We start from the raw sequence: 56,749 nt of genomic DNA, 5'->3' as shown, positions 1-56,749 counted from the left end.
GATCCCGCCACGTGGCGTGACCTGCGCTTCACCCTGATCGCGCCGTTCACCGCCGGCCTGACCGCCGCCGTCCCCCCGGTCGCCGCCGCGGCAGCCGTACTCGGGCTCTCGCAACCATCGCCCGCCGCCCGCGTCATCGGCGTGCTCGCCGCGATCGCCGCCGTCGCCACCGCCCCGTACGGCTGGCGGTCCGCCGAGCCCGTCGCCGTACGCTTCCTGCGCCCTTCACCGGCGATGACGCTGGCCGAACGGGTCGACGAGCTGACCGCCCAGCGCGCGGACACGACACTCACCCAGGCCGCCGAGATCCGCCGCATCGAACGCGACCTGCACGACGGCGCCCAAGCCCGCCTGGTCGCCCTCGGCATGTCCCTGGCCACCGCCGAGAAACTCATGGAAACCGACCCAGCCCAGGCCAGGGCGCTCATGCGGGAAGCACGGGCCGGCGCCGCCACCTCCCTGACCGAACTGCGCGACCTGGTCAAGGGCATCAGCCCGCCCGTGCTGAACGAACGCGGCCTCGCCGACGCCGTCCGCGCCCTGGCCCTGGACAGCCCGCTGGAGACCACGGTCACCGCAGACGTACGGCGCCGCCTGGACCCGCCGCTCGAGTCCGCCGCCTACTTCGGCATCGCCGAACTCCTGACCAACGCCGCCAAGCACGCCCACGCGACCCGGGCGCGGATCACCATCACCGACGACGGCACCGGCCTCGTCGTGAACGTCGAGGACAACGGTCAGGGCGGCGCCGACGTGTGCCCCGGCGGCGGACTCGCCGGCCTGCGCCGCCGCCTCGCGGTCTTCGACGGCGCCCTGGAACTCACCAGCCCGCAAGGCGGCCCGACCCACGCCAGAATGGTGCTCCCGTGCGCATCGTCGTAGCCGAAGACCTCTACCTGCTGCGCGACGGCATGATCCGCCTCCTGCAGGCGTACGGCCACGAGGTGGTGGCCACCGCGACCACCGGCCCCGAAACCCTGGCCGCGCTCCTGAAGTGGCGCCCCGACGTCTCCGTCGTCGACGTCCGCATGCCGCCGGCCCAATCCGACGAGGGCCTGCGCGCCGCCTTGGCCGCCCGCCGCGAACTCCCCGGCCTGCCCATCCTCATCTTGTCCCAGCACGTCGAGCAGTTGTATGCCCGCGAACTCCTGTCCGACGGCGCCGGCGGCATCGGCTACTTCCTCAAGGACAGCGTGTTCGACGCCGACCAGTTCATCGACGCCCTAGAACGCGTAGCCACCGGCGGCACCGCCATGGACCCCGCCGTCATCGCCAAACTCCTCGCCAGCGGCTCCTCCCACCGCCGCCTCGACCACCTCACCGAACGCGAACACGCCGTCCTCGCCCTCATGGCCGAGGGCCTGTCCAACCAGGCCATCGGCAGGCGCCTGTTCCTGAGCGAGAGCGCGATCAGCAAGTACACGACCTCGATGTTCGGCAAACTCGACCTCGCCGACGACAACCACACCAACCGCCGCGTCCTGGCCGTCCTGACGTACTTGAACAACCCCTGAAGTACCTGAACCAGAGGTACGGCTCCCGCGGCAGGAGGCACCCTTGCCACCCTGGGAAGCGGACCACCACCCAGGCGCTCCGGTCATGCGCCGGTACGGCGAGGAGACATGCGGCGGTGTCCGGCGCAACGGGCACGGCGGGAAACCCGGGGACCCGTGGGACGGGGTGAACGAAGGGCCGTGACGGCGGGCCATCCGTCCGACGTGAGAAGCGATCCCCCCGACCTGCGCCCGCCCACGACGGCGGGTGGCGGGCGCGGCGGCCACGCCGTAAGAGAAGAAGAGGAAATCAGTGGCGGGCGCGTTCGAGGGCGTCCCAGAAGCCGCGGCGGAGTGCGTGGCGGACCTCGTCGTGCAGGAGGAAGTCGATCGGCAGTGACGACCCCTGCAGCAGCCGCGCCTCCAGGTCGGACGGCATGCGGGGCTTCCTGGCCAGGACCGCCTCCAGCCACAGCGCGGGCGCGTCGCGGGCGACCGATTCGCCGAAGTCGTGTCCTTCCCGATGGGCCGCCTTCACCGCGTCGGCCAGCGTGGTGGCGCCGCCCGTGGCCGCCGGCGCCGGGGTGACGGGGGCGGGCTGCGGGCCGGTGTAGGGGCCGAGTTGCGAGGGCTGGTAGGCCGAGGGCGAGGAGTACTGGCCGGCGGAGGGCTGCTGGGCCTGGATGGGGCCGGTCACCGGGGCCGGGGAAGGGGCCGCCTGCGGGGCGGCGGGCGGCGGCGACGGGGAGGACAGGGGGTCGGGCTGGTAGCCGGTGTACGACGGCAGGGCGGAGGGGCGGCTCGGCGCCGGCGGGGCCGGAGGAGGCGTGGGGGCCGGGCCGTTGGGGGTGGTGGAGGCCGGGGGGAGGGAGGCGGGCGGTGAGGGCTGGAGTGAGGCGTGCGCGGCCTGGCCGTTGCTGACGGGCTGGTGGCCGTTGGTGGCTTCGGTGGAGCCGGTGACCAGGTTGACGTAGGGGCGCAGGTGGCCGCCGCCGATCTCGATGAGGTCGTCGCTCTCCTGGCGCAGCGAGCGGGAGACGGCCCAGCTGCCGTCGGCGGTAATGTGCACGACCGTCACCCGGATGCCGAGGTCCTGGGCGTCGCACACCACCTGGGCGAGGTCCTCGTCGCCGCTGACCACGACGGCGTCGCAGATGGCGCTGTTGCGGGCCAGGGTCATGAGGTCGCGGTGCACCTGGGCGTCCACGCCTTCCCTGCGGCCGGGCCTGATGCGCGACAGGCGGAGCTTGAGGCCGGGGATGTCGGCCAGGGCGTCGTGCTCGGGGGTGCGGCGGCCTTCGACGGTCGCCTCGTACCAGTAGCAGCGCAGCAACGGCAGGCCCGTGCGCTCACGGGACAGGTTGGTCATGAGCTGGAGCAGACCGGGGTAGTCCCAGGAGACGGCTTCGCGATGGCGGGTCCCATGAACGGCCATCGCGCCGTCTGCCAGCAAGTAGCCAGCGTCCACGAACAGCGCGCAGCGATCCACGCGACACCGCCCCTTTCTAGGTGGCCCGACCTTCTGGCCCTGCACCGTCAGAGCCGGACTCGGCGGCCCTTTACCAGGGTAATGAAGCCAATGATCGTGCGAGGGTTAATCCCGACGATTCCGCCCTCGCCCGACGTTACGCCAGAGGATTTACGCAGACCGTACCAGTCTGTCCCGTTCACGGTCACGACCGTGCGCGGACACTCACCGCCGCGACACCAAAGAGCACCGCATCCTGTCTCGTGGTGATGGACAGGCGGGGACGCGCCCCCAACTCGGCGCCGAAGGTGTCCACGTCGACACCGAACGTGAGCGCCTTGGCCCCGTTGGCGGAGCCGTCGAAGACGTTGCCCGCCGCCCGGTCCCCCGACTCCGGCACCAGCGGCCCGCCGCCCAGCGAGACCTTGTCGCCGGAAAGGTCGGCATCGCCCTCCCAGGTCACCAGATCGACCCGCGCGGGCACCGCCGCCGGGATCAGGCCGCCCAGCGGCACGTCCAGCCGTCCCGCCGTGCCCTCCTCCCCGCCGATCTGCATGGCCGTGTCGAGGACGACCGCCTGGCTGTACGGCTGAGCGGGATCGGTGGCGATGACCACCAGGCTCCACCCGGCATGTGCGGAAATACCCGGTTTCATGGGTGCGTCGGCCGCCCACCACAGTCCCTTCTTCGCGCCACTGCTGACCAGTCCCGTCACGTCGGCGTACGCCTGGTAGGCCGGACCGGCGGGCAGCTCTCGCCGCATCACCTGGTTCGGCCGGACGACCTCGTAGCCCTTGCGCCCCGCGGGGCGGAACTTGATCGGCCCACCGGCCGAGGTGTTCGCCGACCAGTAGAGGCCCGCCCAGACGACCTGCCCGCCCGCGGGTAGTTCGAGGCGGGCGGCGCTGGACGACTTGGTGCCGGGCACGGTGTCGCGGTCGAGCGCCTGCATCGGCCACAGGTCGTTGTCGCGCCGGTTCCCCTGCCTGCGCAGCGCCTCGGCGCACCCCTCGCGGGCAGGCGGGCAGGTGAGCAGCGCGTTGCCGACGGACCTGACGACGACCTTGCCGTCGGTGGCGAAGCGGGCGGGCGCGCCGTCCTCGCGGACGCCGACCGGCGCGACCGCCCGCACCTGGACGCCGCCCGCCTTGATGCGGACCGCGGGCCCGGTGCCCTCGGGCGCCGTCGAGGCCACGCGCACCCGCAGGAAGACCGCGGTCGCGGCGCCGCCTCTGAGCGGACGGCGCACGCACTGGGCGCCGCGCTCGGCCACCTTGCACGACCAGCCGTCCACGGTGCCGACCGGTTCGACCACGGCCGCGGCGGCGCCCCTGCGGCTGCCGGCGATGAGCGTGACGCCTTCCGGCAGGGCGACGGTGGCGGCCAGTTCCTCACTGGCGCCGCGCCCGGCGTTGCGCAGCCGGATGCCGACGATGCCCGGTTGCGCGCGGACCAGCGAGCCCAGCGCGCCGATGGTCGCCGACAGCTTGGCCTTGCCCGGCGGGGAGGTGGCCGGGGTGGGGTCCGGTGTCCTGGACGGCTTCTCCTCGGGCGGAGGCGGCGGCGGCTCGACCACGGGCGGCGACTGCCGGGTGGGGCTGGGCGCCACGGCCACCGGCGGCTTTTTGACCGGCTCCTCCCCCGAGACCAGCAGGAAGGCGGCGACGGCGACCGTGGCCGCCACGCCGCCCGCCGCCGCGGCCTGCTGGCTCTTGGGCGCGCGGCGGATCCAGCCGAGCGCGTGCAGGATCCCGGCCCCGGCGCCGCTCGCCGCACCCGCCTTGGCCAGGGCGGCGACGTATCCGGCGAAGATCGGGCCGACGATGAGCGGGCCGACGATGACGCGCAGGCCGCGGTTGACGTCGACGAGTTCCATGAGCACGGCGTTGCACTCGGCGCAGCCGCCGACGTGGTCGTCGACGGTCTTGGCGTCTCTTCTGGCCAGTCCGCCTCTGACGTAGGCGCCCATCTTGCCGAGCACGGGCCGGCAGGACTGCTGGGGCGAGGCGGCCAGGTGCATCTGCAGGTACGCCTGGCGCAGGCCCTCGCGGGCGCGGTAGGCCAGCGCGGCCACGCCGTTCGCGCTCAGTCCCAGGAGCGGGGCGACGTCGGCGGGCTTGGCGCTCTCGACCTCGGTGTGCCAGAGGACCGCGCGCCACCGGTCGGGCAGCGACAGGAAGGCGCGGGCGATGAGCGACTTCTCCAGCCCGGTGAGGGCGGGGTCGACGAAGGGCACCCCGGGGTCGAACAGCTCGATCTCGCCGGTGCTCACCTGACGGCTCTCGACCCGGCTGCGGTCGTAGACCGTGCGGCGCACGACGGTCAGCAGGTAGGGACGGAATCCGGCGTCGGGGCCGCCGCCGCGGCCCACCAAGTCGAGGATCTTGGTGAAGGACTCGGCGACGACGTCCTCGACGTCGGTTTCGCCGCGCACCAGTTGCCGGGCGAGGGCTCGAGCGGCGACGACGTGGCGTTCGTAGAGCTCGCCGTAGGCGGCGGCATTGCCACCTCTTACCGCTTCGAGTAGATCTGCATCGCTTTGCGGCGATTCGACACTCATAGTGACCTCACGATTACGCGGGGTTGCCCCGCCGAATCATTCCGCATTCCGCGTCATGACTAACCCGAAAGCTCGTCTTTGCCTTTGAAACCCTTCGGAGGACAGATGGACGAGGACAATCCAGGAACGCTGCGCTGGCGCTGGCGCAGGCGGAGCCTGGCCGCCGGCTGGTCGGTTCCCGAGGACTGGTGGACACCGGCGGTGGAGCACACGATCAAGGCCGTGAACAGGGGCCACGACCTGATGCGTGCCTGCGCCGCGCTCGGGGGCGCACGAGCCAGAGCCGGGGTCGGCATCGGCGAGGGCATGACCGACCTCGCCGCGCTCTTCACCACCCTCGGGCTCGGTGAGCCGCCGTACTCCGTCGCGCGATCGTTCGCCGTCGGCTGGACCGAGGCGAGTTTCGCCCCGGTGAACGGGCTCTGCTGCGAGGACCCGTTCACCGGCCTGGCCACCGTGACCTACCTGCGCACCCGGCTGGCCGAGGTCTACCGGGGATCCATGGCCGACCGGCACCGGCTCGTGGTCGCCGAGCCGTACCGGCGGCCGGCCGATCTCGCGGGACGGCTGGCGGCGATGCTCGACCTGGCCACGGCGGCGCGCGAGGCGTTCTCCGGCGACGAGACGCTCGCGCAACTCGCGCCCGCCCGCGTCGGCGCGCTGGCCAGGGCGGGGCCGGCGCTGACCGGGCGGATGGCCCGGCTGGAGTTGTTCCGGGTCTCGGTCAACCGGCTCCCGGAAAGGTTCGAGCAGGCCCTCACTCTGCTGCGAACCCTAAGCTTGGAGACATGACAGATCGCGAGAAGCTGCTTGCCGAGATCAAGAACAAGGCCGTCGTCCACGGCAAGGTCATCCTGTCGTCAGGGCAGGAGGCCGACAGCTACCTCGACCTGCGCCGCATCACCCTCGACGGTACGGCGGCGCCGCTCGTCGGCCGGGTGCTGCTGGAACTCACCGGCGACCTCGACTACGACGCCGTGGGCGGGCTGACGCTGGGCGCCGACCCGGTCGCCGCCGCGATGCTGCACGCCGCCGCCGCCCAGGGGCGCACCCTCGACGCGTTCGTGGTGCGCAAGGCGCAGAAGGTGCACGGGCTGCAGCGCCGCATCGAGGGCCCGGAGGTGAAGGGCCGCCGCGTCCTGGCCCTGGAGGACACCTCGACCACCGGCGGATCGGTCATGACCGCCGTCGAGGCCCTGCGCGAGGAGGGCGCCGAGGTGGTGGCCGTCGTCACCATCGTCGAGCGGGGCGCGGCGCCGCGGCTCGCCGATGAGGGCCTGGAGTACCGCTACGCCTACACGCTGGGCGACTTCGACCTGTGATCAGCCGCTTTTCGCGGTGCTCGGCACAGGGCTTTTCACCAAGCTCTTCACGGTGAACGCCTCGCGCGCGCCCGGCTTGCCCTGGGCGCGCGGCTTCCCGTTCTCGGCCACCCGCACCGTGCCCGCGTCGGAGAGCACCACCGACAGCTCCGGCTCGAAGTAGCTCACCTCTTCGCCCCTGCTCATGTCGCGGTACTGCAGCACGTCGCCGCCCGGCACCCGGACCGTGACCAGCGGGCACGTCTCGGCCACGCACTCGATGCGCACCGTCGGCACCTGGGCGCTGACGGACGGCACGGCCGAGGTGCGCTCGGCGACGGGCTCCGGCGTGTCGAGCGAGCTGAGCAGGGCTCGCGCCCCGATCACGACCAGCACGACCAGGAGCGCGACCGCGAGCGCGGCGAGCCCGAGCCTGGCGAGGCCCATCGGGTCAGTCCTGTGACGTCCCACACACCGGAGCGTACCCGTTGGTAACCTCAGTTTCCCTTTACGGCTTCATGTCGACCCTGTGGTGCTTGCCGTTCGGCTCCGGCAGCGCCTTGGCCGCACGGCGGCTCTTGATCACCTCGACGAAGATCGGGATCAGGGAGATGAGGACGATGAGGAAGACGCCGGGCAGGATGTAGCGGTCGATCTGCTTGGGGTCGACGCGGCTGCCCAGGAAGTAGCCGAGCAGGATCAGGCCCTCGGTCCAGACCACGCCGCCGATGACGTTCCACAGGAAGAACCGCCGCGGGCTCATCTCCAGCACCCCGGCGACCGGGTTCATGAACGTGCGCACGATCGGCACGAACCTGGCCAGCACCACCGCCCTGGCCGGGCCGAACTTCTCGAAGAACTCCTCCGCCCGGAGCACGTGCTCCTTCTTGAAGAGCTTGGAATCTGGCTTGTCGAACATCCGGCGGCCGAACTTCGCGCCGAGGAAATGGCCGAGCTGAGCCCCGGCGATCGCGCACAGCGGCGTCCCGATCAGCAGGACCGGCAGGGAGATCGGCTCGATGCCCATGCCGACGGCTACCGAGGCCGAGCTGAAGATCCCCGCGGCCACCAGCAAGGAGTCGCCGGGCAGGAAGAAACCAAGCAGCAGGCCGGTCTCGGCAAAGATGATCGCCAGCACGCCGACCGTGGCGAAGGCCCCGAGGATGGTGAGCCACCATGTCGGGTCCAGGAGGTTGAGAAGCCAGTCCACCTAACGAGGGTACCGGCCCGTGTCACTACCACGCGGGTGAAGGAGCCGGGATACTGGGCACGCGACGCCGAACGTTACAGGAGATGCATCATGCCTATCGCCACCCCAGAGGTCTACGCACAGATGCTCGACCGGGCCAAAGCAGGCGGATTCGCCTACCCGGCGATCAACGTGACCTCGTCTCAGACCTTGAACGCCGCCCTGCGCGGCTTCGCCGAGGCCGAGAGCGACGGCATCGTCCAGGTGTCCACCGGCGGCGCGGAGTTCCTATCCGGCGCGTCCGTCAAGGACATGGTGATCGGTGCGACCGCTCTCGCGGAGTACGCCCGGGTCGTGGCCGCCAAGTACCCGGTGACCATCGCCCTGCACACGGACCACTGCCCGAAGGACAAGCTCGACGGATTCATGCGCCCGCTGGTCGACATCTCCCTGGAGCGCGTCTCCAAGGGCCAGGACCCGCTGTTCCAGTCGCACATGTGGGACGGCTCCGCCGTACCTCTGGAGGAGAACCTCGAGATCGCCAAGGAACTCCTCGACAAGTGCCGCCGCGCCAACATCGTCATGGAGATGGAGATCGGCGTCGTCGGCGGCGAGGAGGACGGCGTCGTCGGCGAGATCAACGAGAAGCTCTACACCACGGCCGAGGACGCGCTGGCCACGGCCGAGGCGGTCGGCATCGGTGAGCAGGGCCGCTACCTTCTGGCGGCGACGTTCGGCAACGTGCACGGCGTCTACAAGCCGGGGCACGTCAAGCTGCGCCCGCCGGTGCTCAAGGAGATCCAGGACGCGGTCGGCGCCAAGTACGGCAAGGACAAGCCGTTCGACCTGGTCTTCCACGGCGGCTCCGGGTCGGCGCTGGAGGAGATCCACGAGGCGATCTCCTACGGCGTGATCAAGATGAACATCGACACCGACACGCAGTACGCCTACACCCGCCCGATCGCCGCGCACATGTTCACCAACTACGACGGCGTGCTCAAGGTCGACGGCGACGTCGGCAACAAGAAGGTCTACGACCCGCGTTCCTACGGCAAGACCGCCGAAGCCTCCATGGCCGCCCGCATCACCCAGGCGTGCCAGGACCTGAAGTCGGCCGGCACGAAGATCGCCTAGTCATCCGGGTGGCCCGGCGGGTATGACTGTTTGTATGGAAAACCTTCTCGCCGGGCCGCCCCCGACCCTTCTGCCGGATCTGCCCGAGGCCCGCGAGGCACTCGAGTCCGGCGTCAAGCCGTCCGACGTCGCCGCGCGCTTTCCCGCCTACCCGGGAGCGTGGGCGGCGCTCGCGGAGGAGTACTTCGCGCAGGGCCACGCCGTGACCAGCTACGCCTTCGCCCGCACCGGCTACCACCGCGGCCTCGACCAGCTGCGCCGCAACGGCTGGAAGGGACATGGGCCGATCCCGTGGGAGCACGAGGCGAACCGCGGCTTCCTGCGCTGCCTGTACTCCCTGGCCAGGGCCGCGCAGTCGATCGGCGAGAAGGACGAGGCCGAGCGCTGCATCCAGTTCCTCAAGGACAGCGACCCGGCGGCTTACGACGCGCTGGCCAAGTGAGCCTTGGGGACGAATAACCCAATCGGGTAGTCTCGCTACGCAAGAGCCCCTGTCGCTGTTGCGCCAGGGGTTTTTTCCTTTGTTGTTTTGGAGTTAACCATGCCGGCTGTCGTTGTCTTGGGTGCCCAGTGGGGCGATGAAGGCAAGGGAAAGGCCACTGACCTGCTCGGCGACGCCGTTGAGTATGTCGTCCGCTACCAGGGCGGCAACAACGCGGGCCACACGATCGTCATCGGCGACCAGAAGTACGCGCTGCACCTGGTGCCCACGGGCATCCTGTCGCCCAACGTCGTGCCCGTCATCGGCAACGGCGTGGTGATCGACCCGGGCGTGCTCCTGGAGGAGATCGACGCCCTGGCCGAGCGGGGCGTGTCCGCGGACAAGCTGCTGATCTCGGCGAACGCGCACCTGATCATGCCCCACCACAAGGCCCTGGACAAAGTGAGCGAGCGCTACCTGGGCAAGGCCAAGATCGGCACCACCGGGCGGGGCATCGGCCCGGCCTACGGCGACAAGATCTACCGGGTCGGCATCCGGGTCCAGGACCTGCTCGACCCCGGCATCCTGGCGCAGAAGATCGAGGTCGCGCTCAACGAGAAGAACCAGATCCTCACCAAGATCTACAACCGGCGCGGGCTCGACCACGCCCAGGTCCTGGAGGAGTACCTCGGGTACGCGGAACGCCTCAAGCCACACATCGCCGACACCTCGCTCGTGCTCGCGCGCGCGCTGGACGACGGCAAGTTCGTGCTGCTGGAAGGCGGCCAGGGAACGCTGCTGGACATCGACCACGGCACCTACCCCTTCGTGACCTCCTCCTCCCCGACCAGCGGCGGCGCCTGCGCGGGCGCCGGCATCCCGCCGCACCGGCTGACGAAGGTCATCGGCATCCTCAAGGCGTACACGACCCGCGTCGGCTCGGGACCGTTCCCGACCGAGCTCGACAACGAGATGGGCGAGTGGCTGCGCACCACCGGCGGCGAGTACGGCGTCACCACCGGCCGCAACCGCCGCACCGGCTGGTTCGACGCCGTCATCGCCCGCTACGCCACCCGGATCAACGGCGTCACCGACTTCTTCCTCACCAAGCTCGACGTGCTGTCCGGGCTGGAGCGCATCCCGGTCTGCGTGGCCTACGACGTGGACGGCACCCGCCACGACGAGATCCCGATGACCCAGACCGACTTCCACCACGCCAAGCCGATCTACGAGGAGTTCCCCGGCTGGCAGGAGGACATCTCGGGGGCCAAGTCGTTCGACGACCTGCCGCCGAACGCCCAGGCGTACGTGCGGACGCTGGAGGAGATGAGCGGGGCCCCCATCTCCGCCATCGGCGTCGGCCCGGGCCGCGACCAGACCATCTCCCTGCGCTCCCTGGTCTGAACGTGTGGCGGGCCGGGGAAGATCCCCGGCCCGCCCCTTCAAGATCGGCCGAGCGCCTTCCCGGCGGCCGCCCGGATCCGCTCCACGTCCCCCCGTTCGGCCGGAGGCAGGGGCGCGCCCACCGACTCCCGCAGCTCGGCCGCCTCCTCCAGGAGCCGCAGCGCCTCCTCGGGAAGCCCGTCGAGCACCGCCACCCCCGCCAGCCCTTCCCGCGCGAGCGCCACCGACCGGGGATCCCCGAGCTCCCGCGCCGCCCTCAGCCCCTCCTCGTGCAGTTCCCTCGCACGTACGGCCCGGCCACGCAGCTCGGCCACGAACCCGAGCTCCGCCAGAATCAGCGTCACCCCGTAGAAGGGCACCCCGTAGTCGGCCGCCAGCCGCCGGTTCCACTCCAGTGAGGCCAGGAACAGCCGCTCGGCCTCATCCAGGTCCCCGGCCCGGCGAGCGGCCAATCCAAGCCCGACCCGGGCGAACTCCTCGGCGAACCGGTTCGACTGCTCGGCCGCCAGCCGCATGCCCCGCTCATGGAACTCCCGTGAGCGCCCCAGGTCCCCGGTGAGCAGCGCGATCCGCCCCAGGCTGGACAGCCGGTAGGAGGCGTCCGTCCACAGCCGCAGGTCCTCCGCGATCCGCAGCCCCTCGCGGTGCAGGGCCCCGGCCCGCGCGTAGTCGCCGGTGATCTCGGCCAGGTAGCCGAGCTGGTCGTTGGCCTGCATCCGGCCCCACTGGTCACCGAGGTCGGTGAAGATGTCCAGGCTCTCGGTCCCGCTGCGCTCGGCCAGGGCGAGGTCCCCCTGGAAGATGGCCAGCTTGGCCCGCCCCATGAGCGCCGCCGCCTCCCCCCACCGGTCCCCCGAGGCCCGGAACCCGGCCAGCACGCCGGTGAGCAGCGGCTCGGCCCTGCCCACGTCCCCCAGCCCCAGGTAAGCGTGCGCGGTGAACCACACCTGCCGGTCATTTCCCGAAATTTCCTGGTACGGCAGGCCCAGCAGCATGGCGAACCCGGGCTCCCAACCCGTCCCCGCCGTCAGCCGATGCGCCTCGGTGTGACGGCCCCGCAGGTACAGGTACCAGGCCAGCCGGTCACCGGTGTCCACGGCCCGCAGGTTCAGCATCTCGTCATCGAGCCTGGCCAGCCATTCACGCTGGGCATGGCCGTACAACTGGGGCCGGGCCCGCTCCGCCAGGTCGGCATAGTAGGCGTCGCGCCGGGCGAACAGGGGATCGTCCGGCGTCAGCCGTTCCAGGCAGTAGGCGGCGATGCTCTCCAGCAGCCGGTAGCGCGGCGGCTCGGCCACCACCATCGACCGGTTGACGAGCTGGTCCACAAGCTCGACGGGCACGCCCGCGGCCTCCGGCGTGCACCCGCCGGGATGAACGGCCAGGGCGCCGAGCGCCCGCTGCTGCGCCTGGGTCAGCTGCTCCCAGCTCCAGTCGATCACCGCGCGAAGCGTGCGCTGCCGGGCGGGCAGCCCGCGCATGGTTCCCCCGAGCAGCCGGAACCGATCGTCCAGATGCTCGGCCACCCCCCGCACCCCAAGAGCCCGGACCCGGGCCGCGGCCAGCTCCAACGCCAGCGGCAGCCCGTCCAGGCGCCGGCAGATCGCCTCGGCGTACGGGGTGGCGGCGGCGTCCAGCCCGACCCCGGCCCTGGCGGCGAACAGGCTCAGCGCGTACGGCGCGGCCAACGGCGCCACCGTGTACACCGACTCGCCCGGGATGGCCAGCGGCTCCTGGCTGGTGGCCAGGATCGTGAGCCCCGGAGCGGCACGCAGGAGCAGCCCGGCCAGCTCGGCGACCGGCTCGACGAGATGCTCACAGTTGTCCAGGATCAGCAGGAGCTCACGCCCGCGAAGGGCGTCGGCCAGCCGCTGCGGCAACCCGGCACCGGGCATCCCGGCCCGGGCAGCCACCTCGTCCCGAACCCCGACCGCCTCGGCCACCACCTCGGCCACCCCAACCAGCCCCGCGAAGCCCACCGGCCCGGCCCCAGGCACCTCACGACCCGCCGAACCCGCAGAACCCGCCGAACCCGCAGAACCCGCAGAACCCGTCGAACCCGTCGAACCCGCAGAACCCGTCGAACCCGTCGAACCCGCCGAGCCGCCCAGACCCACCCCGGCCAGCTCCACCAGCCAGGCGTCGTCCCGCCCCTCGGCCGCGGCGAGCGCCAGCCGCGTCTTCCCGACCCCGCCCGGCCCCGTCAGCGTGACCAGCCGCCCGCCCGCGAGCAGCGCCCCCACCTCGGCCAGGGCGTCATCCCGCCCGACCAGCCCGGTGAGCGGCGCGGGCAGATTGCCGCGCGGCCGAGCAGAGGAGGTGGCGGGTGCGGGTACCGGTGCCAGGGCGGGGTCCTGGCGCAGGATCGCCCGGTGCAGCGAGACCAGTTCGGGCCCGGGGTCGACCCCAAGCTCCTCGGCCAGCCGTTCCCGCAACGCGGCGTACCCGGCCAGCGCCTCCGTCTGCCGCCCCGACCGGTAGAGCGCACGCAGGTGAACCGCCCGCAGCCGTTCCCTCAGCGGATGCTCGTCCACCGGTTCCGACAGCTCGTCGGCCAGCCGGGTGTGCTCGCCCAGGGCCAGCCGTACCTCGGCGTGTTCTTCGAGTGCGGTCAGCCGCTGCTCGTCCAGGCGGGCGGCGGCGGGCCGAATGAACTCCGCGTCGGCGAAGTCGGCGTAGGCGGGCCCGCGCCAGAGGGACAGGGCGTCGGACAGCAGCCCGGCCCGCGTGCCGAGGTCGTCCGCCTCGTGGGCGCGGGCGAGCAGCCGGGCGAACCGCACGGAGTCCACATCGGGAGCGTGCAACACGTAGCCGGCCGGTTCGTAGCGGACGAGGTCCCGGCCGACGACCCGCCGGAGCTGCGAGATCTTGGTCTGCAGGGTGTTGGCCGGGTTCCCCGGCGGGTCCTCGCCCCACAGGTCGTCGGCCAGCCGGTCGGCGGAGACCGGCCGCCCCTCGTGAACGAGCAGATCGGCCAGCAGCGCCCGCACCTTCAGCTCGGGCACCCGGACGGGCGAGCCGTCCTCCGCCCACACCGAAAGCGCCCCAAGAACACCAAATCGCACCAGGTCACGCTACCCCCAGCGGACCCCCAGCCGTTCGTGCGCGCCGCCGCGCACAGTGGGTCCCGCGACAAGGAGAGGAGGCGCCGGGATGCGAGTGGCGATCATCATCGGCAGCGTGCGGCAGGGGCGGTTCGGCCCCACGGCCGCCCGCTGGATCCAGGAGCGGGCCGTACGGCGCGGCGATCTGGACGTCGACGTCATCGACCTGGCCGAGGCATGGCTGCCGGCCGTGCTGACCGACGCGTGCGTGCCGCCGGCCGTACGGGATCTGCGGCCGTGGCTCGCGCAGGCGGAGGCGTTCGTGATCGTCACGCCCGAGTACAACCGGAGCTTCCCCGCCTCGCTCAAGAACGCCATCGACTGGTACCGCGACGAGTGGCGGGGCAAGCCCGTCGCCTTCGTCGCCTACGGCGGGGAGTCCGGCGGACGGCACGCGGTGGAGCAGCTCCGCCCGGTCTTCGCCTACCTCGGCGCGCTGCACGCCGGCGAGCCCGTGCTCTTCCGCCACCACGAAACCCCGTCCGACCTCGATGCGGAACGACTGCTCGACTCTTTGAAGGAGACCTCATGAACCGCGAGATCCGCCTGGCCGCCCGCCCCTCCGGCGAGCCGGCCCTGAGCGACTTCGACCTGGCCGCCACCCCCGTCCCGCAGCTCGGGGACGGCCAGGTGCTGGTGCGCAACACGTGGATGTCCGTGGACCCGTACATGCGGGGCCGGATGGACGACAAGGAGTCCTACATCCCGCCCTTCGAGATCGGCCGGCCGCTGGACGGCTCCGCGGTGGGCGAGGTGGTGGCCTCCCGTGCCCGGGAGATCCCGGTCGGCGCGACGGTCGTGCACTTCGCGGGCTGGCGGGAGTACGCGGCGGTGGACGCGCCGCACGCTACCGTCGTGGATCCGTCCCTGGCCCCCGCGGAGGTCTATCTCGGGGTCCTGGGCACCACGGGGCTGACGGCCTACGCCTCGCTCACCGACGTGGCTCCGGTACGGCAGGGCGACACGGTCTTCGTCTCGGCGGCAGCCGGGGCGGTGGGCAGCGTGGCCGGGCAACTGGCCAGGAAGCTGGGCGCGGCCCGGGTGATCGGCTCGGCGGGCGGCCCGGTGAAGGGCGGGAAGCTGGTGACGGACTTCGGCTACGACGTGGCGATCGACTACCGGGCGGGCTCGGTGGCCGAGCAGTTGCGCGCGGCGGCGCCGGACGGGATCGACGTCTACCTGGACAGCGTGGGCGGCGACCACCTGGTGGCGGCCATCGACGCGCTCAACGTGGGCGGCCGGATCGCCATGGTGGGCGCGATCAGCGCCTACAACGCGACCGAGCCGGTGCCCGGCCCGGCCAACCTGTTCACGCTGGCGGCCAAGAACGCCACGCTGCGCGGCATGCTGATCAACTACTACCTCCACCTGTTCCCGGAGTGGATCGGCAAGGCGGCGGGCTGGCTGGCCGACGGCTCGCTGCGGGCGGAGACGACGGTGGCCGAGGGCCTGGAGCGGGCGCCCCAGGCGTTCCTGGACGTCCTCAGCGGCGGAAACGTCGGCAAGATGCTGGTCAAGCTGTAGTGCCGCGGTCAGGTGGCGACGACGGCGGGGGTCACGACGGTGTGCTGCTGCCAGCCGAGCGTGGTGTAGAGGGCCTTGCCGTCGGCGGTGGCCAGCAGGACGCCGGTCGTGGCGCCCCGCTCGGCCGCCGCCGTGGACAGGGCCGTCATCACGACGCTGCCGAGCCCGCGGCGGCGGTGCGCGGCGGCGGTCTCGACCTTGTCGACCACGCCGGTGGCGCCGGTGAGGGCGATCTGCCCGCGGGCGGCCATCTCGCCGTCGGCGGTCAGCAGGCGGGCGGTGACGACCTGGCCGCGCTGGATGACGGCGAGCGTGTAGCCGTCGGGCGCCGTCGCCCGGGTACGGCGCAGCGGCGCGGTCATCATGAACTCGGGCTGCTGGACCGCCCAGGCAGGGGTGAGCGAGGGCGTCACCTGCTCGGCCGGCGCGCACACCTTGAGCCAGGTGCCCGGGGTGTCGAGGGTCCCGGCGAGGTGGCGCAGGACGGCCGGTGATGCGTCGGGAAGGATGTGGCGGACCAGGTGCCCGGGGAGACCGACGTCGACGCGGAGCCCCCAGAACTCCTCGACCGGCGGTTGTGTATCGCGTGACACGGCCCAGCCCCGTACCCAGGCGCGTACGATGTCTACGCTCATGACAGACCAGCTTAGGACGATATATCCACTTATCTCCTCCCAATTATTCGGGTGCGAGCAATCTCACCGGAGCGGCGTGGCATCCCTGACCAGCGGCACCCGGACGGTATGGTCCCCGGTGTGCGCGCCGAGATTCATGGACACCGGGGAGCGAGGGGCCTCTGGCCCGAGAACACGCTGCCGGGACTCAGCAACACCATGCGACTCGGGGTTCACGCCCTGGAGTTCGACGTGGCCCTCACCGCCGACCGCCGCCTGGTCCTCACCCACGATCTGACCGTCTCCGCCGTGACCAGCGCCGACACCCGGCCACTCGTCGACGGCGACATCGACTTCCCGTACGTGGGCAAGCCCATCAACGCCCTGACCCTGGCCCAGCTCCGCATGCTCGACGTGGGCGTACGGCTGCCGCGCCACCCCGACGACCCGTTCGCCCTGACCCAGAAGGCCGTCCCCGACACCAGGATGCCGACGCTGGGCTCCGTCCTCGGCCTGGTCAACGCCTACGACGCCGACGGCGTCCGGCTGCACGTGGAGCTGAAGTCCAACCCGACCCGCCCCGAGCTCACGCCCGACCCGGAGATGTTCACCGACCTGGTGCTCGACGAGCTCGAACGGCACGGCCGGCTGAACAACGCGGCGATCCTGAGCTTCGACTGGCGCATCATCGCCCGCGCCGCCGAGAAGGCCCCAGGCACGCGGCGCTTCGCGCTCATCGAGCTCGACACCCTCCACTGGCACGGCTGCCTGGGCGACGGCGTCCCGGCCACCGCCGCGGCGGCCGGCGCCACCACGCTCTCCCCCGAGCACGTGATGGTGGACGAGAAGCTGATGGCGCAGTGCGCGGAGGCGGGGCTGGACGTGGCGGTCTGGACGGTCAACGACACCGCCCTGGCCGCGCGCATGCTCGACCTGGGGGTGGCAGGCGTGGTCACCGACTACCCCGACAGGATGCGGGAGTTGTGGGCCGAGCGCGGCCTGGACCTGCCTGAGCCGGTGCGGCCGCTCAGGCCCGTCAGCGTCTGAAGCCGCTCAAGGCGGCTGGAGCGCCCGGAGTCTAGAGCCAGCCGTTGCGGCGGAAGCCGCGCCAGAGCAACGTGCAGGCCACGAGCATGAGGGTCACGATGGCGGGGTAGCCCCAGACCTGGTCGGAACCCGGCAGGAAGTCGAAGTTCATGCCGTAGATCCCCGCGATCATCGTGGGGACGGTCAGGATGGCCACCCACGAGGAGATCTTGCGCATGTCCTCGTTGGCGAGGGTGTTGGAGCGCGCGAGGGCGGCCTGGAGGATGGAGTTGGCCAGTTCGTTGGAGGACTCCACCTGCTCGCACACGCGGGCGAGGTGGTCGCTGACGTCGCGGAAGTACTCACGCATCTCCGAGGGGATCACCCGCCGCTGGGGCAGCGCCGCCATGGGCGCCTGCAGCGGGGTGACCGCCCGCTTCATCTCCAGCATCTCCCGCTTGAGCTGGTAGATCCGGTTGATGTCGCGGGAGCTGACGTCGGCGAAGACGGCGGCCTCGACCTCTTCCAGCTCCAGGTGCATGAGGTCGGCGACCTGAAGGTAGCGGTCCACGACGTAGTCGGAGATGGCGTGCACGACTCCGGCCGGGCCCCGCTCCATGAGGTCGGGGCGGTCCTCCAGCTTCTCGCGCACCTCGGTCAGCGGGCAGTGCTCGCCGTGCCGTACGGTCACCACGAAGTCCGCGCCGAGGAAGACCATGATCTCGCCGGTGGCGATGATCTCGCTGGTGGCGGTCAGCTCGTCGTGGTCCAGGTAGGCGATGGTCTTGAGCACCAGGAACAGCGTGTCGCCGTAGCGCTCCACCTTGGGCCGCTGGTGCGCCTTGACGGCGTCCTCGACGGCCAGCGGGTGCAGGCCGAAGACCTCGGCCAGCCACTCGACCTCGGGGGCCTCGGGCTCGTGCAGGCCGACCCAGACGAACGCGTTGGCATCGGTCTTGTTGTGCTCGCGAACCAGCTCGAGGGATTCGACGATGCCGGGGGCGGCGACCTTCTTGCCCCCTATGTAGGCGCCGTACTCGACGAGGGAGTCCACCGGCGCCACGCAGTCCTGGCGCACGGGCTTAGGAAGCTGGCGCGCGGAGTGCGGGGGCACGGCGGGGTGGCGGTTGATGCGACGGAAAAGGGTGGACGAGCGCATGGCAGTCCCTTTCCGCCCGACCTGGGCCGGTCCACGCGCAGTGAAGTGTCACCTCAATCAAAGAAGGCGTGGAGGCACGATCAGGCTGCCGGATTGGAGTGGTCGAGGGTATGTACGGCGTACGTGTGTGAGCACGTACTGCTGGGATCACCAGGTTTCATCCCGGACCACCTCCAATCACAAGAGACGCCGCAAAGCCGCCCTAACTTACCACACAGGGGTCAACCCAGCTGACGATACTCGCCAACCAGCCACGAGAACCGGCAGAACTCCACAAAAGTTCACCATGCGCACCCCCAGGAACCGCCCAGCGCGGTCAAGGCCCGGCGGGCCTGGGACAATGGCGGGGTGCGCGTTCTAGTCATCGGCTCCGGCGGGCGCGAGCACGCCCTGTGCCGCGCCCTCAGCCTTGATCCCCAGGTCAGCGAACTCCACTGCGCCCCCGGCAACGCGGGCATCCGGGAGATCGCCACGACCCACCCCGTCGTCGCGACCGATCCCGCCGCCGTCACCGAGCTGGCCCGCGCCCTGGGCGCCGAGCTGGTCGTGATCGGGCCCGAGGCGCCGCTGGTGGCCGGCGTGGCCGACGCGATAAGGGCCGCCGGAATACCGGTCTTCGGCCCGTCGGGCGAGGCCGCGATGCTCGAAGGCTCCAAAGCCTTCGCCAAGGAGATCATGGCCGCCGCCGGGGTGCCCACCGCCCGGTCGCGCACGTGCGCCACCCCCGAGGAGGCCGCGGCCGCGCTGGCCGAGTTCGGCGCCCCCTACGTGGTCAAGGACGACGGGCTGGCCGCGGGCAAGGGCGTGGTGGTGACCGGCTCGCTGGAGACGGCGCTGGCGCACGCGGCCTCCTGCGAGCGCGTGGTGATCGAGGAGTACCTCGACGGGCCCGAGGTCTCGCTGTTCGCGCTGTGCGACGGGACGAGCGCGGTCGCGCTGCGGCCCGCCCAGGACTTCAAGCGCGCCTACGACGGCGACGAGGGCCCCAACACCGGCGGCATGGGCGCCTACACGCCGCTGCCCTGGGCGCCGGACGACCTGGCCGACCAGGTCATGCGCGAGGTGGTCCAGCCGACGATCGCCGAACTCGGCCGGCGCGGCCTGCCGTACCAGGGAGTGCTCTACGTCGGGCTGGCGCTGACGAGCAAGGGGCCGAAGGTCATCGAGTTCAACGCGCGCTTCGGCGACCCCGAGACCCAGGTGCTGCTCGACCGGCTGGCCACGCCGCTGGCGGGGCTGCTGCTGAGCTGCGCGAACGGGACGCTGCACGGCGAGCTCGAATGGCGCGAGGGCGCGGCGGTGACCGTGGTGATCGCCGCGGAGAACTACCCGGACACGCCGGTCAAGGGCGATGTGATCACCGGCCTGGAGCCGACGGAGAACGCCTACGTGATCCACGCCGGGACCACGCTCGTGGACGGGCGGGTGGTCTCCGACGGCGGCCGGGTGCTCAGCGTGGTCGGCACCGGCCCCGACCAGGCCACGGCCAGGGCCAACGCCTACGACCTGGTCGCCCGCGTGAAGCTGCGCGGCTCCCACTACAGGACGGACATCGCCCGATGAAGCACGTTCACTCCGGCAAGGTACGCGACCTCTACCTCACCGACGAGGGCATGCTGATGATGGTCGCCTCCGACCGCATCTCGGCCTTCGACTACATCCTCGAATCCGAGATCCCGGACAAGGGCGCGATCCTGACCCAGCTGTCGCTGTGGTGGTTCGACCAGCTCAAGGACGTCGTCCCGCACCATGTGGTGAGCCACGGCCCCAACACCCGCAGCGTGGTGTGCAAGTCGCTGCGGATGGTGCCGGTCGAGTGCGTGGCGCGCGGCTACCTCACCGGCGCGGGCCTGCTCGACTACCAGCGCACGGGCGCGGTCTCCGGCGTACGGCTGCCGCCCGGCCTGGTGGACGGCGACCGGCTGCCCGAGCCGATCTTCACGCCCACGACCAAGGCGCCGGTCGGCGAGCACGACGAGCCGATCACCTTCGACCAGGTCGTCGAGGAGGTCGGCCGGGAGACCGCCGAGGAACTCCGCCGGATCACGCTGGCCGTCTACACCCGAGGCGCGGAGATCGCCCGCGAGCGCGGCATCATCCTGGCCGACACCAAGATCGAACTCGGCTGGGACGCCGACGGCGAACTGACGCTGGCCGACGAAGTCCTGACTCCCGACTCTTCCCGTTTTTGGCCGGCCGCAGAATGGCAGCCAGGCAGACCTCAACCATCCTTTGACAAGCAGTATGTCCGAGATTGGCTAACGTCACCCGATTCGAGTTGGGACAAATCCTCAGGAAACCCGCCCCCACCACTTCCGGAGGAAGTCGTCAATCGAACCAGAGCGCGTTATCTCGAGGCATACGAGCGGCTCACTGGTACGCCTTTTAGCGGGTGATTCGGCCGGGGCACGCGTGGTTAGCGGCTACTGTTGGCCCGTTCGAGCCCGACCGATAACTTCCGAGGAGCCGCACGGATGGTCCGATACCGCGTGCGCGGTGGCAACGCTTTGCGTGGAACCGCCTTCATCCAGGGCGCGAAGAACGCCGTGCTGCCGATGATCGGTGCGGCCCTTCTCGCCTCCAAGGGCCGCACGGTCCTGCGCAACGTCCCGATCATCGAGGACGTACGGCGGGCCGTCGAGCTCGCGCAGGCCATCGGCGCCTACGTCGAGCTGCACGAGGCCGAGCGCACCCTGGTCATCGACGCCTCCCGGCTCACCAGCCCGGTGCTGCCCGCCGAGATCGCCCGGCGCTTCCGCGGCTCGGTGCTGTTCACCCCCGCCCTCCTCCACCGGCTGGGCGAGGCCATCGTCGAGGGCGTCGGCGGCTGCAACCTGGGCAGCCGCAACCTCGACTTCCACTACCTGGGCTACAAGCGCCTGGGCGCCATCGTGGACGAGGGCGAGACCGTCATCCACGTCAAAGCCTCCGGCCTGGCCGGCGCCACGCTGTACCTCGACACGCCCTCGCACACCGGCACCGAGAACCTCATCATGGCCGCCGCCCTGGCCAAGGGCGTCACCGTGATCGAGAACGCGGCGCTGGAGCCCGAGGTGCTCGACGTCATCGACATGCTCACCAAGATGGGCGCGAAGATCCGCGGCGGCGGCACCGGCTTCATCACCGTCGAGGGCGTCGAGCACCTGCACGCCGTCGAGCACACGGTCATGCCCGACCGGCTCGACGCGGGCGTCTTCGCCATGGCGGCCGCGCTCACCGGCGGTGAGCTCAGCCTCGTCGGCACCGGCCTCGACCTGGGCGTCGTCCGCTACAAGCTGGAGCAGATGGGCGTCGAGTTCGCCAAGCAGGGCGCCGTGCTGCACGTGCGCTGCGACCGGCAGCCGCTGCGGCCCATCAACATCATCACCGACACGTACCCGGGCTTCGCCACCGACCTGCAGTCGCCGATGATGACCGTGGCCTGCCTGGCCGACGGCGTGAGCTACATCCACGAGCGCATCTTCGACGGCCGCTTCGCGCTGGCCGGCGAGCTCAACAAGATGGGGGCCGACGTCGAGGTCGAGGGCAGCCGGGCCATCGTGCGCGGCGCCACCCCGCTCAGCGGGGCCCACGTGACGGCGCACGACCTGCGTTCCGGCATCGCTCTGGTACTTGCGGGCCTGGCCGCAAAGGGCGAGACGGTCATCGAGTCCGGATACCTCATCGACCGGGGTCACGCCCATCTCGCCGAGCGAATGCGGGCCCTGGGAGCGGACATTACGCGAGAGATTTCAGGACGCTGAAATAGCCTGTGAAATACGCTATGAGCTGCTGAAACAGCGCCCCGGGCGGTCAACCAGAACGGCTTTCCGGAAAAGTCGGGCGTGACATTACGGCCCCCGCGAGCGATCGTTCCAAAAGAGAGCACTGCAACGGACGGCAGGATGGGACGAACATTGGTCGAGAGGGCCGAAGAAACTCCCCGAGTGTCACGCCCGGGCGCCATGACACCGGATCTGACCATTGGCGTGGTCGGCCCGCACGATCTGGTCGAGCGGGTCATGCTGATGGGTCATGCAGCTGCGCCCTTGCCGTGCCGCTTGGTGGCCGCCGCCTACAGAGATGAGCAGGAGGCGCCTGACAAGGTGACACGGCTGGGTCCCGGTGTGGACGCGTGCCTGTTCGCCAGCCCGGTCCCTTACGACCTGGCCCGGCGATCAGGCGTGCTGACCATGCCGGCGACCTACGTACAACTGGGCGGCAGCGCGTTGGTCGCGGCACTGGCGAAGGCGGCGCTGGACACTCGGATCGACCCCAAGCGGGTCAGCATCGACGTGGTCTCACGGGCCGAGGTTGAAGAGGCCTATACCGATTTGGGTATTCCGGCCACGGATGTGCACAGCCGCGACGAGCCCGGGGCCACCGGGACGATCGCGGCCTACCACGAGCGCCTACTGCGCCAGGGTGCCAGCACAGGCGCCCTGACCTGCCTGCCCTCGGTGGCCGAACGCCTGCAGACAGCGGGCGTCCCGGTCATCAGGATCAGGCCGACCTCAGGAGCCGTGCGCACCGCGCTGCACACGGCCGCACTCCTCGGCGCGCACCACCGGCTGGAGGAGTCACAACTAACGGTGGTGCTGGTGGAGGTGCCTACGCTGCGCGAACCCGTGCGGCGCGCGGCACCCCGCTATTGGCGCGACGAACTACGCCTGTCTCTGCACCGGCTGCTGGTCCAGGAAGCCAACCGGATCAACGCCACCGTGTGGCCGATCGACGATCACGCCTACCTGGTCACCGCGACCAGAGGCTCGATCACGGCCGCGACGGACGGGTTCAGGGTGCTGCCGTTCGCCTCCAGGATCCGCGAGGAGCTGGGGCTGGCGGTAGAGGTGGGCGTCGGGATGGGGCGCACCACGCACGACGCCGAGTCGCACGCCAGGGCCGCCCTGGCGCGCACGCAGGCGGGCAAGCAGGCACAGGGATTCGCCGTGGACCGCGAGGGCCGCGCGCTCATCCCCGCGCCCAGGATGCCGCCGCAGGGATCCACCACGCTCAAACCCAAGGGCGTGGAGGTTCTGGCGCGGCTGGCGGCCAAGCTGGAGGGCGGAGACACGGTGGTGGACGCGGAGGGGGCCGGGCGCATGCTCGGAGTCACGCCGCGTACCGCCCGGCGGTTGCTGCGCACGTTGGTTGACGAGGGGCTCGCGTGGCCGCTTCCGCCCAACCGCACTCCACAGCCTGGCCGTCCCCGCCAGCTGTATCGGCTGATCGTGGAGAAGCTCGGTCCCCGCTGAACGGTCCGCCGTCCCCCCTTCCCCCATGATGCGGACGGCGGACCCCCACTCTTCTCTTCGATGGGGGTGTTGTTTCGGGGGGTGCGGTGGTTCCTGCACGTAATGTCACTCCGCCATTACGGCAGGCCACCGCCCCCACCACCCGCCGACGCCGGCGGGCGCCGATCGGGGGGATCGCTTCTCACGTCGGACGTGGTCCCCGCCGTTACGGCGCTTGTTGGGCGGCTGGACCGGGATTGACGACCGGGGAGGTGGGGTATGTTCCCCTCGCCCCCGATCGACGGGATTCGGACGGGGGCACCAACCCCCGCCGCTCGTCCTTAACACGCGCAGGCGATCCCCGAGACCGGCGCGGTCAGCTTGTCGATCGGGTGGCGGGTGACTCCGGCCGAGGTGGCCACCGGGAAGCCCTCCCTGGCCCAGTACTCGAAGCCGCCGATCATCTCCTTGACCGCGTAGCCGAGCTTGGCGAACTCCAGGGCGGCCCGGGTGGCGCCGTTGCAGCCGGGGCCCCAGCAGTAGGTCACCACCACCGTGTCCTTGGGGACGAGGCTCTCGGCCCGGGCGGCGATCTCGCCGGTGGGCAGGTGGACGGCGCCGTCGACGTGGCCCTGGTCCCAGCTCTCCTTGCTGCGGGAGTCGATCACCACCAGGCCGGGGACGCCGTCCTGGAGGTCGGCGGCCACATCGGAGACGTCGGTCTCGAAGGCGAGGCGGGCGGCGAAGTGGGCGAGGGCGGCGGCGTTGCCGGCGGGGGCGATGCTGGTGACGGCGGACATGTGGGCTTCTCCTCCTAGGGCGGCTCTGGCCCCGATCCTGTCGCCCGGATGGCCGCCCCAACGAGTGGCACGAAAGCCTCCTATCGCTAAAATCCCGCCAACGCACAAAATGTCGGTCGCCGCCGCTATTGTCATGACCCATGGGAGCAAACGCCACTGACCGCCGCGCTTCGCTGCTGGTGTGGGGCGCCCTCGCGATCGTCTACGTCGTCTGGGGTTCCACCTATCTGGGCATCGGCGTCGCCGTGGAGTCGCTGCCGCCCATGCTGAGCGGGGCCATGCGGTTCACCGTCGCGGCCGTGCTGCTGGGCGGGTTCCTGCTGCTGCGCCACGGCAAGCGGGCGTTCAGGATGAGCCGCCGCGAGTTCCTCGGGGCCGCCGTCGCCGGGCTGCTGCTGCTCACCCTGGGCAACGGCATGCTGGCCGTGGCCGAGCAGACCATCTCGACCGGCCTGGCCGCGCTGCTGGTCGCCTCCGTGCCGCTGTGGCTGGTGGTCTTCCGGTTCCTGGTGCGCGACCGGCCCAAGGCGCTCACCCTCGCCGGCGTGCTCGTCGGGCTCGGCGGCGTGGCGGCGCTCTCGCTGACCGGTGCCCAGGGCGCCTCCGCGACCGGCATCGTGATCGTGCTGCTGGCCTCGGTCTCCTGGGCGATCGGGTCGTTCCTCGCCGGGCGGATCGCCATGCCGGCCAACGCGCTCGCCACCGCGGCCGTGGAGATGCTCGTGGGCGGGATCGGGCTGGCGCTGCTCGGCACCGGGCTGGGCGAGCGGCTGGACCTGGCCGCGGTCACGCCGCGTTCGTGGGTGGCGCTGGCCTACCTGATCCTGGTCGGCTCGCTGGTCGGGTTCACCGCGTTCTCGTGGCTGCTGGGCAACGCGCCGATCTCGCTGGTGGCCACCTACGCCTACGTCAACCCCGCCGTGGCGGTGGCGCTGGGCGCGCTCGTGCTGGGCGAGGCGATCACGTCGCAGATCATGATCGGCGGGCTGATCATCCTGGTCGGCGTGGCGCTGGTCATCTCAACCGAGCGGAAGCGACCGCAGCGCGTCGCCGAAGGCGGTGAGGGTGCGGCCGAGGTCGGCCGCGGTGTGGGCGGTGGACAGGAACCACAGGCCCCTGGGGACCATGTTGACGCCCCGCTCGAGGAGCGCCGCGTGTAGGAGGGCCATCCGGGCGCGGTCGGTGCGGGCGAAGTCGCGGTAGTCCCTGACCGCCGTGGCGCCGGTGAAGTAGGTCTGGAAGACCGGGCCCGGGCCGTCCACCAGCAGCGGGACTCCGGCCTTCGCCGCCTCCTCGCGGATGCCCGCCATCAGGGCCCGGCCCCGGGCGAACAGGGTGCCGTACACCTCCTCGCGGCGCTCGTCCAGGATGCGCAGCGTGGCCTCCGCGGCGGCGATGCCGACGGGCTGGGAGTTGAACGTGCCGGCGTGGGCCACCCTGCCCGCGGAGATCGTGTCCATGACCGCCGCGCGCCCGGCCAGGGCGGAGACCTGCATGCCGCCTGCCATCGCCTTGCCGAACACCGACAGGTCGGGGGTGACACCCAGGTACTCCTGGGCGCCGCCGGGAGCCAGGCGGAAGCCGGTGATGATCTCGTCGAAGATCAGCAGGCTGCCGTGGCGGTCGCACAGGTCACGGACGGCCGCCAGGTAGCCGGGTTCCGGCTCGATGGCCCCGGTGTTGCAGAGCACCGGCTCGCAGACGACCGCGGCGATCTGGCCGGCGTGCTCGTCCATGATCCGGGCCAGGGCGCCGGGGTCGTTCCAGGGGGCGATGACCAGGTCGCCGGCCGGCGGCTGGCCCGCCGTACCGGGGACGGGGACGGGCGCGGCGTGTGGTCCGGCGAGGTCCAGCGCGGGGTGGACGCTGTAGAGGACGGGGTCCAGCCAGCCGTGGTAGTGCCCCTCGAACTTGAGGATCTTGGGACGGCCCGTGTGGCCGCGGGCCAGGCGCCAGGCGGCGTGCGCGGCCTCGGAGCCGACGGTGTTGAAGCGCACGCGTTCGGCCGAGGGGACCATCGCGCACAGCCGCTCGGCCACGCGTACCTCGGCGGCGTGCTGGGCGGAGTAGACGATGCCGCGGGCGACCTGGGCGCTGACCGCCTCGACCACCTCGGGCGGGCAGTGGCCCAGCACGGCGGGGCCCTGGCCGAGGACGTAGTCGACGTACTCGTTGCCGTCCACGTCCCACAGACGCGCGCCTGCGGCGCGCTCGACGTAGAGGGGCACTCCGGTGGTACGGCGGGCGTCGCTGGAGACTCCACCGGCGATGTAGCGCCGGGCGGTGGCGTAGAGGTCGCGGCTGGCGTCCAGGGTGCGGCTCATGCCGACCATCAAAGGGCGGCGGATCCGCCGAGCTCAAGCAAGAGGGCAAGAAGTGGGTCGTCACCGCAAATTTCGGTGCTTGTGGGCGCGTGGTGGCCTTGATGGGGTGGGCGGCATGTTCCTTGGACGCATCCGGCGCGGCCCCTCCGCCCCCGTCGAACTCGTGGCCCGGCGCGACGGCGCCCTGGTCAGCCTCGCCGACCTCGGCACCGACGACCCCGTCGCGCTCCTGGACTCCCACGGCCTCGACCGCCTCACCGAGGAGGTCGCCCGGCGCCGGCCCGTTCTGGAGGAGGCCGAAGTGCTGTTCGAGCCTCCGGTGGCCACGTGCACGAAGATCTGCTGCCTCGCGCTCAACTACGTCGCGCACGCCGAGGAGAGCGGGATGGAGGTGCCGCCGGAGCCGGTGCTGTTCCTGAAGCCGCCCTCCGCGCTGACCGGGCACAACCGGCCGGTGATCGCACCCGCCCGCACCCGGCACCTGGAGCACGAGGTGGAGCTGGCCGTCGTCATCGGCCGGCGCACCCGGGACCTGCCCGAGGATCGCTGGCGGGAGGCGGTCGCCGGGTACACGGTGATCAACGACATGACCGCCCGCGACCTCCAGCTGGCCAACATCGCCAGGAACGTGCCCTGGGACCAGTCCAAGGGCTTCGACACGTTCGCGCCGGCCGGGCCGTACCTGGCGACAGTGGACGAGGTGCCGGAGCCGCAGGCGCTGGATCTGACGCTCGAGGTGGACGGCGAGGTCCGGCAGCGGGCCAACACCAAGCAGATGGTCTTCGGCATCCCGCGGCTCATCGCGGACCTGTCGGACGGCATGACGCTGATGCCCGGCGACCTGATCGCGACCGGGACCGTGGCCGGCATCGCCCCGCTCGCGGACGGCGACACCATGCGGGCCACCGTCCAGGGCGTGGGCACGCTCGTGAATACGGTCAAATTTCGGTCCGCCTAAAGTAGGGGCATGACCTATGCCGTGGCCGCTCTCGTGGACATCGATGACTACGTCGCCACCGCGCGGACCCAGGGGCAGCCCTGGGCGGCGGGCCATCTGCGGCGGGCGACGCGGGCGGTGGCGTCGGCGGCCACGCGGGCGGGGGCCACGTGGCGCCCCGAGCCGCCGGAGGAGTGGCTGGTGCTGCTCACCGGCGCCGACCCCGACACGCTGACGACCGCCGCCACGACGCTCGCCGAGGAGGTCCGGACCCGGATCGTCCGCGAAACGGCCTGGACCGCAACCGTCAGCATCGGCCCGCCCAGCACCGGTTCCCACGAGGCGGAACAGGCCGCCCGCCGGGCGAACGACTACAAACTCGTCCTCGGCGGCGACCGCGTGATCCGCCTGCCCGCGCGGCCCGGCAACCCGCCGTCCCCGCCGGTACGCATCGAGCAGGAGCTCACCCGCCGCGTGCGGGCCGGCGACCGCGACGGGGCCGCCGGGCTGCTGGCGAGCTGGGTGGACCGCTGCGCACCCGGCGCGGACCCCGGGGTCCTGCGCAACTGGCTCATCGGGCAGTTGCTGTTCGTGGTGGACGTCGCGGGGCAGGTACGGCTGGCCGACGGCTCGACCGACTGGGTGGAGACCGGCGCCCGGCTGCCGATCTCGGACCTCGTCACCGTGGGCGCCATCCACGAGCGGTCCTATCTGCACATCTGGCTGAAGGACATCCTGGGCAGGCTGATCCCGGCGGCGCCCCGCCGCGACATCCTGACGCTGGCCGAGCGCTACCTGGCCGAGCACTACACCAATCCCGGGCTGCGGCTGGCGGACGTGGCGGCGGCGGTGTGCGCGAGCCCGTACTACATCGCGCACCTGTTCGCGGAGGAGCGGCGGACGACGTTCCTGCGTCACCTGACCGGGTTGCGGCTGGCGCACGCCCGGCGGCTGCTGACGACCTCGGCGCTGCCCGTGGACGTGATCGCCCTGGGGAGCGGGTATCCGAGTGCCAAGGCGCTGCGCGGGGCGTTCAGGAGGCATGTGGGCTGCTCGCCCACCGAGTACCGCAGGGCTAGATTTCGGACTGGACCGTAACTAAGGTGAGGTCGTATGGACGTGGCGATCGACGGCGGGCAGACCGGCCTGCGGCTCGCACTGGCCGCCGAGGGCCGGGTGCTGGAGGTTCGGGAGACGGCCGGGCTGTCGTACGCGGAGGGCTCGCCGGTCTCCGCCGTTCTGTCCCGGCTGGAGCTCCCGTCCTCGGGCGTGGACACCATCTGCCTCGGCCTGACCACCGTCCTGGACGACCCGGGCACGTTGATCGAACGGCTGCTGAAGACGGCCCGGCGCGTGATCCTCACCTCGGACGTCGTCACCTCCCACGCGGGCGCCTTCCCGTCCGGCACCTCCCCTTCAGACACCTCCCCGTACCACACCTCCCCTTCAGACACCTCCCCTTCAGACACCTCCCCTTCAGACAGCTCTCCGTCCGGCACCCGCCCATCGGGTGCCGGAGTCGTGCTCGCCGCCGGAACCGGTGCCATCGCCCTCGGCATCCCGCCCGGCGGCCCGCCGGTGCAGGTTGACGGCTGGGGCTATCTCTGCGGCGACGCCGGAGGCGGCCACTGGATCGGACGGCACGGCCTGGACGCCGCCTACCGGGGCTTCGACGGCCGTGCCGAACCCGGCCCCCTCACCACGCGAGCCCGGGAGGTCTTCGGCGACCTCGCCACCCTGCCGGAACGCCTCTACCTGGCCCCCGACGCCGTAGCCCGGATCGCCCGCTTCGCCCCCCGCGTCCTGGACCTGGCCGCCCACGACCCGGCCGCCCGCGAGATCGTCACCTCGGCGGCCACGGAACTGGCGGCCACCGTGACCGCCGCCGCCCGCCACTTCACCGGCGACGTCCCCGTGGCCTGGACCGGCCGCCTGCTGCGCGACTCCCGCCTGCGCACCGCCTTCGAGGCGGCGGTGGCGTCCTGCCTCCCTCAGGCCCGCATCCAGCAGGCGCCCGGGGACAGCCTCTCCGGCGCCGCCCGCCTAGCCGCCGCCCCGGACCTCGGCCCCTACGCCTCCCTGGCCCGGGTGGCACGGGCATGAAGGTCGGGTACGGCACCGCCGGCCTCCACGTCCCGGACGGCACCCCCATGGGCGGCTACATCGACCGCCCGGGACCGTCCGCGGGAGTCCTCGACCCTCTCCAGGTCAGCGCCGTGACCTGGTTCGACGGCGAACGCCGCTTCGCCCTCGCCACCGCGGACGTGATCTGCGTCAACGAGGACCTGGCCGCCCACGCCCAGCGCGCGGTGAACGCCGACCTGTGGCTGGCCGCCACCCACACCCACGCCGGGCCGGAGACCGGCTGCGTCCCCGGCGGCGGCCGGACCCCGGAACCCTGGCTGAAGGGCATCGCCGAAGCCGTCCGCACCGCCGTCCACAGGGCTGTGGACGGCGAACGCCCCGCCCGCGGCACCCTCCACCGCGGCGACCTCCACCACGTAGGCGCCGACCGCAGCCGCCCGGACGCCCCGCCGGCCGTCCCCCTGGACGTGATCGCCATCCGCGACGCCGGCGCCCTGGCCGGGGTGGTCGTGGTCCTGCCCGTCCACCCCACCGTCCTGCCTCCAGGCAACCTGCGGGTCAGCGCCGACCTCCCCGGCGCCGTACGCCGAGCGCTGAGCGCCCGGCTCGGCTCCGCCTGGGTCACGGTCGCCACCGGTGCCGCCGGGGACATCAGCACCCGCCACACCCGGCGCGCCCAGGACCCCGCCGAACTGGACCGCCTCGGCGCCCTGGTCGCCGACCGCTGCCTGGACCTCCTGGCCGCCCCGGGCACCCCCGCATGGACCAACGGCCGCATCACCTGCGCATCCGCCCGCCGAACCCTGCCCCCCTCCACCCCCCTAAGGCCCCACGTCACCCACGCCGCCCCCGCCGACGACCGCCTGGCCCGCAGCCGCCTGGAGGGCGCCAGGGCCCGCAGGGCGCCGACCGGCGACATCGAGGCAACCGTCCAGGTGGCCCGCATCGGCGACCTGGGCCTGGCCGGGCTCCCCGGCGAGCCGTTCCAAGCGATCGCCGCCCGCATCCTGTCCGGACAGACCCGCCCCACCGCGGTACTCGGCTACGTGAACGGCTACCCCGGCTACCTGCCGACCGCCGAGGACTACGCACGAGCCGAGTACGAGGTCCTGGTCGCCGCCGTGGCCCCGGGAAGCGGCGAACTGCTGGGCGAGGCCGTACGAGAACTGCTGGAGGAAACGTGAACCAGGACGCCTACGGCGAGATCGCCCGAGCCGCGGTGGACCGCCTCCTGACCCACGAACGCACAGCGATCGAAAAAGCCGGACACCTCATCTTCCAGGCGGTGCGGGCGGGCGGCGTGATCCAGGCTTACGGCACCGGCCACTCCCGCTCGGTCGCCCTGGAACTCGTCGGCAGGGCCGGCGGCCTGGTCCCGGCCAACCAGATGGGCATCCGCGACCTCGCCTACTACGGCGACACCCCCGTGAGCGACCTCCTGGACCCGACGATCGAGCGCATCCCCGGCCTGGCCACCCGCATCTGGGACCTGGCCCCGATCCACCCCGAGGACGTCTTCGTCATCATCTCCAACTCGGGCCGCAACGCCGCCATCGTGGAGATGGCCCGCCTGGCCGTGGACCGCGGCCACCACGTCATCGCGATCACCTCCCGCGCCCACACCACCCGCGTGCCCGCCCCGCGCCTCGCCGACCTCGCCCACGTCGTGATCGACAACGGCGCCCCGTACGGCGACGCCGCCCTGCCCCTCCCCGGCGGGGACGCCATCGGCCCGATCTCCAACCTCACTGGCATCCTGGCCGCCCAGCTCCTGGTCGCCGAGGTAACCGGCCACTACCTGAAGGCCGGCGCCACGCCCCCGGTCTACCGCTCGGCCAACACCCCGGGCGGCGACACCCACAACGCGGCCCTCCTGGAAACCTACGGCCCCTGCATCCGCCTCGGCGACGCCTGACACCTGCTCCTGATCAGCCCATCACAGACCGGTCCCGGCGATCGGGTCGCGCAGCTCGTCATCGACCAACCTGTCCAGGTCGGCCCGTACCTCGTCCCAGTCGATCGCCGGGGCGGTGGTGAAGGCGGCCAGCGCCTCTTTGTCGGCACGAATCGCCGGTGGTCGCGAGGCCGCTGAGCTTCCATGCATCCATGACACCGCGAACTATTGGGCCGGTGGTCTGCCTGGGGTGACCAGGCCGAGGTCGTAGGCGAGGACGACTGCCTGTACCCGGTCGCGGAGGTCCAGTTTGGACAGGATGCGGGCGACATGGGTTTTCACCGTGGCCGGGCTGAGGACCAGGCGGTCGGCCAGTTCGGCGTTGCTCAGTCCGGCGGCCATCAGGCGCAGCACCTCCAGTTCGCGGGGCGTCAGGTCGGACAGGTCGCGGTGGATCGCCTCGCCGGGGCGGGTGAAGCGCTCGACCAGGCGGCGGGTGATGGCCGGGGCGAGCAGCGCGTCGCCCGCGCGCACCAGCCGGACCGCGGCGGCCAGGTGCTCGGGGGTGACGTCCTTCAGCAGGAAGCCGCTGGCTCCCGCGGTCAGCGCGGCGTAGACGTACTGGTCGAGGTCGTAGGTGGTCAGGATGAGGACGCGGGTGCGGTTGGCCGCGGCGATTCGCCGGGTGGCTTCGATTCCATCCATTTCGGGCATGCGGATGTCCATGAGGACCACGTCCGGGGCGGTCCGCCGGACGGCGGCCACGGCCTGCACGCCGTTGGCGGCCTCGGCCACCACCTCGATGCCGTCGGCGGCCAGGATCATCCCGAACCCGCTGCGCACCAGCGCCTGATCGTCGGCGACGACCACGCGCAGAGGGCCGCTCACGCCGTGCTCCACGGCAGCCGGGCCAGCACTGTGTAGCCGTCGCCGCCCGAGGGGCCCGTGCGCAGGGTGCCGCCGTAGATCGTCAGGCGTTCCCGCAGCCCGGCCAGCCCCCTGCCCTGCCCGTCGCCGGCCCGCGCCGCGCGGGCTCCGCCGGTGTCGCCGATCTCGATCTCCATCCACTCCCCGCGGTAGCGGATCGCGACCGACGCCGCCGCGCCGTTCGCGTGCTTCATGGTGTTGGTCAGCGCCTCCTGAACCACCCGGTACGCGGCCAGCTCGACCCCCGGCGGCAGCGGGCCGGGTGGTTGCGCCACGTCCGCGTGCACCGGCAGCCCGGCGGCGCGCACCCGCTCGATCAGCGAGTCGAGCTGGTCCAGGCCCGGCTGTGGCGCCAGCCCGTCGGCCGGGACCGCCGCCTGCTCGTCGCCCGGGCCGGCGAGCAGGCCCATGACGTGGCGCAGTTCGGCCATGGCCGCCCGGCCGCCGGCCTCGACGGCGAGCATGGCCTGCTTCGAGCGTTCTGGCGCCGCGTCCATGACTTTGCGCGCGGCGCCGGCCTGGATGATCATCACGTTCACATTGTGGGTGACGACGTCGTGGAGCTCGCGGGCGATCCGGGCGCGCTCCTGCTCGACAGCCCGGCGCGTGGCCTCCTGCTGGGTACGGCGGGCGTCCTGTTGGGCACGGCGGGCCTCCTCCGCCCTGCGGCGCCACAGCCGGACCGACCCGGCCACGACCCCGGCACTCAGCAGCACGGTGAACGGCCCCAGCCAGCCGGGCAGGCTGCCCACGGTGTCGTGGAAGGCCACTCCTGCCAGCACGCTGGCCACGGCGAGCCCGGCCGTCGCGAGTGCCTGGTGCCGGCCGTACGCCATGGCGCTGTAGGCGGCGACGGCGCAGCTCAGGACGGTGATCCAGGTCGCGTCGTCATGGGTGGCGAGCGCGGCGAGCAGCACCGTCCAGAAGGCGGTGAGGGGGAACGTCCGCCGAGCCGCGAGCGGCAGGGCGGTCGCGATCACCAGCAGCGGGGGCGGGCCCTGCGGGGCGTCCCCGGCAGGCGCCGCTGTCACGGGCTGCAGCCGCAGAGGGACTGGATGGGGACCGCTGTTCTCGGTGGAGACGGTCGCCGTCACCGCGAGCGCGGCCAGGACGAGCGCGACCAGCAGGTCGGCCACGAGCGCCCGCCTGGACGGGCGGGGACGCCGCTCGCCGGGGCCCAGGAGATCCAGCCACATTGCTACCACCCGGGCATTGTCCTTTATGTCCCATAAGCAGGGCGTCGGCCCGGGTGACTACATCTCAAGGACGACCCCGCCGGGGATATCGGCACGACGGCCGACGCGGCACCGCACCGCCCCCGCCTAGCGTCGTCGGCGCACCTCACCGAAAGGCGCACCTCACCGAAAGGCGGACCCATGCGTCGCACGGCCATCGCGGCAGCACTTCTGATCACGACCAGCACGATCTCCTGCGCGCCGGCATCCGCTCCCGCGACCGGCTCCACGGATCGCCCGTCACGCAACCCCTCGCCGAACGCCCCCGCCGAACCCCCCGAAGCCGCACGCGACATCACGCTCTCACTCCCGGCCCCGACCGGCTCCCAGCCTGTCGGCACCGCCTCCCTCCACCTCACCGACACCTCGCGCCCCGACCCGTGGGACCCGGCTGCCGCCACCAGGCAGCTCATGGTCTCGCTGTGGTACCCGGCCAAGGAGCCGAGCGGGCGGCCGGCGCCGTACATGAGCGTCAAAGAGTCGGAGCTCACGCTGAAGGACGCGGGCGTCACCGGTGCCTCGCCCGGCCTGCTCGCCCGGACGCGCACCTACGCCGGCGCCGACGCCCCACCGGCGGGCCGCGCGCATCCTCTGGTCGTCCTTTCGCCCGGCTTCAGCAAGTCGCGCAGCTCGCTCACCGCCCTCGCCGAAGACCTGGCGAGCAGGGGGTACGTCGTGGCCGCCATCAGTCACACGCACGAAAGCGTCGCCACCGTCTTCCCCGACGGGCGCGTGGTCACGTGTACGGCCTGCCGGATCGAGCCGCACGACCCGGCGTTCTGGGGCAAGGTCGGCGCCGCCCGGGCCGCCGACGTGTCCTTCGTGATCGACCAGCTCACGGGATCCCGGTGGAAGCGGCTCGTGGACCCGGCCAGGATCGCCATGGTCGGGCACTCGGCCGGCGGGGCGAGTGCGGTGGCCGCCCTGCTCAAGGACCGCAGGATCAAGGCGGGGATGAACATCGACGGCCTGGCCGTCGTACCCGTGCCGGCCGGCGGGCTGGGCAGGCCCTTCCTCTTCCTCGGCACGCAGACCACGCGCACCCCGGGCACCCCGGACGCCGCCTCGTGGGAGACGGCCTGGCAGCGCCTGACCGGGTGGAAGCGCTGGCTCGTGGTCGCCGGCGCCGAGCACGCCTCGTTCGCCGACACCGCGCTGCTCGGCGAGCAGGCGGGCCTGGACAGCGGCGCCACCCTGCCCGCCACCCGGTCGGCGGAGATCACCCGCGCGTACGTGGCGGCCTTCCTGGACCTGCACCTGCGCGGCCGGCCGCAACCGCTGCTCGACGACCGGGCGCCGGCGACGTACCCGGAGGTCAAGGTGTGCGCGGTGGCGCAGAAGACCTGCGCCTGACGCCTCGGCATAGAGCCGCCGGCGCCGCCCCGCGTGGTGTGGCCGGGGCGGCGCAGTTCCTTACAAGGAGATCACTCCGATGACCGCACGCGAGCACGGCAGGACTCTGGTGTCGCGGATGCAGGAGTGCTTCGGCAGCCGGCACTTCGACCCGGCCGAGGGCGTCGCCGGGCTTGCCGGCATCTCTTGACTGCTCACCAGACGACGGGGAGTTCGGCGAAGCCGTGCTCGATCATCCCCTTGATGCGGGGCAGTTCCTCCATGGGTACGGCCAGCCGCAGGTTGGGGAAGCGCTGGAAGAGCCTGCTGAACACGGCGGTCAGCTCGACCCTCGCCAGGTTGGCGCCGACGCAGAGGCGCGGGCCGTGGCCGAAGCTGAGGTTCGGGTCGGTCTGCGGGCGGCGGATGTCGAACGCGTCCGGGTCGTCGTAGATGCGCTCGTCCCGGTTGGCCACGCCCAGCAGCAGCACGACGGCCTCGCCCCGGCGGATCGTCACGTCGCCGATCTCGACGTCCTCGTGGGCGTATCGCGGCATGCCGCTCACGCTGGTGAAGGCCATGCGGAGGATCTCCTCGACCGCGGCCGGGGCGAGCCCCGGGTCGGCCTTGAGCAGGTCGAGCTGGTCGGGGTTGGTGAGCAGGAACAGCACGCCGTAGTCGATGCGCTTGACCGTGGTCTCGTGGCCGGCCCACAGGACCGTGCCGGCCAGTTCCGCGATCATGCCGACCTCGTCCAGTTCGCTGGCCAGGTCCGAGAGCAGGTCCTCGGCCGGCTCCCGCCGCTTGCGCTCGATCAGCGCCGACATGTATTCGGTCATCTCGTTGCGGGCGGCCTGGCTCTTGCCCGGGTCGAGCATGTCGCCCATGCGGCCCGACATGCCGCCGAAGAACTCCCGGTCCTCGAACGGCACGCCGAGCAGCTGGCAGATGACCAGCAGCGGCAGCGGGTGGGCCAGCTCGGCGTGCAGGTCCGCGGGCTGCGGCAGCGTGGCGAAGCGATCGAGCCGCTCGTCGACCAGCGAGCCCACGTGGTCGCTGAGTGCCCTCATCCGCCGGGCGGTGAACGACTTCATGATCAGCTTGCGCATGTACTCGTGCTCGGCCCGTTCCGTGGCGATGTCGGTCCGGGTGCTCCGACTCTGGGCAAGGGCTCCCATCGGGCCGCCGGTCAAGGCCGAGCTCGACACCCGCGCCGCCTTCTCCGGCTCCGGGTGGGAGCGTCCGAGCCTGGGGTCGACCGACAGCTTGCGGACCTCTTCGTACCCGGTGGCCAGCCAGACCTCATGGCCCATCTGGGTGCGAACCCGCGCGATGCCCTCCTTCTGCCGGAGCTCCCGATACTCCGTGGGCACGTCGAGGAGGCTGTCGCGTTTGAAGGGAATTGTCGGAAGGGTAGTCATAGAAGCCTTCTCCAATGCTGTGACAGTTATCCCGCCCATACTCCGAGTAAGTCGGAAGTGACCTGATTTGCGCATGTGGTAAGAGCTCTGGCGGGCTTCTTTTCCATCCTTTTTGATCGTGGGTTGACGGTCTTTGTTAAGTCAACGTGATCAGTGTCACATCGCCGGGCTCGCCGCTTAACTTCGCCGCTTGACTAGCGTGACAGTGCCCTGTGTCTCGCGCGCCTACTTTGCGTGACTTCCCGGATCGGGAAGGTGACTTTCCAGATAAGGCGCAGATAAGAGACTGCAGTCTGTGATGGTAGAGGCCGGATTCGTGGATCTATGGGTGCCGACCGCATCTCCAGGCGCCGGGGACCCAAATGCCCCGCAGGGGGGTAATAGGGGGTCGAATGAAGGACCGACCCCCACCCCTCATATGATGATTTGACGGCATCGGTGTCATGTCGTCAGTAAATCAACGCGTGTTCGGGGAGAATGCGAAAAAGGCCGGCATGGGCTGCCGGCCTCGTACTTATGACCACCTATGTGAGCGCGCCGGCCGAGACCGAGGCAGGCTGCTCTCCCATCGGCTGACGGCCCAATTCCCGTACCGGCCTGATCAGCAGCAGCGCGGCGGCCACGCCGAGGGTCACCAGCGCCGAGCCCATCAGGAAGGCCCGCGGCTCGACCAGCAGGGCGGCCGGCCCGGCCAGCGCCTGACCGACGGCCATGCCCGCGACCGACCCGGCGATCTGGTAGGCCGAGACCCGGTTGAGGACGTCCGGCGCGACCTGCGTCTGCACGCTGGTCGACCACATCACCGACCAGAACGCCAGCGCGATCCCCCCGAGCACGTGCCCGGCCATCAGCACCGGCAGCGGCGAGCCGAGGGCGACCGTCAGCGGCACCGCCACGTACCCGGTCAGGGCCACCGCCCCCGCCGCCAGCGGCCGGCGCGGCCGGAGCCGGATCGCGACCAGCCCGCCGCCCACCGTGCCCAGGCCGAGCGCCGCCATCACCCAGCCGTAGTCGGCCCCGATGACCTGCGACGACAACGGCACGGACGGCCCGATCACCAGAACCCCCCAGAACACCCACACCAGGATGACCGACCACATCCAGGTCCTGGCCTTGAACTCGTGCCACCCCCGGCGCAGATCGCTCAGCACGTCCGCGGGCTCCCGCTCAGGTACGGCGACGCGGACCAGCAGCAGGCACACCGCGCTGACCAGGAACGTTCCCGCGTCCAAGGCGTAGACGAAGACCGGACCGGCCGCCAGCACCAGGATCCCGGCCAGCGCCGGGCCGGCCAGCTGAGTGATCGCCTCGGCGATCTTCAGGGTGGCGTTGGCCCGCTGCGGATCCCGGGCGACGAGCGGCACCATCCCGTTCACGCCGGGCTCGAACAGCCCGGCCCCGATGCCGGACAGGAACGCCGTCGCCAGCAACAGGGCGTACGGCGGAGCGCCGTCGAGGAAGGCGAACGCCACGGTGCCCTGGGAGAAGATCCGCAGCACGTCCGCGGTGATCATCACGGTCCTGGCGCCGAACCGGTCGGCGAAGACGCCGCCGAAGAGCATGACGAGGACAGCGGAAGCCGTCCAGACGGCCAACACAGAGCCGACTCCGGCGATGCCGTACACCTGGCCGATCGCGAGTGCGGCGGCGACGGGCATCATGGCGTCACCGAGCAGCGAGACCGTCCGGGCACCGAAGTAGAGGGTGAAGTTCCTCGTCCACATGACACCAAGTCTGGATATTTCCAGATCAGAGCACTGGTGTCCCAGGTGACATCATTAGGTACATTTACGCCATGCTCCTAGCGCGACCCCTGACCGAGCGCCCGGTGACGCTCCCGATGTGCCCGCCACCGCCGCCCCCGCCCAACCCGCACCGCGTGGTCGCCCTGGTCGGCGAGAACCAGGAGCTCTACCCGGTCACCTCGGCGTCGGCGGTCTTCGGCTACCAGGGCCGCGAGATCCCCCAGCACTACAGCTTCCGCCTGTGCGCCGAACGCCCCGGCCCGCTCACCACCACCCTCGGCTCCCCCATCCACGTCGAACACGGCCTCGACGCCCTCGACGACGCCGACACCGTCCTCATCGCCAGCTGGACGGTCGCCCCCACGCCCGCCGTACTCGACGCCGTCGCCGCGGTCCACGCCAGAGGCGGCCGGATCGTCGCCGTCTGCGCCGGGATCTACATCCCCGCCGCCCTCGGCCTGCTCGACGGCCGCCGCGCCTCGGTCCACTGGGAGCTCGCCGCCGACCTGGCCGCGCGCCACCCCCGCATCGTCCCCGACGACACCGCCATCTACGTCGACCACGGCGACGTCGCCACCGCCGGAGCCTCGGCCGCCACCCTCGACCTCTGCCTCCACCAGGTACTCCAGGAGCACGGCGCGTCCCACGCCATGCGCATCGGCCGCCAGCTCGCCGCCGGCCCGCACCGCGAGGGCTGCCAGCGCCAGTACCCTCCCCTCCCGACGACCGGCCCCATGCCCGACTCCCTGGCGGGCCTGCTGGAATGGCTGCTCGCCCACCTGGGCGACCCCATCACCGTCGAGGACATGGCCGCCTTCTCCGGCGTCTCCCCCCGCACCCTCACCCGCCAGTTCGCCGACCAGCTCGGCGTCCCACCGGCCCGCTGGCTCCTGGAACGCCGCCTGGCCGCCACCCGCGCGCTGCTGGAGGACACCGACCTGCCGGTCGAGACCATCGCCACCCGCGTCGGCCTCTCCTCCGCGGTCAACCTGCGCCGCCGCTTCCACACCGCCCTCAACACCACCCCGGCCGCCTACCGCCGCTCCTTCCGCTGAGCCAGGCTTGGCGGGTACGGCGATGGCCGGCGGAACAGCGCGGCCAGCAGCGACGGAACGCCGAAGACCGGGGCGTCGGGCGGCTGCGCCCGCATCTGGCGCAGCTCGACCTCAACGTAGTCGGAGAAGATCCAGCGCAGTTCCTCGGCGGTGTAGGCCAGGCCGCCATGCAGGGCGCCTTCACGGTAGAGCGTCTCATCCGGTGCTGGTGAGCCCATCTCCTCGCCGCTGAAGCAGTTCACGGCGAAGTGGCCTCCGGGGGCCAGCAGCCGGTTCAGCAGGCTCAGGTAGCTCACGCGGCGGTGCGGGGGCAGGTGGTGCAGCATGCCGGAGTCGTAGATCAGGTCGTAGCGGCCGGGCGGGAACGTGGCGGTGAAGGCGTCACCACAGTGGAACCGGACCCTCGCCCCCGCCTGGCCGGCGCGCTCCTCGGCCCAGGCCACGGCCGTGGGTGACAGGTCGACGGCGTCCACCTCGAAGCCGAGCAGAGCCAGGTGGATGGCGTTGCGACCCGGTCCACAGCCCAGATCCAGGGCACGTCCGGGCACCAGCAGCCCTCGGTCGAGGTAGGAGACGAGGCTCTCGTCCGGCTTGCTCACGAAGAAGGGGACCGCCTTGGAGCGGTCGTCGTAGAACCGGTCCCACCAGGGTGCCGCGTTCTCCGTCCACCGGTCCGCCTCGGCCGCGAACAACCGATCGAGCAGGCCCATGACATCGTCCATGGTACGGATGGTGCGGTTCACCTGGTGCTCCCATTTCCGTCAGTTATCTGGCGCCCGTGTTCGCGACCAGCTTGATCGCGCGGTAAAGCCGCGTCTAGGAGGTGGCAGGATGGATCTCCGCGCCGCGGTCGGTGTAGACCAGCGCGGCATAGGCGTTGACGCGGTCGGGGACCACCCCGGCGCCGGCGCTGACCGTTCTCCCGGTGCGCCCGTCGACGACGAACGGCCCGTCGTCGCCTTTGACGTAGAACAGATCCTTGAACTCGGCCACCACGGTGGCCTGCCAGTTTTCCGGGCCGTCACCCGCCGACCGGCGCCACAGGATCTTTCCGGCATAGTCCAGCGCGAACGCCCCGTCCTGCCTGGAGGCACACAGCAGAACGGTGCCGCCATCGCCGTGATCGCAGGTCATGCGCTTGGTCAGGCCGTTCCCCTTGGGCAGCATGACGTCGCCGGTCGCGACATCGACCAACCGCGCCTGCGCGCTGTCGTCCACGAGCTGGACCAACGGCCCGCCGTTCGATCTGATCTCCCAGGTGGCGCCGCCCGGTATCGCCTTCACCCACAGGTCACGGCCGTCTCGCGCGCCGATCCCGGTCAACGCGTAGTCCCGGTCCGTCTCATGGCGGAAGCCCGCCAGAGCGTCACCGGATCTGCCGATCGCCCAGAAGTTCCTGCGCTGCCACAGGACGCGCGGCTCCTCCAGGGAAACCGCGAAGGAGCCGGTCACCTTGCCGTCCTCCGACCAGGTGACGCTCGCCACGCCTTCCGCGGCCGACAGGTGGAAGGAGCCGAGTTTGCCGGCCGGTTCACCGTAGATGTCCACGGGCAGCCGCCAGAGCAGCTTGCCGTCGTCCGTTCGCGCCGCGATCATCTCGAACCCGGCTTGCCGCCTGGCGAGCTTCACCGGCACGACGGTGAGCATCGCCGGCTCGCCGCCTATCTCCGCCAACGCGGGGAAGGCTATGCGGCCTCGTATCATCGTGAGCTGCTTCTTGCTCAGGTCTCCCGGCCTCGGCAGGTCGTACACAGGTGGGTGCTGGGTTGCGAGATCGGCGACGTCTCTACCCGTGGCCAGGTCGTACACCGTCACGCCGGACGCGTGCGACAACCATGCGGCGCGGCCGTACAAAGCAAGGGTGGGGAAGCCCCCGCGGCCGGTCGGCAGAGTGTGCGCCGCGTTGCCGTCGAACCTCAGGGGCGCCGGGGCCCGCGGATCGCCGCTGAGATCGAGCACGCTCGGGGTCGGCGTGGTTGTCACCGGCGGCGAGCCCGAGGCCGCCGGGTTGCCGCGTTCCCCGCCCGGGCCTGACGTACACGATGCCGCCAGCGCTACAGCGGCCAGAGCTAGGGCGCCTCCACGTACGGGATTTCTCATCCGACTCTCCGCGTTCCGCGACCGGGTGAACACGTCAGCACATTCGACCGCTGCCGCTCCGGGACCCGTCCCGATGCCGGTCTCTACGGTGGCGCCGGGATCCTGGTCCAGCAGGGGTACGGCCTGCCGTTCTGGATCAATGCGGCGGCCTCGGCTCCATCGTGCACAGCGGCGCCGGCTACGCCGCGGCGACCCTCGTGTGGCCCCTCGGCGTCGCCGTCATGTTCGGCGCCACCTTCGCCGACCTCGCGCCGGCCGCTGCATGGGCGCCGCCTCCACGACCTGGAGCGTGGGCGCTACGTGCGCTCGCCCCGGCCCTGCGCCGCCGTTGCCGTCCCGTAGATCGGCCCAGATGAGCGGCGTCCGGGGGGTGGGCTAGGCGCGCTTGGGCCAGATGAGGCCCTGGTCGGTCCAGATGACGCCCTTGTTGCGGCAGAGGCAGAAGGGGTGGCCGACAGGGTCGGTGTAGACGCGGAAGCCGTAGCCGTCGGGGCCGATGGAGTCGTGCTGCAGGGACGCGCCGAGAACCAGGACGCGGTTCTGCTCGGCCTCGATGTCGTCGACTTCGAAGTCGAGATGGAACTGCTTGGGGTGTTCGCTGTCGGGCCACCGCGGGGCTCGGTAGTCCTCCACCGGGGTGAAGGCCAGCTCGATCTCGCCGAACTGAATGCCGACCCAGTTCTCGTGGCTGCCCTCCTTGATCGGGCGACCTGTCACCTTGGAGTAGAAGCCCGCAAGTTTCATCGCATCCGGGCAGTCGATGATGAAGTCGGTGAGTCGCAGCATCTCGCGATCCTGTCACAAGATCAATAAGCTGGTACTGGTTTGCCGCGCAGCACTCTGGGCGCGGGTCGGCAAACATCGTCCGCGCGGGAGATTGCCGGCCGGGAGCCTGCTCCCAGCGCGTCTAGGACTGGTGGCCTGGAATGACGCTCCGGGCTAGGGCATGTTCTAAGTTCGGATCATTCGGGATTCGGGTAGCGGTGCCTCAGCGGGGCCCGCCGCTCAAACAGTGGTCCTTGGCGTTGTAGAGCTGTCCGGCGATCGTGCGGCGGGCAGAGAACGCTTGCCGGAAAAGATCCAAAGCGGCATTCTCGCTCTTCCTTCAAAACGTGCCAGATGAATGTAGCTCCCGGGCAAGCCGGGGCACTCCTTGCCGTAACACCCGTGGGGGGCGACTCTAGGAGCCTGTCAGTGGGACATGTCCACGCTTGTGGAGGCGGTGAAGAGTTGTGGCGAGTTTTCGGCGGGTGGTAGCTAGGCTGTCGCTGGTCTCCGTGCTGCTGGTGGCTTCGTTCTTTTCCCTGACGCCAGGCGCACACGCGGACTGGACAAAAGGAAATCCTAATTGCGCCAGCATATGGTGGCGGGTCTGCATCGACACCGTCAGAGAAGCTTTCTACGGGCCAATAGAAATTTACGGATACAACTTCACGCCCGGGCGCTGGGATCTCTGGTATCGCGTGGATTCGAGCACGACCTGGTACTGGATCAAGTCAATTGATATCGTGAGCAATAACTTCTACACGGTCGCTGGAGTATCTCATTGCGCTTACTCCAGCATCACGATGAGGGCCACGCAGGGGACCAGGATATCCACTCAGGACTGGGTCCGCTCGATCTGCTAATGACGTCTCATCCGGGCTGCGCTCGTCCCGGCCAGGTGCCCTCGTCCTCCCGTCAACCCAGCGCGCAAGCCGCGCGCCGAAGGCGCGCACAGATCAAGGGCGCCCGGGCGGAGCGAGGTCCTTAAGGTCTGACCAACCGGTACGGCTGGCGGGGTCGGCCTGCCTGGGAGCCCTTTACCGGGGGCATCGGCCAGGCCAGGCCCTCTTCTGCCAGGCTTTGCAGTACTCTCCGTGCCGACCTGGGCGCTATGGCCAGGACGTCGGCCACGATTTCCGCGTCGACCACCAACGCCTCCGGCCCGTCGCCCAGGCCGCCGATCAGGCGTTCCAAGAGCTTGGCCCCCTTGGTGGCGATGACCGGTTCCGCTTCTGCCCGGCGGCGCTGGCGGAGGGGCAGGGACAGGACCGTGCCGTCGCCTCCTACGAGGTAGGCGGCCGCCGCGCCGGCGTTGCGCGCCTTCTCCACGGCCACCAGCGCGTTCGCGTCGGCGTCCCGGGCGGTGGTGCCGAGGCCGATGCCGACCTCCACCGGTACTCCGGCTTCTGACCGGATCCGGTCCATGAACGGCGCTACCCGGAACCCGTCGGTGGCCTGTGCAAGCGCCCCCACGGTGGCTGTCACGACATAGGCGTTCTCGTCGCGAGGTGTGACGGTAGCTCCCATGACCCGAGCGTCGGCCAGCAGCGACTGGTGAAGGGACAGCTTGAGTTCCTGCTGCCAGTAGTTCCCCGGCCCCGAATAGCTGGGCCGGGCCGACGCCGCCAGTTCGACCACCGCGATCGCGATCTGGGCCTCCTCCAACCGGCTCCCCGTGCCGAGCAGGGCGGCGGTGTTGAGGGCCAGCCGGAGCGTGTGGGAGGTGGGCAGCACCCTCAGGACGGGCACCCCGGAGGCGGTCAGCGCCTTGGCCACGCTCCTTATGGTGGTCAGCGCGGCCGTGGTGGCTCCCCGGCGGAACAGTTGCTCGTGGAAGCCGGCGAACCCCCGGGCCGATTCCGGCTGATCGTAGGAGGACACCTGGACCGAGGCGGTGCTGATCCCGATCTCGCTGTACGCCTCCTCGACGTCCGCCGCGGGCAGCGAGTCGATGGAGACGCGCGCGGGGTCGATCCCTTCGTTGAGCACGCCCCGCAGCAGGGCGGCGTACAGGCTGGCCCCGCTCATGGGCACGAATGTCGCGGGCACCGGCAGTTCCCCGGCCTGCCGGGCCAGGTCGTACTGGAGCGGCCCGGTGAAGAGCACCACGTCGATGGTGTCGGCGATCTTCGAGAACTTCTCGTACGTCTCGTGCTCGCCGGCCAGAGGCGCCCCGACCAGCCGCCAGTCGGCCGCGGCGGGCAGGTCGGCCCCGATCATCATGATCTGCTCGACCAGGTCGGGTGGCCCGATGACGCCGATGGCCACTCGCGAGCGTGCCTCGGATCGCAACCGATCCATGATCGTTATCTCCCCAGTCTGGATCGCCACTGCAGCAGGTGCGTCATCGTCCCGCCGAGCACCGCGGCCCGGTCCTCCTCAGAAAGGCCACTGAAGATTACCCGGCCCAGCGACATGCGAAGATCGATGAACGGGAAGTCGGATCCGTAGACCACCCGGCCCGTGCCCACCTCACGCACCATTCTGGCGATGTCGGCGCCGCTGTTGAAGGAGCCGCAGATTTCCAGCACCAGTCCGGGACGCCGCTGGGCGGCTTCGATCGCGAGGTCGAAGCCGAGCGGGGTGGCTCCGGCGTGCCCGGCCAGGATGGTCGCCGCGGGGTGCCGCACGGCGACCTCCTCCACGTGCGACAGGGAGTTGTACGGCGAGGCGTCGTAGCTGTGGGTCAGCACGGGGCAGCCGGTACGGCCGGCGAACTCCCACACGGGTGCGTAGCGGCGGCCGGTGAGCGGGTAGTCGTGCAGGTCGGGGTGGAGTTTGATGCCGCCGAAGCGCGGGTCGTCACCCCAGCGGGCGAGTTCGCCCGCCGGGTCCTGCCAGGGGTTGACGGTCAGGTAGCCGGTGAAGCGGCCGGGGGCCCGCCGTACGATCTCCGCGGTCTGCTCGTTGCCCTCGGCGGCGTCGAGCTGGATGGCGAGGTGGCTGGAGACGACGGCGTGCGCGACGCCGCACCGGTCCATGACGCGCGTCATCGCGTCGGGCCCGGCTTCGGGGATGAAGAACAGGCTGTACGGCCCGGCGTGCGCGTGGGCGTCGACGATGCGCACGGCGGTCTGGGGACGGCGGTTCCACACGGCGGTCTCGATGACGCTCACGCGGCCCTCGCTTCCTGGCGCAGCAGGTTCCGTATGTTTCCGGCGCCGACGAGTGCGACGTCGGCGTCGTCCAGTTCCGACCACAGGAGCCGGGTGATCGACTCGGCCCGGTCGCGGGCGGGTGCGCCGGTGCCGAAGACGAGGCGGCGGGAGCCGTACCGCTCGACGAGCCATTCGAGGCCGCAGTGGGAGGAGAGGTTGGCCAGCCCGAGGTGGACGTTGGTGGTGCGGGTGAGCACGCCCGCGGCCTGCCTGAGCAGGCGGTAGCCGAGGCCGCCGACGACGACGGACAGGGCCGGGCGGGCGGCGGCCACGGTCTCGACGGCGGGCCAGGTGATCTGGGGGGCGTCGAGCAACAGCGGGAGGCCGGCTTCCGCGAGGGCGTCCAGTACGGGGGCGGCGTCGGGGCCGGCCAGGTCGTAGCCGTGGTCGGCGGGGTAGGCGCGGACGGCGGCCACGCCGTGTTCCAGGGCGTTGGTGATGAAGTGCTCCGTTTCGCCGCAGGTGTCGGGGAGGAGTACCCAGCACGGGCGCAGCCGGGGTTCGGCCGCTGTCAGGTCGGCGACGCGCAGGTTGCCCCGGTGCGGGTCGTGCAGCCATGACCAGCTGTGGGTCACGAGGGCCTCGGCGATGCCGAATCGGTCCATGTCGGCCAGCGCCTGCGTGACCGTGCCCGCGCCGACGTCCCTGCGGGGGTGGCGGCCGAGCATCGCGTCAGCGTCGATCAGCATGGACCGTCCATCCGTCGGGGATCGTGGGGGGCTCGTCGCGGAAGCGGAAGGGGAACAGGCCGACGGTGAACCGGCCGTCGGCGCGGCGCAGGCCGAGTGAGTGGATCTGACCGTATTCGGCGGTTCTGGTCGAGGGGTCGGGGATGCGCGCGGGGCCGCTGCCGTGCAGGACCTCCTCGGGCGGTTCCAGGGGTACGGCCAGCAGTCCGGGACCCTTTTCGGTGATGAATCCATCGCCGAAGGGTCGCCAGGGCGACAGGCCGTGCACGGTCCAGATCGCCTCGGCGGCGATGCCATCGGAGATCACCCAGTAGCCGGGATCCTTCACGAAGACGATCCGCCGGTCGTGACGCCGGCCGTAAGCGTGGTGGTGCCCCGCGAAGACCACCAGATCATCATTTGTCCGGAACAGGTCGCAGCCGGCCGCCCGCCCCTCCTCCGCATACGCGAGCCCGGGCACCACCACCGTGTTGTGCGCCCCGGTCGCCTGGTACCAGGAGTAGTACGCCGGATCGTCGTAGGACGGCGGCCCGCCGCCCTCCCAGGCCAGCGGCACCCCCCACCCCTCGATCACGAAGTCCAGGACCGCGTGGTGGCTGTGCGGCTCCAGCTCATGCCCCACATAAGGCCCATAGTTCACCACCGTGTGAAACCCGGAGCCCCGCATCACCGCATACCCGCTGGCCTCCAGGTTGACCGACGCCTCACCGGCGGCGACGCCCTCCGGCCACACCACGCCGCTGTCCTGCAGATGCGGCACCCATCCCCCGGAAGTGGTCAACGCGGACAGCCAGCCGTACATCGCCAGATATCGCGGATGGGCGGCCAGGGAAGGCTCGACGGCGGCGGCCCGCTTGAGCGCGTCCAGGCACATGAGGTGGTAGCCGGGCGAGCGCTCGTGGTGTCCCCCGTCGTCACGGACGTCGCGCTCCAGATGCTCGTGGATGCGCGCCAGCGCCACCTCGGCCCAGGAGCCGGACTCCGGCAGATCGGCGAAGACCCGCGCGAGGTGCAGCAATTCGCAGACGGTGGCGAACTGCCAGTTGCCATGCCGGAACGCGTCGTGCTCCTCGGCCGACCATCGGGCGCCCCCGATGACCGTCTTGAGCATCTCCCCGCGGCACGCCTCCCCCAGCGCGTCGCCGAAGACGCGCAGCGCATACGTGACGTACATCCCGCGAGCGCAGACACCGAGCGAGTACCAGACCACGTCGAGCCCCGGCCAGTCCCCCTTGACCTGGTCCCGCGCGGCGTACCACTGCCGGAACAGCCGCTCCCAGGCGTCCGCGTAGCGCTGCGCGCCGGTCTCGGCGTAGGCGGCGATCAGCGGCGTCATCCAGCGCAGGTAGTGAAACCCGTACAACCGGGAGCGCCCATGCCCCTTGTCCAGGAAGTCGACCTCGATCCCGATCAGGTCGTCGGCGCCGGCCGCGGGCATGCCGGCCGGGACGGGTTCTCCCCATCTCCAGGTACGGCCCAGCGGCGGCAGATCCTCGTCGGGAATGTGGCGCATCCGCGTGGGGTGCACATGCGGCGGTTTCTCGACATATCCACTCATGCCACGGTCCCCGGCCTCCCCGTCCGCGCCGACTCGTGCGCGGCGGCCAGGACGGCGGTGACATCACGCGAACTCTCGACACTGATCAACGGCTCGGCCCCGGTGCGGGCGCAGTCGACGAAGTGATGGATGGCGTCCCGGTAGGCCCCGGCCGGAACCCCGTGCACGACGCGCTGGAGCATGTTGCGGGGATAGGTGTATCCCCGGGCGGTGGCGAGCTGGATGTTCTCCTTCTGCCGGTCGAGCTGGATGACCCCGTCCTCACCGGCGACCGTGACGTAGCTGTCGACCACGGTCGGGAAGGTGTTGGGATAGATCCAGGCCGACTCGAAGGTGGCCACGGCCCCCCGGGAGAAGCGCGCCTGGATCTGCATCGCGTCGGGGGTCTCGATGCCCAGGCCGCGCAGCTTGCCGTACCGGGCGGTGGCGAAGACCTCGGCGACGCGGTCGGCGAACAACCAGCTCACCAGGTCGATGTCGTGGCTGGACAGGAACCACGCGCACGAGGTCTGGTCGGCCCACCGGATCATCTCCGTGGGCACGAAGATCGTGTCGTTCTTGCGCGCGTAGCCGACGACCGGCTCGCCGACCAGCGGCATCTGCTCCTTGGCCTGCGCGTAGGCGGGCACCCAGCGGTGGTTGAACAGGCACATCGCGACCACGCCCGCCCGCCGGATGGCGGCGACGGCGCGGTCGGCGTCGGCGACCGTGGTGGTGAACGGCTTCTCGACCAGGATGTGCAGCCCGGCTTCCGCGGCGGCCACCATCATGTCGGCGTGCAGGTGGTCGGGCGTGGTGATCGAGACGGCGTCCACGTCGCCGGAGGCGATCAGCTCCCGGTAGCCGGAGTAGACGGCCGCCTCCCCCAGCGGGTTCCGGCTGACCGCGGTGAGCTCGGCGTCCGGGTGGGCGGCGAGCACCTCCGCGTGCCCGCGGCCCATGATCCCGGTGCCGATGATCCCTACTCTGAGCTTAGGCAAGTGCGTCATTCCATCGCTTCTCTGCAGTGTCCAGCGCTTCCTTCGCGCTCTTGGTACCCGTGAGGAAGGCCCTGACCTCCTCGGAGATCAGCTCGCCCAGCTCGGCGTCCTTGGCGGTGCCGATCGGGACGTACTTCAGCTCGGGCAGCCCCTTCACGATCACGCTTCTGGCCACGGCCATGGGGTCGGCGCCGGAGACGTCGGTGAAGAAGGCGTCCTTGGTCGAGGAGACCGTCGAGGGGTAGATCGGCACGATCTTGCAGAAGGCGAGCTGGTTGGCGCCGTTGGTGAAGAACTTGATGAACTCGGCGGCGGCCTTCTTGTGCTTGGACGCCTTCGGGATGGAGAACGCCTGCTGGGCCAGGAGCAGGTTGCCGCCGGTGCTCATCTGGACCGGCGGGGTGACCACGAGGTCCTTGTAGACGTCCGGCGCGTTCTTCTGCACGTTGAGCAGTTCGGCGGCGTTGGCGTGGGCCTTGAAGGCGACCTGGCCGTTCTCCAGCGTCTGCGGGAGGTTGCGGACGTCCTTGGAGACGGCGCCGGGCGCGATGCCCCTGGCCTCGTAGCTCTTCTTGAACTTCGCCAGGACGGCGACGGCCTCGGGCGTGTTGAAGGCGGCCCTCTTCTTGTCGGGGCTGAGCAGCTCGATGCCGTAGTAGCGCAGCGTGTTGTGGTCGGGCAGCGCGTTGAAGCCGTTGACCTTGGTCTTCTCGTAGACCCTGTCGGCCAGCGCGAGCGCCTCGTCGTAGCCGGTGGGCGGCTTGGCGGGGTCGAAGCCGACCCGGTCCATGACCGACTTGCGGTACATCGCGACCGGAGCGCCGCCGTTGTACCAGGGCACGGCGTAGAGCTTGCCGCCGGTGCGCAGGGGTTCGACCAGGTTCGCCTGGAAGTCGGCCAGGGCACTCTGGTCGAAGTAGGCGTCCAGCGGTTCCAGCGACGGTACGAAGCGGCCCAGCTCGATCGAGCTGACGTTGACGGCGTCGGGTACCTCGCCGCTGGCCACGGCGGCCAGCAGCTTGGTGGCGCTCTCCTGGCCGGGCACGTCCACCCAGGTGATCGTGACCTTGGGATGCCGCCTCTGGTAGTCGGCGATCAGGCCGTTGATGTAGCCGCTGTAGTTCTTCTTCAGGTTGATCGTCCAGAACTCGACCTCACCCTCGAAGGGCTGGTCGCTGCCGCCTTCCGCGGCTCCCGAGGTACCGGCGACGCAGCCGGTGGCGAGGAGGGAGAACACGAACGCTGCCGCTAAGAAGCTTCTGCTCAACATGTGGCCGTCCTTAATCGCTACTTTCGGCACAATGACAGGACGGACTCTTGCCGTCAATCCCCGACCTATGTACGCTGCAGAAAATTCTGGCCCGCCGTTATCCATCTTTAGGACTACCAATGCCCGGACAGCGGTGGTACACCCCCTACCTCTTCGCCCTCCCAGCCCTGGCGTTGTTCGGGGTCTTCTTCGTCTGGCCCGCCGTCACCGCGATCCAGCTGTCGTTCATGACGTACGACGTGGTCTCGCCACCGGAGTTCACCGGGCTGGACAACTTCGCCAGGCTCGCCGGGGACGAGAAGTTCTGGACGGCCACGGTCAACTCCGTGCTGTTCCTCCTCGGGCTCTTCCCGCTCCTGGTCGTGTTACCGCTGCTGCTGGCCGTACTCGTCAACCAGAAGCTGCCGGGGATCAGGACCTTCCGGATGCTCTACTACCTGCCGGTGGTCACCTCGATGGTCGCCGTGGCCGTGGCCTGGGAGTACGTCTTCAACCAGCAGGGCGTGCTCAACTGGATCCTCACCGGCGCCGGGCTGCTCGACCAGCCGATCCAGTACCTGCTCGACCCCTTCTGGGCCTTACCCGCGCTCATCCTGGTCGAGGGCTGGAAGAGCATGGGCTTCTACATGATGATCTACCTGGCGGGGCTGCAGACCATCGACACCTCGCTGTACGAGGCGGCCCGCGTGGACGGCGCCTCGGCCTGGCACCGCTTCCGGCGCATCACGGTGCCGCTCATGGTCCCCTACATCGCGGTCGCCTTCACGATGGAGATGCTCGACGCGATGCAGGCATTCACCTCGGTGTACGTGATGACCCGGGGCGGGCCGCAGGACGCGACGCTGACCCTCGGCTACTACATCTGGTCGGCCGGGTTCGAGCACTACGAGATGGGCTACGCCAGCGCCGTCGGGCTCGTGCTCTGGGTGGTCATGATCGCGATGGCGATGCTCAACCACCGGCTCACCAGGAGGACGTCATGAGGCGCTTGGGGATGTACGTCCTGCTCACGGCCATCGCCCTGGTCTTCGTGGGCCCGTTCCTCATCCTGCTGTCGGCCGGGCTCAAACCCGCCGGGCAGGCGGTCTTCTCCTTCCCGCCCGACGTCGTCCCGCGCCCTCCGGTCCTGGACTGGGTGAAGGAGGCGTGGACGGCGATCCCGTTCCCGCGCTACCTGCTCAACTCGGTGCTCTACGTGGCCGCGATGGTCCCGGCGTACGTGCTGGTCTCGGCACTGGCCGCCTACCCGCTGGCCCGGCTGCGCTTCCGCGGGCGGAACCTGATCTTCCTGGCGATCCTGTCGACGATGTTCCTGCCGGGCGAGGTCATGCTCATCCCACGCTTCCTCGTGGTCTCGCAGCTCGGGATGGCCGACACGTATGCGGGGGTGATCCTGCCGGGGCTGCTGTCGGCGTTCGGGATCTTCCTGCTCCGGCAGACGTTCGCCGGGGTGCCGCGGGAGATCGTGGACGCAGCCCGCACCGACGGCTGTCACGAGCTGCGCATCTTCTGGCACGTCATGCTGCCCGCGGCCCGGCCCACGCTGGCCATTCTGGGCATCTTCGGCTTCATCTCCGTCTGGAACAGCTTCATCTGGCCGCTGGTGGTGCTGAAGGACTCGGGCAAGTACCCGATCGCCCTCGGCATCGCCTACCTCGCCGGCATCACCGGCACCGACGTCCGCACGCTCGCCGCCGGCACGATCATCTCGATCATCCCGGTGGTGGTCGTCTTCATGCTCATGCAACGCCACGTCCTCGAAGGCATGCGAGGCGCAGTGAAAGGCTGACCACGATGTTGACCCGCAGGCAGTTCGGCCTGGGCGCGATCGCGCTGGCCCTCCCCCTCACCGCACGGACCACCGCCTACGACTACACCGCCCGCGAGACCTTCGACCTGTTCGACCGGACCTTCCACGCCGGCGGGGCGGCCGGGCAGCCGACGCACACCAACGAGCTGGGGCAGCTCGGCTGGGGGCAGTCCTACGTGCTGGCCGCCTTCGTCCGCATGTACGAGGCATATCGCGACACCCACTACCTCGACCGGCTCATCCACAACGCCGACCTGGTTCTGGCCGGGCGGGACTCGGTGCGCGGCGTCACCGACCACCGCGGGCTGTCGCTGCCCGGCTGGCGCAACACCAGCTATACGGCGGGCGGCGTGCGCCTGCTGGACGCCTCCGGGCAGCCGGTGCTCGAGGTGCGCAGCGCGCTGACCAACGTGAGCGACGCCGTGGTCACCGTGAAGGCGGGCAGCTCCGCCGAGCGGTTCACGATCGTGGTGGACAACCCGAAGAAGAAGCGCACCTCCACCTTCACCGACCTGACCGCCGGCGACGCGGTCGAGCGCATCCTGGCCGCCTACCCCTCGCCGAACATGGTCACGGTCAAGAAGCTCGGCGACGGGCTGCCGGCGCAGGGCGCCTTCCCGATGGCCGCGGCGCCGGTGCACTTCTCCGTGCACACGGGCATGATCACCTATCCGATGGCGTCGTTCGTGCGGGTGGTCATGCGGAGTCCCCGCCTCCGACGGATCCCGAAATATCGAGGTAAGGCGGTGGAGTACCTGACCGCCGTCCGCGACGCGGCCGCCATCCACGACCACGAGTGGCGCGACGCGGGCCACTTCGTCTTCGCCAAGACCACCCCCGTCCCCTACGACGGCGTCGAACAGCCCCACAACCAGTCGCTCGGCCTCGGCCAGACCTACGCCGAACTGGCCGCCGCCACCGGCGACCCGCTCTACCGCCGCCGCACCGCCGCCCTGGCCCGCGCCTTCGCCCGCGACCTCACGCCGAACGCCGCCGACGCCGCCGTCTGGCCGTACTGGCCGTCGTCCGGGGTGATGTACCGCGGGTACACGCGGGCCGACGACGTCTCGGAATGGACTCCGTCGTACGGCCGGCCGCCCGTGGGCGCGCAGCAGAAGGAGGACCTCAGCCACGCGGGCGTGGACGTGGAGTTCGCCGGGGCCGCCCACCGCTGGAACCTCGGCTTCACCGGCCGCGACCTGGCCCGCCTGGCCCGCACCTACACCCGGAACCTCGCCACCACCGACAACGGGAGCGCCACGACCTTCCTCTACGTGGACGGCGGCGGCGGTCTGGCTCCGGCCGGGCAGTACCTGCAGGCGCCGCGGTTCATGCCCGTGGCCCAGTGGGATCCCGCCGTGTTCGCCCATGCCCGCCAGGTGTTCGACGATCATGCTGTCGAGGCGCAGACGGGATCCACCCTGCTCTGCGTCGCCTACCTCAACTGGTTCGCCCGAAAGGGGGCATAGGTGCTGCTCAACCTGTTCGCGGCCGGGACACTGGCGTTGACCGGCGGCGCCCAGACGGTGGAGGACGTCTGGCTCACCAAGTACCAGGCGCTCGAGGCGCAGATCGGCGGCTCCAGCTACCGCAACCCCGACAGTGCCACGCTGGCCTGGGGCGAGAGCTACATCATGCGCAGCTACCTCGACGTCTACCAGGCCACCGGCGACACCGCCTGGCTGGACAAGCTCGTCACCCATGCCGACACGGTGATCGCCAACGCCGACGACGTGGACGGCGACGGGTTCCTCGGCTGGAGCACCTCGCGGTACTCACCGGTCGAGCTGGCCAACCCGGGCTTCGAGAGCGCGGCCTCGGGGGATGCGACGCTGCCCGCCTCGTGGACCCGGTTCCAGGACACCGGCAGCCACGTCCACCGCACGACCGACCGCAAGGAGGGCGCGCAGGCCGTCCGGGTGATCTCGGATCAGGCCAAGTGGAAGAAGCTCTACCAGAACGTCAACAGCGCCTACGAGGGCGGCTCCGCCTACGTGCTGCGCGGGTGGGGGAAGAAGTCCGGGTCGGTCACCGGGCGGATCGTGCTGCGCAACGGCTCGGCGACGGTCTGCGCGCTGGACTACACCTCGACGGCGTGGGAGTTCAAGCAGGTCGAGTGCAAGCTGCCGGCGGGCGGGGCGCCGTTGCGGGTGTGGCTGGAGCACGCCTCGTACACGGTGGCCGGGTCGGCATCCTTCGACGAGGTGAAGCTGAGCGGCCGGTTCCCGTACATGGTGCACGACGCCATGATCGGCATTCCGGTGGCGGAGTTCGTGCGGCTGGTGGCCCAGACCCCCGCCTTGTCCGGATATAGCGCGAAGGCGGCGACATATCGGGGTTTTCTGGAGACCGAGATCGTGCCCCGCTGGGAGCAGAGCGGCTACCTCGGCAACACCTGGAACGGCACCACCTGGCAGGAACCACCCGACGTCGACACCTTCTCCCACACCCGGGTCAGCTCCGACCTGCCCTTCAACCAGGCCCTCGGCTTCGCCAACCTCCTCACCGTGCTGCACGGCGTCAACGGCGACGCCGCCTACCTGCAGAAGGCCAACTCCACAGCCCAGTGGGCCAAGCGGAACCTGGTCAACTCCGGAGGCGCGTACATCTGGAACTACGCCTCCTACACCACCACGAAGGAGGACCTCTCCCACGCCAACGTGGACCTGTCCGCGTTCCTGGAGTCCTACCGCCGCGGTCAGGTCTTCACCGCCGCCGACATGACCGCCTTCAAGAACACGCTCAAGACCAAGATGTGGAACGGCTCGGCCACCGCCCCGGTCTTCAGCCAGTACGTGAACGGCACCGGCACGGCCAACGGCGCCGACTACTACCTGCACTCGTGGCTCGAACTCGCCGAATGGGACCCGCAGATCAAGGACCTGGTAGCAGCCAAGTACGCCACCTTCACCCCTGCCAACTCCGGCCACCTCATCACGCTCTCCCGCCTGCTGAAGTGACGATCGCGCAGAATATGCAGTCGCCCACCCACGACATCATCGGTTACCGTCACCTCTCGTGGAGGAATCACCCGGCACCGGAACGGCCGGTGCGGCTGTACCCGGTCACCACGGCACGCGCTGACTCGGATCCCTGATCTCGTCTGACGCGTGCTGCGCCCGCTCCGCGCGTGCTGCGCAGCCCGGAAGGGTGGCCTTCGCGTGCCGTTGTTCCTCCTTGTCTACCTGGCCTATGTCTCCATCGCCCTGCCCGACACCGTGGGCGGCATCACGTGGCCGTTCGTCCGGCTGGACCTGCGCCAGCCGATCGAGGCGCTGGGCGTCGTCGTCCCGTTCGGCGTCGCCGGGTACGTCGTCTCCAGTTCCTCGGCCGCGTCCCTCCTCGCCCGCGCCGGGGTCGGGTGGGTGCTGGCGCTGAGCACCGCGCTGTCGGCCGGCGCGCTGACGGTGTACGCGCTGGCGGGGGCGTTCTGGGTGGTGCTGCTCGCCGTACTCCTCGGCGGCCTGGCCTCCGGCGCGATCGACTCCGCGCTCAACGCCTACGCCGCACGGCACTTCGGCGCCCGTCACCTGACCTGGATGCACGCCTGCTACTGCCTGGGCGCCGCGGCGGGTCCGGCCGCGGCGACCGTACTGCTGGCCGACGGTCGATCGTGGCGCCTGCCGTACGTCGTGCTGGCGATCTCGCAGGTGCTGCTGGCGGTCACGTTCGCACGTACGGCGAAGCGGTGGGGCAGGCCCTCGGCCATCGCGACGCGCCCAAGCCATCCCCCGTGGCCGTCCCCGCGCCTGTTGTGGCCGAGCCTGGCGGCGTTCGTCCTCCAGTCGGGCATCGAGGCGGGGACCGGAATCTGGGCCTACGTCTACCTCACGACCGGCCGCGGCCTGGCCGACGGCCCGGCCGCCCTGACCGTTTCGGCCTTCTGGGCGGCCATGTTCGCCGGGCGCGTCATGGTCGGGCACTGGGGAGACCGGGTCGGAACCCGGCGTTTCCTCACCCTGGGTGTGTGGGGAATGCTCATCGGCGCGGCGTTCGTGGTGATTCCGGGACCGGGCTGGATGGCCTCGGCCGGCGTGGTCGTCATCGGCCTCGCGGCCGCGCCGATGTTCCCGCTGCTGACGTTGACGACGTCCGAACGTGTCGGCGAGGCGCACGCGGACCGCACGATCGGCCTCCAGATGGCCGCCTCCTCGGCGGCCGGCGCGGTGTTGCCCGGCGCCGTCGCCGCGACGCTCATCAGCCTGTACGGCGTCGCCGTCATCGGCCCGTTCCTCGCCATGCTGACGGTCGCGATGTGCCTGATTCACCGGCGACTGCGCCACCCGTGCCCGGGTACTAGTGCAGGAGGCCGAGCACGGCCCCGATGAGCAGCAGTTTCAGGAGCCAGTCTCCGGCGTGCAGCACGGCGGTGACCACCGGTACGCGCTCCCACAGCACCGAGCCGGTGAGCAGGATGAGCGGGAAGCCGAGCCACGCGACGACGCCCAGCAGCATCGCCGAGGGCCAGCTCAACAGGTCCGCCTGTGCCGCGATCCAGGCGAACACGCCGGCCAGGAGCGCGGTCCGCAGCAACTCCACGGCCGCCTTCCACGCTGCCGGCCGTCCCCGGTCGGGCGCGGCGGCGCCCAGCCGGCGCTGCTCGAACGGCGTGGCCAGGGCGTAGTAGAGGGAACTGGCCACGAACGCCAAGACCGCGGAGAGAGGGATTCCCAGGGCGAGCATCTAGACCTCCTTTTTGGTACTGAGAAGTACTATATTTATCGACTTATAGTACTGTCAAGTACTAAGGAGGTCGGATGGCAGCGGAGGCAGGGTCGCGACCACGCGGGCGCCCGAGAGGCAGTGGCGGTGCGGAACTACTGGCGATCGCCCGCGAGGTGTTCCTCACCCAGGGATATCCCGGCGCGACGATGGACCAGGTGGCCGCCCAGGCCCGGATCTCGAAACAGACGCTCTATCGCGAGTACCCCTCGAAGGAACGGCTGTACGCGGCGGTGGTCCGCGACTGGGTCGACCGCGGCTACGACGCCATGCGGCCCCACACCGAAGCGCTGACAGAGTCCGCGGACATCCGGGCCGGCCTGCTGCGGCTC

At 70.8% G+C, this 56,749-nt stretch carries 51 protein-coding genes and 1 pseudogene (2 of these 52 only partly in view); 28 read left to right on the top strand and 24 right to left on the bottom strand.

The annotated features are described in order from the left end of the window. Both FVE25_RS20730 and FVE25_RS20725 read left to right on the top strand, forming a co-directional pair. On the top strand, positions 1-882 hold the 3' portion of the coding sequence (locus FVE25_RS20730) for a sensor histidine kinase (protein WP_157248659.1). It extends 369 nt beyond the left edge of the window; only the last 882 of its 1,251 coding nucleotides appear in the window; its start codon lies off the left edge, out of view; it ends in the stop codon at positions 880-882. Then, positions 867-1,514, top strand: coding sequence for a response regulator transcription factor (locus FVE25_RS20725; protein WP_157248658.1), 648 nt, complete (start codon positions 867-869; stop codon positions 1,512-1,514). Before FVE25_RS20730 ends, FVE25_RS20725 begins: the two co-directional genes overlap by 16 nt. A gap of 289 nt (positions 1,515-1,803) precedes the next feature. Here FVE25_RS20725 and FVE25_RS20720 read toward each other — a convergent pair whose 3' ends face one another. Further along, complete coding sequence (locus FVE25_RS20720) at positions 1,804-2,982, bottom strand: NYN domain-containing protein (protein ID WP_157248657.1); 1,179 nt, start codon at positions 2,980-2,982, stop codon at positions 1,804-1,806. Between the two features lie 184 nt (positions 2,983-3,166). After that, the gene (locus FVE25_RS20715) at positions 3,167-5,521 is read right to left on the bottom strand and encodes a sigma factor (RefSeq protein ID WP_157248656.1); all 2,355 of its coding nucleotides are present in this window, start codon (positions 5,519-5,521) and stop codon (positions 3,167-3,169) included. Positions 5,522-5,626: 105 nt separating this feature from the next. On the opposite strand from FVE25_RS20715, the gene FVE25_RS20710 reads away from it, so the two are divergent. Together FVE25_RS20710 and pyrE are read left to right on the top strand one after the other, a co-directional pair. Further along, positions 5,627-6,313, top strand: coding sequence for a hypothetical protein (locus FVE25_RS20710; RefSeq protein WP_157248655.1), 687 nt, complete (start codon positions 5,627-5,629; stop codon positions 6,311-6,313). Continuing rightward, the gene (gene pyrE, locus FVE25_RS20705; protein ID WP_157248654.1) at positions 6,310-6,843 is read left to right on the top strand and encodes an orotate phosphoribosyltransferase; all 534 of its coding nucleotides are present in this window, start codon (positions 6,310-6,312) and stop codon (positions 6,841-6,843) included. Before FVE25_RS20710 ends, pyrE begins: the two co-directional genes overlap by 4 nt. Here pyrE and FVE25_RS20700 read toward each other — a convergent pair whose 3' ends face one another. Both FVE25_RS20700 and FVE25_RS20695 read right to left on the bottom strand, forming a co-directional pair. Further along, positions 6,844-7,293: a hypothetical protein gene (locus FVE25_RS20700; protein WP_157248653.1), complete on the bottom strand. Its 450-nt coding sequence runs from the start codon at positions 7,291-7,293 to the stop codon at positions 6,844-6,846. A gap of 37 nt (positions 7,294-7,330) precedes the next feature. Beyond that, positions 7,331-8,032, bottom strand: a complete 702-nt coding sequence (locus FVE25_RS20695; protein ID WP_157248652.1) for a DedA family protein — start codon at positions 8,030-8,032, stop codon at positions 7,331-7,333. A gap of 90 nt (positions 8,033-8,122) precedes the next feature. Here FVE25_RS20695 and fbaA point away from each other — a divergent pair, with 90 nt between their 5' ends. From fbaA to FVE25_RS20680, 3 genes are all read left to right on the top strand, one after another. After that, on the top strand, positions 8,123-9,145 hold the full coding sequence (gene fbaA / locus FVE25_RS20690) for a class II fructose-bisphosphate aldolase (RefSeq protein WP_157248651.1): 1,023 nt from the start codon (positions 8,123-8,125) through the stop codon (positions 9,143-9,145). A gap of 34 nt (positions 9,146-9,179) precedes the next feature. Continuing rightward, the gene (locus tag FVE25_RS20685; protein ID WP_219825584.1) at positions 9,180-9,587 is read left to right on the top strand and encodes a DUF3151 domain-containing protein; all 408 of its coding nucleotides are present in this window, start codon (positions 9,180-9,182) and stop codon (positions 9,585-9,587) included. A 99-nt stretch (positions 9,588-9,686) separates the two neighbouring features. Next, the gene (locus FVE25_RS20680; RefSeq protein ID WP_157248649.1) at positions 9,687-10,970 is read left to right on the top strand and encodes an adenylosuccinate synthase; all 1,284 of its coding nucleotides are present in this window, start codon (positions 9,687-9,689) and stop codon (positions 10,968-10,970) included. A gap of 38 nt (positions 10,971-11,008) precedes the next feature. On the opposite strand, the gene FVE25_RS20675 is transcribed toward FVE25_RS20680, so the two are convergent. Further along, positions 11,009-14,035 (bottom strand): AfsR/SARP family transcriptional regulator, encoded by a 3,027-nt coding sequence (locus tag FVE25_RS20675; protein WP_157248648.1) that lies wholly within the window; start codon positions 14,033-14,035, stop codon positions 11,009-11,011. Positions 14,036-14,123: 88 nt separating this feature from the next. Here FVE25_RS20675 and FVE25_RS20670 point away from each other — a divergent pair, with 88 nt between their 5' ends. Beyond that, positions 14,124-14,606: an NADPH-dependent FMN reductase gene (locus tag FVE25_RS20670; RefSeq protein ID WP_157248647.1), complete on the top strand. Its 483-nt coding sequence runs from the start codon at positions 14,124-14,126 to the stop codon at positions 14,604-14,606. Next, positions 14,603-15,598, top strand: a complete 996-nt coding sequence (locus FVE25_RS20665) for an NADP-dependent oxidoreductase (RefSeq protein ID WP_157248646.1) — start codon at positions 14,603-14,605, stop codon at positions 15,596-15,598. Before FVE25_RS20670 ends, FVE25_RS20665 begins: the two co-directional genes overlap by 4 nt. 8 nt (positions 15,599-15,606) lie before the next feature. Here FVE25_RS20665 and FVE25_RS20660 read toward each other — a convergent pair whose 3' ends face one another. Continuing rightward, entirely contained in the window at positions 15,607-16,233 is a 627-nt protein-coding gene (locus FVE25_RS20660; RefSeq protein WP_157248645.1) for a GNAT family N-acetyltransferase, read from the bottom strand. 108 nt (positions 16,234-16,341) lie between these two features. Here FVE25_RS20660 and FVE25_RS20655 point away from each other — a divergent pair, with 108 nt between their 5' ends. Further along, positions 16,342-17,259, top strand: coding sequence for a glycerophosphodiester phosphodiesterase family protein (locus tag FVE25_RS20655; protein WP_157248644.1), 918 nt, complete (start codon positions 16,342-16,344; stop codon positions 17,257-17,259). Positions 17,260-17,290: 31 nt separating this feature from the next. Here the strand turns inward: FVE25_RS20655 and FVE25_RS20650 are convergent, their stop codons facing one another. Then, entirely contained in the window at positions 17,291-18,316 is a 1,026-nt protein-coding gene (locus FVE25_RS20650) for a magnesium and cobalt transport protein CorA (protein WP_246267232.1), read from the bottom strand. Positions 18,317-18,745: 429 nt separating this feature from the next. Between FVE25_RS20650 and purD the strand changes: the two genes are divergently transcribed. From purD to FVE25_RS20630, 4 genes are all read left to right on the top strand, one after another. Next, complete coding sequence (gene purD, locus FVE25_RS20645) at positions 18,746-19,960, top strand: phosphoribosylamine--glycine ligase (RefSeq protein WP_157248642.1); 1,215 nt, start codon at positions 18,746-18,748, stop codon at positions 19,958-19,960. Next, the gene (locus FVE25_RS20640; RefSeq protein WP_157248641.1) at positions 19,957-20,793 is read left to right on the top strand and encodes a phosphoribosylaminoimidazolesuccinocarboxamide synthase; all 837 of its coding nucleotides are present in this window, start codon (positions 19,957-19,959) and stop codon (positions 20,791-20,793) included. Before purD ends, FVE25_RS20640 begins: the two co-directional genes overlap by 4 nt. A gap of 78 nt (positions 20,794-20,871) precedes the next feature. After that, positions 20,872-22,140 (top strand): UDP-N-acetylglucosamine 1-carboxyvinyltransferase, encoded by a 1,269-nt coding sequence (gene murA, locus FVE25_RS20635; protein WP_157248640.1) that lies wholly within the window; start codon positions 20,872-20,874, stop codon positions 22,138-22,140. A 201-nt stretch (positions 22,141-22,341) separates the two neighbouring features. Beyond that, positions 22,342-23,631, top strand: a complete 1,290-nt coding sequence (locus tag FVE25_RS20630; protein ID WP_181019653.1) for a transcriptional regulator — start codon at positions 22,342-22,344, stop codon at positions 23,629-23,631. A 320-nt stretch (positions 23,632-23,951) separates the two neighbouring features. Here FVE25_RS20630 and FVE25_RS20625 read toward each other — a convergent pair whose 3' ends face one another. Further along, positions 23,952-24,410, bottom strand: coding sequence for a rhodanese-like domain-containing protein (locus tag FVE25_RS20625; protein WP_157248639.1), 459 nt, complete (start codon positions 24,408-24,410; stop codon positions 23,952-23,954). A 140-nt stretch (positions 24,411-24,550) separates the two neighbouring features. Here FVE25_RS20625 and FVE25_RS20620 point away from each other — a divergent pair, with 140 nt between their 5' ends. Then, positions 24,551-25,570 (top strand): EamA family transporter, encoded by a 1,020-nt coding sequence (locus FVE25_RS20620; RefSeq protein WP_157248638.1) that lies wholly within the window; start codon positions 24,551-24,553, stop codon positions 25,568-25,570. A 63-nt stretch (positions 25,571-25,633) separates the two neighbouring features. Here the strand turns inward: FVE25_RS20620 and FVE25_RS55275 are convergent. Beyond that, positions 25,634-26,734: pseudogene (locus FVE25_RS55275) on the bottom strand (aspartate aminotransferase family protein); the annotation flags it as partial. Between the two features lie 115 nt (positions 26,735-26,849). Here FVE25_RS55275 and FVE25_RS20610 point away from each other — a divergent pair. The 5 genes from FVE25_RS20610 to FVE25_RS20590 are packed head-to-tail and all read left to right on the top strand — an operon-like array spanning position 26,850 to position 31,671. Continuing rightward, a complete protein-coding gene (locus tag FVE25_RS20610; protein WP_219825583.1) occupies positions 26,850-27,692 on the top strand; it encodes a fumarylacetoacetate hydrolase family protein in 843 nt (280 codons plus the stop codon). Between the two features lie 9 nt (positions 27,693-27,701). Then, entirely contained in the window at positions 27,702-28,769 is a 1,068-nt protein-coding gene (locus FVE25_RS20605) for a helix-turn-helix transcriptional regulator (protein WP_157248637.1), read from the top strand. A 15-nt stretch (positions 28,770-28,784) separates the two neighbouring features. Further along, a complete protein-coding gene (locus tag FVE25_RS20600) occupies positions 28,785-29,774 on the top strand; it encodes a BadF/BadG/BcrA/BcrD ATPase family protein (protein WP_157248636.1) in 990 nt (329 codons plus the stop codon). Further along, positions 29,771-30,940 (top strand): hypothetical protein, encoded by a 1,170-nt coding sequence (locus tag FVE25_RS56330; RefSeq protein WP_157248635.1) that lies wholly within the window; start codon positions 29,771-29,773, stop codon positions 30,938-30,940. The genes FVE25_RS20600 and FVE25_RS56330 overlap by 4 nt, the downstream gene beginning before the upstream one ends. After that, a complete protein-coding gene (locus tag FVE25_RS20590) occupies positions 30,937-31,671 on the top strand; it encodes a sugar isomerase domain-containing protein (RefSeq protein WP_157248634.1) in 735 nt (244 codons plus the stop codon). The genes FVE25_RS56330 and FVE25_RS20590 overlap by 4 nt, the downstream gene beginning before the upstream one ends. 21 nt (positions 31,672-31,692) lie before the next feature. Here the strand turns inward: FVE25_RS20590 and FVE25_RS20585 are convergent, their stop codons facing one another. The 3 genes from FVE25_RS20585 to FVE25_RS20575 are packed head-to-tail and all read right to left on the bottom strand — an operon-like array spanning position 31,693 to position 33,773. Further along, the gene (locus FVE25_RS20585; RefSeq protein ID WP_157248633.1) at positions 31,693-31,860 is read right to left on the bottom strand and encodes a hypothetical protein; all 168 of its coding nucleotides are present in this window, start codon (positions 31,858-31,860) and stop codon (positions 31,693-31,695) included. 15 nt (positions 31,861-31,875) lie between these two features. Then, a complete protein-coding gene (locus FVE25_RS20580; RefSeq protein WP_219825582.1) occupies positions 31,876-32,538 on the bottom strand; it encodes a response regulator in 663 nt (220 codons plus the stop codon). Further along, the gene (locus FVE25_RS20575; RefSeq protein WP_246267231.1) at positions 32,535-33,773 is read right to left on the bottom strand and encodes a sensor histidine kinase; all 1,239 of its coding nucleotides are present in this window, start codon (positions 33,771-33,773) and stop codon (positions 32,535-32,537) included. The genes FVE25_RS20580 and FVE25_RS20575 overlap by 4 nt, the downstream gene beginning before the upstream one ends. A 180-nt stretch (positions 33,774-33,953) precedes the next feature. On the opposite strand from FVE25_RS20575, the gene FVE25_RS20570 reads away from it, so the two are divergent. After that, entirely contained in the window at positions 33,954-35,165 is a 1,212-nt protein-coding gene (locus tag FVE25_RS20570; RefSeq protein ID WP_157248631.1) for an alpha/beta hydrolase family protein, read from the top strand. Positions 35,166-35,359: 194 nt separating this feature from the next. Here the strand turns inward: FVE25_RS20570 and FVE25_RS20565 are convergent, their stop codons facing one another. Both FVE25_RS20565 and FVE25_RS20560 read right to left on the bottom strand, forming a co-directional pair. Beyond that, positions 35,360-36,565 carry a cytochrome P450 gene (locus FVE25_RS20565; RefSeq protein ID WP_157248630.1) on the bottom strand — a complete coding sequence of 402 codons (1,206 nt, stop codon included), beginning with the start codon at positions 36,563-36,565 and terminating at the stop codon, positions 35,360-35,362. Positions 36,566-37,089: 524 nt separating this feature from the next. After that, a complete protein-coding gene (locus tag FVE25_RS20560; protein WP_157248629.1) occupies positions 37,090-38,289 on the bottom strand; it encodes an MFS transporter in 1,200 nt (399 codons plus the stop codon). 71 nt (positions 38,290-38,360) lie between these two features. On the opposite strand from FVE25_RS20560, the gene FVE25_RS20555 reads away from it, so the two are divergent. Beyond that, entirely contained in the window at positions 38,361-39,365 is a 1,005-nt protein-coding gene (locus FVE25_RS20555) for a GlxA family transcriptional regulator (RefSeq protein ID WP_219825581.1), read from the top strand. Here FVE25_RS20555 and FVE25_RS20550 read toward each other — a convergent pair. From FVE25_RS20550 to FVE25_RS20510, 9 genes are all read right to left on the bottom strand, one after another. Continuing rightward, complete coding sequence (locus tag FVE25_RS20550) at positions 39,344-40,087, bottom strand: class I SAM-dependent methyltransferase (protein WP_246267229.1); 744 nt, start codon at positions 40,085-40,087, stop codon at positions 39,344-39,346. The two genes, FVE25_RS20555 and FVE25_RS20550, sit on opposite strands and share 22 nt — an antisense overlap. Before the next feature lie 94 nt (positions 40,088-40,181). Then, on the bottom strand, positions 40,182-41,348 hold the full coding sequence (locus FVE25_RS20545; RefSeq protein WP_157248627.1) for a hypothetical protein: 1,167 nt from the start codon (positions 41,346-41,348) through the stop codon (positions 40,182-40,184). Between the two features lie 492 nt (positions 41,349-41,840). Continuing rightward, on the bottom strand, positions 41,841-42,251 hold the full coding sequence (locus tag FVE25_RS20540) for a VOC family protein (protein ID WP_157248626.1): 411 nt from the start codon (positions 42,249-42,251) through the stop codon (positions 41,841-41,843). Between the two features lie 963 nt (positions 42,252-43,214). Then, positions 43,215-44,531, bottom strand: coding sequence for a transcriptional regulator (locus tag FVE25_RS20535; protein ID WP_157248625.1), 1,317 nt, complete (start codon positions 44,529-44,531; stop codon positions 43,215-43,217). Between the two features lie 5 nt (positions 44,532-44,536). Then, positions 44,537-45,346, bottom strand: coding sequence for an amidohydrolase family protein (locus FVE25_RS20530; RefSeq protein WP_157248624.1), 810 nt, complete (start codon positions 45,344-45,346; stop codon positions 44,537-44,539). Next, entirely contained in the window at positions 45,343-46,077 is a 735-nt protein-coding gene (locus FVE25_RS20525; protein WP_157248623.1) for an amidohydrolase family protein, read from the bottom strand. The genes FVE25_RS20530 and FVE25_RS20525 overlap by 4 nt, the downstream gene beginning before the upstream one ends. Then, positions 46,061-47,635, bottom strand: a complete 1,575-nt coding sequence (locus FVE25_RS20520; RefSeq protein WP_157248622.1) for a heparinase II/III family protein — start codon at positions 47,633-47,635, stop codon at positions 46,061-46,063. The genes FVE25_RS20525 and FVE25_RS20520 overlap by 17 nt, the downstream gene beginning before the upstream one ends. After that, positions 47,632-48,624, bottom strand: a complete 993-nt coding sequence (locus FVE25_RS20515) for a Gfo/Idh/MocA family protein (RefSeq protein WP_157248621.1) — start codon at positions 48,622-48,624, stop codon at positions 47,632-47,634. Before FVE25_RS20515 ends, FVE25_RS20520 begins: the two co-directional genes overlap by 4 nt. Further along, on the bottom strand, positions 48,608-49,885 hold the full coding sequence (locus tag FVE25_RS20510; protein ID WP_157248620.1) for an ABC transporter substrate-binding protein: 1,278 nt from the start codon (positions 49,883-49,885) through the stop codon (positions 48,608-48,610). Before FVE25_RS20510 ends, FVE25_RS20515 begins: the two co-directional genes overlap by 17 nt. 119 nt (positions 49,886-50,004) lie before the next feature. On the opposite strand from FVE25_RS20510, the gene FVE25_RS20505 reads away from it, so the two are divergent. The 5 genes from FVE25_RS20505 to FVE25_RS20485 all read left to right on the top strand — a co-directional run bounded on the left by FVE25_RS20505 (position 50,005) and on the right by FVE25_RS20485 (position 56,023). Next, positions 50,005-50,868 (top strand): carbohydrate ABC transporter permease, encoded by an 864-nt coding sequence (locus FVE25_RS20505; protein ID WP_157248619.1) that lies wholly within the window; start codon positions 50,005-50,007, stop codon positions 50,866-50,868. Further along, positions 50,865-51,674 (top strand): carbohydrate ABC transporter permease, encoded by an 810-nt coding sequence (locus tag FVE25_RS20500; RefSeq protein ID WP_157248618.1) that lies wholly within the window; start codon positions 50,865-50,867, stop codon positions 51,672-51,674. Before FVE25_RS20505 ends, FVE25_RS20500 begins: the two co-directional genes overlap by 4 nt. A gap of 5 nt (positions 51,675-51,679) precedes the next feature. Then, entirely contained in the window at positions 51,680-53,164 is a 1,485-nt protein-coding gene (locus tag FVE25_RS20495) for a hypothetical protein (protein ID WP_157248617.1), read from the top strand. Next, the gene (locus FVE25_RS20490) at positions 53,165-54,655 is read left to right on the top strand and encodes a hypothetical protein (RefSeq protein WP_157248616.1); all 1,491 of its coding nucleotides are present in this window, start codon (positions 53,165-53,167) and stop codon (positions 54,653-54,655) included. Positions 54,656-54,856: 201 nt separating this feature from the next. Further along, positions 54,857-56,023, top strand: a complete 1,167-nt coding sequence (locus tag FVE25_RS20485) for an MFS transporter (RefSeq protein WP_157248615.1) — start codon at positions 54,857-54,859, stop codon at positions 56,021-56,023. Here the strand turns inward: FVE25_RS20485 and FVE25_RS20480 are convergent. Beyond that, on the bottom strand, positions 55,992-56,378 hold the full coding sequence (locus tag FVE25_RS20480) for a DUF1761 domain-containing protein (RefSeq protein ID WP_157248614.1): 387 nt from the start codon (positions 56,376-56,378) through the stop codon (positions 55,992-55,994). The two genes, FVE25_RS20485 and FVE25_RS20480, sit on opposite strands and share 32 nt — an antisense overlap. A 74-nt stretch (positions 56,379-56,452) precedes the next feature. On the opposite strand from FVE25_RS20480, the gene FVE25_RS20475 reads away from it, so the two are divergent. After that, positions 56,453-56,749 carry the start of a TetR/AcrR family transcriptional regulator gene (locus tag FVE25_RS20475; protein WP_157248613.1) on the top strand. Its footprint extends 360 nt past the window's final position, so only the first 297 of its 657 coding nucleotides appear in the window; the start codon lies at positions 56,453-56,455; its stop codon lies beyond the right edge, outside the window.

It is taken from the genome of Nonomuraea typhae (assembly GCF_009760925.1).
GTDB lineage: Bacteria > Actinomycetota > Actinomycetes > Streptosporangiales > Streptosporangiaceae > Nonomuraea > Nonomuraea typhae.
The sequence above is the reverse complement of the archived record's forward strand: the minus strand, read 5'-3'. Positions and strand labels throughout refer to the sequence as shown.

Excerpts from the sequence above, each read along its gene's own strand:
- FVE25_RS20520 (WP_157248622.1), bottom strand. The coding sequence starts at position 47,635 with ATGAGTGGATATGTCGAGAAACCGCCGCATGTGCACCCCACGCGGATG.
- FVE25_RS20535 (WP_157248625.1), bottom strand. The coding sequence starts at position 44,531 with ATGGATCGGTTGCGATCCGAGGCACGCTCGCGAGTGGCCATCGGCGTC.
- FVE25_RS20665 (WP_157248646.1), top strand. The coding sequence starts at position 14,603 with ATGAACCGCGAGATCCGCCTGGCCGCCCGCCCCTCCGGCGAGCCGGCC.
- FVE25_RS20480 (WP_157248614.1), bottom strand. The coding sequence starts at position 56,378 with ATGCTCGCCCTGGGAATCCCTCTCTCCGCGGTCTTGGCGTTCGTGGCC.
- FVE25_RS20550 (WP_246267229.1), bottom strand. The coding sequence starts at position 40,087 with ATGGACGATGTCATGGGCCTGCTCGATCGGTTGTTCGCGGCCGAGGCG.
- FVE25_RS20500 (WP_157248618.1), top strand. The coding sequence starts at position 50,865 with ATGAGGCGCTTGGGGATGTACGTCCTGCTCACGGCCATCGCCCTGGTC.
- FVE25_RS20560 (WP_157248629.1), bottom strand. The coding sequence starts at position 38,289 with ATGTGGACGAGGAACTTCACCCTCTACTTCGGTGCCCGGACGGTCTCG.
- FVE25_RS20655 (WP_157248644.1), top strand. The coding sequence starts at position 16,342 with ATGGTCCCCGGTGTGCGCGCCGAGATTCATGGACACCGGGGAGCGAGG.
- FVE25_RS20605 (WP_157248637.1), top strand. The coding sequence starts at position 27,702 with ATGACCTATGCCGTGGCCGCTCTCGTGGACATCGATGACTACGTCGCC.
- FVE25_RS20505 (WP_157248619.1), top strand. The coding sequence starts at position 50,005 with ATGCCCGGACAGCGGTGGTACACCCCCTACCTCTTCGCCCTCCCAGCC.
- FVE25_RS20600 (WP_157248636.1), top strand. The coding sequence starts at position 28,785 with ATGGACGTGGCGATCGACGGCGGGCAGACCGGCCTGCGGCTCGCACTG.
- FVE25_RS20660 (WP_157248645.1), bottom strand. The coding sequence starts at position 16,233 with ATGAGCGTAGACATCGTACGCGCCTGGGTACGGGGCTGGGCCGTGTCA.
- FVE25_RS20685 (WP_219825584.1), top strand. The coding sequence starts at position 9,180 with ATGGAAAACCTTCTCGCCGGGCCGCCCCCGACCCTTCTGCCGGATCTG.
- FVE25_RS20555 (WP_219825581.1), top strand. The coding sequence starts at position 38,361 with ATGCTCCTAGCGCGACCCCTGACCGAGCGCCCGGTGACGCTCCCGATG.
- fbaA (WP_157248651.1), top strand. The coding sequence starts at position 8,123 with ATGCCTATCGCCACCCCAGAGGTCTACGCACAGATGCTCGACCGGGCC.
- FVE25_RS20495 (WP_157248617.1), top strand. The coding sequence starts at position 51,680 with ATGTTGACCCGCAGGCAGTTCGGCCTGGGCGCGATCGCGCTGGCCCTC.
- FVE25_RS20610 (WP_219825583.1), top strand. The coding sequence starts at position 26,850 with ATGTTCCTTGGACGCATCCGGCGCGGCCCCTCCGCCCCCGTCGAACTC.
- FVE25_RS20640 (WP_157248641.1), top strand. The coding sequence starts at position 19,957 with ATGAAGCACGTTCACTCCGGCAAGGTACGCGACCTCTACCTCACCGAC.
- FVE25_RS20565 (WP_157248630.1), bottom strand. The coding sequence starts at position 36,565 with ATGACTACCCTTCCGACAATTCCCTTCAAACGCGACAGCCTCCTCGAC.
- FVE25_RS20670 (WP_157248647.1), top strand. The coding sequence starts at position 14,124 with ATGCGAGTGGCGATCATCATCGGCAGCGTGCGGCAGGGGCGGTTCGGC.
- FVE25_RS20515 (WP_157248621.1), bottom strand. The coding sequence starts at position 48,624 with ATGACGCACTTGCCTAAGCTCAGAGTAGGGATCATCGGCACCGGGATC.
- pyrE (WP_157248654.1), top strand. The coding sequence starts at position 6,310 with ATGACAGATCGCGAGAAGCTGCTTGCCGAGATCAAGAACAAGGCCGTC.
- FVE25_RS20625 (WP_157248639.1), bottom strand. The coding sequence starts at position 24,410 with ATGTCCGCCGTCACCAGCATCGCCCCCGCCGGCAACGCCGCCGCCCTC.
- murA (WP_157248640.1), top strand. The coding sequence starts at position 20,872 with ATGGTCCGATACCGCGTGCGCGGTGGCAACGCTTTGCGTGGAACCGCC.
- FVE25_RS20680 (WP_157248649.1), top strand. The coding sequence starts at position 9,687 with ATGCCGGCTGTCGTTGTCTTGGGTGCCCAGTGGGGCGATGAAGGCAAG.
- FVE25_RS56330 (WP_157248635.1), top strand. The coding sequence starts at position 29,771 with ATGAAGGTCGGGTACGGCACCGCCGGCCTCCACGTCCCGGACGGCACC.
- FVE25_RS20630 (WP_181019653.1), top strand. The coding sequence starts at position 22,342 with ATGACACCGGATCTGACCATTGGCGTGGTCGGCCCGCACGATCTGGTC.
- FVE25_RS20585 (WP_157248633.1), bottom strand. The coding sequence starts at position 31,860 with ATGCATGGAAGCTCAGCGGCCTCGCGACCACCGGCGATTCGTGCCGAC.
- FVE25_RS20575 (WP_246267231.1), bottom strand. The coding sequence starts at position 33,773 with ATGTGGCTGGATCTCCTGGGCCCCGGCGAGCGGCGTCCCCGCCCGTCC.
- FVE25_RS20525 (WP_157248623.1), bottom strand. The coding sequence starts at position 46,077 with ATGCTGATCGACGCTGACGCGATGCTCGGCCGCCACCCCCGCAGGGAC.
- FVE25_RS20570 (WP_157248631.1), top strand. The coding sequence starts at position 33,954 with ATGCGTCGCACGGCCATCGCGGCAGCACTTCTGATCACGACCAGCACG.
- FVE25_RS20620 (WP_157248638.1), top strand. The coding sequence starts at position 24,551 with ATGGGAGCAAACGCCACTGACCGCCGCGCTTCGCTGCTGGTGTGGGGC.
- FVE25_RS20710 (WP_157248655.1), top strand. The coding sequence starts at position 5,627 with ATGGACGAGGACAATCCAGGAACGCTGCGCTGGCGCTGGCGCAGGCGG.
- FVE25_RS20715 (WP_157248656.1), bottom strand. The coding sequence starts at position 5,521 with ATGAGTGTCGAATCGCCGCAAAGCGATGCAGATCTACTCGAAGCGGTA.
- FVE25_RS20540 (WP_157248626.1), bottom strand. The coding sequence starts at position 42,251 with ATGCTGCGACTCACCGACTTCATCATCGACTGCCCGGATGCGATGAAA.
- FVE25_RS20510 (WP_157248620.1), bottom strand. The coding sequence starts at position 49,885 with ATGTTGAGCAGAAGCTTCTTAGCGGCAGCGTTCGTGTTCTCCCTCCTC.